Here is a 51,642-nt window from a genome sequence, read left to right on the forward strand (position 1 = left end):
GGCGCTCTCGCGCAGCGGGTCGGTGGCGGTGAGCTCGCGCAGCACCGGCACGGCTCCGGCCGCGTCGCCGCGGGCCAGCCGCGCCCCGGCGAGGGTCTCGCGCAGCCGCCGGTGCAGCTCGCCGAAGTGTTCGCCCGCGGACGCGGGCAGGTCCAGCCCCTCGAACGCGTCGCCGCGCCACAGCGCCAGTGCCTGCTCGGCCGCGTTCTCCGCCGCCGCGGCGTCGCCGCGCTCGGCGGCCCGCTGCGCCGTCACCGCGAGCGTGTCGGCCAGCCCGGCGTCGAGCTCGTCGTCGGCCACGCGCAGCCGGTAGGCGCCGGGCCTGCTCTCGATGCGGGGCGCCTCGCCCTCGGTGGCGGGCAGGACCCGGCGCAGCTGCCAGACATAGGTCTTGAGGTTCGACTCCGCCGAGGCGGGTGCGGCCTGTTCCTGCCAGGTGCTCGTGATCAGCTGTTCCACGCCGACCCAGGCGTTAGGCTGCACCAGCAGAGCCGCCAGTACCGCGGCGGGCTTGCCGGCGCCGAGTCGCACGGCCGCGCCGTCGCGACCGCGTACCTCGAGAGGGCCCAGGACAAGGAACAGCACCGTGCACGCACCTTTCGTTCGGATCGGCAGCGCTGGGTCTGGCCTTTACGATCTCTGGGTGCACATGAGGATCCGATGACACGAGCCGCCCAGACCTCACCCGCACGGGTGATCGTGATCGAGGACGACGAGGATCTCCGGCTGGCCGTGAGCACCGAGCTGACAGCTTCTGGCCTGCGGGTTGACACCGCCGCCGACCTCGCGGCAGCCGACGCGGCGCTGAGCGCGGCCGACTACGACTGCGCCGTGTTCGACCGGATGCTGCCCGACGGCGACGCCATCGGTTTCGTGCACCGACGCAGGCAGGCCGGGTGGGCGGTGCCGGTCCTGTTCCTCACCGCGCGCGACTCGCTCGCCGACCGCGTCGCCGGGTTCGAGCACGGCGGCGACGACTACCTCGTCAAGCCTTTCGCCGTCGCGGAGATGAGCGCGCGCGTGCTGGCGCTGTGCCGCCGTTCGGGCGCGGGCAGGCCCTCGGTGCTCTCGCACGCCGGGCTGGAGCTCGACTGCGCCCGCAGGCAACTGCGCCGTGACGGTGTGCTGCTGACCCTCACCGACAAGGAGTTCGCGGTGCTCGAGTACCTGCTGGCCCGGCCGGAGCAGGCCGTGCCCAGGGGCGAGCTCATCGAACACTGCTGGGACACCACCGCCGACCCGATGTCCAATGTGGTGGACGTCGTGGTGCGGCGGCTGCGGCGCAAGCTCGGCGAGCCCGAGCTCGTCCACACCGTGCGCGGTGTCGGCTACCGGCTGGCCTCGTGAACTCGTCGACCGACCGGCTGCGCAGGCTGCGTCTGCTGCTCACCGCGCTGTTCACGGCGCTCAACGCCGTCGGGCTCATCGTGTTCGCCTGGCTGATCCTGGGCGCCGACGCCGAGCACGGCGAACAGCGTCTCGACTCCGAACTGCGCCGCGTCACCTCCACGGTCTCGCGGCTGCTGGACTACGACGGCACGCTCACGACCGCCAGGGTGTCGACCGACGAGCTGAACTCGCTGTGCCCGCAGTTCGCGGTGATGCCCGGCGGGCTCGAACAGTTCGACGGTCACCTCAGCAAGCGCTCGTGCGTGCCGGTGGCCGAGGGCACCTACCGCACGCTGGCCGAGGAGGCCTCGGCCGCGGGCCGGTGGATCGCCGGGTACACGCGCGCCACCGACGGCAGGCTGCTGCGCTTCGGTGCCGAGCCGTTCCGCGTCTCGACCGGCCAGTTCGGGGTGTCGGTCGTGGCGGTGAGCGACGCCGAACCCGAGCTGGACCGGCACAACGACATGATCCTGTACGTGATCGGCGGTTGCGTGCTGCTGCTGGCCGCGGTCGGGGGCGCGGGCTGGTTCCTGGCGGGCAGAGCCATCCGGCCGGCCACGGCCGCGCTGGAACAGCAGGAGGTGCTGCTCGCCGAGACCGCCCACGACCTGCGCACGCCGGTGGCGGCGCTGCGCGCGCTGGCCGAGACCGCGATGCGCAACCCCGCGGAGAGTCCCGAGCTGCTGCCGCGCACGGTGCGGCTCGCGGCCAGGATGGGCGGGATCATCGACGACCTGCTGGTGCGCGCCAGACTCGCGGCCGGGGTGGAGGTGATCTCGCTGCAGCCGGTGTGGCTCGACCAGCTGGTCACCACCGTCGTCGACGAGACCCCCACCGAGGGCGCCCGGGTGACCGTGACGACCGCCCCGACCAGGGTCAACGCCGATCCGGCCCTGGTCCAGCGTGCCGTCAGCAACCTGCTGAACAACGCCCTGCGCTACGGTCGCCAGCCCGGCGCCGAGGCGATCGTGCACATCACCGTCGCGGGCGGGCGGGTCACCGTCGCCGACCACGGGCCGGGCATCGACCCGTCCGTGGCCGAGAACAACTTCGACCGCTTCGCCAGCACCGGTGGTTCGAGTGGTCTGGGCCTGTCCATCGTGCGATGGGTGGCCCAGTCCCACGGCGGCGTGCTGCGCGTCTACAACGCCGAGGAGGGCGGCGCGATCTTCGAGCTGGCGCTTCCACCTGCTGATTCCTGATCGACGGTGTATCGAAAGTAGACCATCCGTGTACCTCTTCTCTTATGCTCGACGCGTGAACGGGACAGGTGTGCGGCGACGGCTCCCTCTGGTGGCGCTGGTCGCCGTCTGCGTCGGGGCCGTGGTCGCCGCCCTCACCTCGGCCAACCAGCCCGCGACCGGGCTGCAGTTCGTGCAGGAAGGACACTGGGTCGCTCACGCCGACCTGGGGCTGGTCTTCCACGTCAACGGCTCGGCCAAGACCGTCGACGCGCGCGCGAAGGTGCCCGGCATCGAGCCGGGCAGCCAGGTGGTGCAGGGCGAGACCAGCGGATACGTCGTCGGCGACTCGCGGATCATCGAGTTCGGCAAGTCGAGCCTCACGGTGGAGCGCAGCCTCACGCCGCCGACCGGGGAGCGCCCGGTGGCCGTGGAGGCGCCCGGTGGTCCGTACCTCGTGTACCGCGAGGCGGGCACCGTCGTGCGGCTGGGTGATCCCGCCAAGACGATCCCCGCGGGCGGTCAGCTGGCCGACCCGGTGACCACCCCGGACGGGACGCTGTGGCTGCACCGCGTCGACACCGGGGTGCTCTGCAGCCTGCCCTCCGACGCCGACCGCATCTCGTGCCCCGCCGCGGCGCCGACCGGCCACGACGGCGCGCTGACCGTGGTGGGCGACGGCCCGGCGTTCGTCGACACCACCGACGACACGCTGCGCAGGGTCAGCGGCGACGGTCTGGGCGAGAAGGCGATGGACCTGGGGTTCGACGTGCCGGGCTCCGCGCAGGTGGCGCCCGTGGACGCCGCGGGCAAGCTCGCGGTCCTCGACGGTGACGCCGGCCGCCTGCACCTGGTGGACACCTCGGGACTCGACGAGGGCCGCTCACCCGGCGCGCCCGTGACGGTCTCGCTGCCCGAGGGCGACTTCGCGCCCCCGACGGTCAGCGGCAACACGGTGGTGCTGCTCGACCGCGAGGGCAACTCCGTGTTCACCTACGACGGCGACGGCTCCCGCAAGGAGACCGGCGAGGTACCGAAGGAGACGGGCGACCCCCGGCTCACGCGCGGCGCCGACTCGCGGGTCTACGTCGACGGTGCCGAGGGCGAGCACGTGCTGGTGGTCGACCACGACGGCGCCCTCAACGAGGTGCCCGTGGTGGGCGAGGGCGACGATGAGGGTGAGGGTTCGCCCCAGCCGCCGCCGGACGAGCCCGCGCCGCCGCAGGGCGAGCCGGAACGTCAGCCCGACCCGCCGCCACCGCCGCCACCGCCGCCGTCGAACCCGGACGTGGTGGCCAGCGACGACACCGGCGCTCCCGAGCCGCCGCCGGAGCCCACCGAGGAACCGGCGCCGCCACCCGCGCCGCCGGAACCGCCGCCACCACCACCGCCGCCACCGCCCCCGGTGCCGGCGAGCCCGCCCGGCGTTCCGCCGGGTCTCGCGGCGCCGCCCCAGGACGGCAACGTGCTCGTCTCGTGGGGCGAGGCCCCCGCCAACGGCGCCGCCGTGACGGCGTATCACGTGTCGTGGTCGTCGGCGAACGGTGGCGGAGGGGCGACGAGCCTCGGCGGCGACGGCCGCTCGACCGTCCTCTCCGGACTCGAACAGGGTGTGGTCTACACCGTCACCGTGGTGGCGGAGAACAGCGCGGGCCGCGGTGCCCCGGCGACGACGGAGACGCTGGTGCCGGTGGAGCAGGAGCCCGTCGTCACGGTGGAACGTGGCCGCACGGAGACCTACGACGAGAACTGCGAGGCCCCGGTCTGCGGTCTGATGCTGGTGACGATGTCCGGCTTCGCGCCGAACACCGACTACACCATCGTCCCTGACTCCTCCGATCCCATCTATAACAACGGCGGGGCGACCTGGACCACCGACTCCACCGGTTCGGTGACGTTCGAGGCGTTCCACTATGGCGGTGTCGGTGACACTGTCTGGGTCGTGGTAGACGGGCAGTACAAATCGAACGAGATCGTCTGGGTGTCAGGGTGAACGGTACGAAGGCCGGGGAAATCTCCTCGCTGATCTCCACCAACGTCCAGCAGGTCATCCGCGGCAAGCCGGAGCTCGTCCGGCTGGCCGTGGCCGCCCTGCTGGCCGAGGGACATCTGCTCATCGAGGACGTGCCGGGGCTCGGCAAGACCACGCTGGCGCGCTGCATCGCCCGCAGCATCGGCGGGCAGTGGAGCCGCATCCAGTTCACGCCCGACCTGCTGCCCGGTGACGTCACCGGCGTGAACGTGTACCACCAGAAGTCCGAGGAGTTCGGCTTCCACCGCGGCGCCGTGTTCGCGAACGTCGTGGTGGCCGACGAGATCAACCGCGGCACGCCGAAGACGCAGTCGGCGCTGCTCGAGGTGATGTCGGAGCGGCGCGTGACCGTGGACGGCGTCACCCACGAGGTGCCCAGGCCGTTCCTCGTGGTGGCCACGCAGAACCCCATCGAGATGGAGGGCACCTACCGGCTCCCGGAGGCGCAGCTCGACCGGTTCCTGATGCGGCTGTCGGTGGGCTATCCCGACGTGGGCTCCGAGGTGCTCGTGATCATGAGCGAGTGCGCGGGCGTGAGCCCCGAGCAGCTGCCGACGGTCGTGGACATCGGCGCGCTGCGCGAGGCGATCGAGGAGGTGCGGATGTCCTATCTCGACCGCGCCGTCGTCGAGTACGCCGCGCGGCTCACCGCGGCCACGCGCGAGCACGCCGCCGTGCGCTTCGGCGCGAGCCCGCGCGGCAGCATCGCGCTGGTGCGCACCGCGCAGGCGCTGGCCGCCACCGACGGCCGCACGTTCGTCACGCCCGACGACATCAAGGACGTCGCCGTGCCCGTGCTCGCCCACCGGCTGATCCTCACCGCGGACGCCGAGCTGAACCAGCGGGGCACGGCCGAGGTCGTCACGGAGGTGCTGGCCTCCACGCCCGCTCCGGCGACCAACGCCGCCGGCAGGTGAGGATGCGCCTGACCCGGCGCGGTGTCGTCGTGTTCGTCCTGGCCGTCGTGCTGCTCGCCGGCGGGCACTGGGGCGGATATCCGTTGTTGCGCGCGCTCGGCGCGGTGCTGCTGGGCGCGGTGGTCGCCGCGATCGTGCTCACCGCGCGCGGGCTGCGGGTGGCGGTGGAACGGATCGTGTACCCGGACCGCGTCGAGCGCGGCAGCCCGGCCGTCGCGCGGCTGCGGGTGCGCAACCCCGGCACGGGACGTCAGCCCGCACTGCTCGCCACCGACGGTCTCGGGGACGAGCCGCAGACCGTGCGGGTGCGGCCACTGCAGCCCGGCGCCGAGGCGACCTATCACTACGAGCTGCCCACGCGCAGGCGCGGCAGGCTGACCGTCGGCCCGCTGACGCTGCACCGCGTGGACCCGTTCGCGTTGGCCCGCAACCGCTTGCCGACGGGGGAGACCTCGGCGCTGTGGGTGCATCCCCGGCAGCTGCCCGCGCGGGCGCTCGTGGGCGGGCACCCTCGGCACCACCACGAGGGAGCCTCCACCGACGACTCGCTGCGCGGGTCGGTGGACCTGCAGGACGTGCGCGAGTACGTGCCCGGCGACGAGGTGCGGCACCTGCACTGGAAGGCGACCGCGCGCACCGGGCGCCTGATGGTCCGCGACCTCGCCGATCCTCAGCAGCCGCGGTTCACGGTGCTGCTCGACACGCGGCCCGGTTCGCTGTCGGAGTCGAGCTTCGAGGAGGGCGTCGACCTCGCCGCGTCGCTGCTGTCGGCGTCGGCGCGGGCCGGGCACCACAGCAGGCTCGTCACGTCGGCGGGCAGCGACCTGCCCACGGCAGGCGGGGTGCACGCGGCGCGGCTGTTGCTCGACGAGCTGGCCGAGGTGACGCAGACCGGTGAGGCCGGTGCCGCCGTGGTGCCCGACCTGCTCTCGGCGAGCCGGGGGACCGGCGGCTGCCTGGTGCTGGTCACCTCGCCCGAGGCCGAGCTGACGTCGCTGTCCTGGCTGCGCAACCGGTTCTCGGCGATCTTCCTGTTCGCGCTCGGCGAGCTCGAACAGCACGCCGCCGCGGTGGCCGGTGCGCGTGTGCTGAGCGCGGCCGGCGCCGAGCAGGCGGTGCGGCAGTGGAACGAGGTGGCCTCGTGAGCATCGTGCCCCCGCTCTGCGTCGCGCTGGCGGCCGCGCTCGCCGGTCTGTTGTTCGCGCCCGTGTTCGGGGTGCCCGCGTTGCTGCTGCCGGTGCTCGTGCCCGCACTGGTGTTGTTCGCCGTCGCGGTGTTCGCGTCGCGCCGCGAGTCGCTCGTGCCGTGGCGGCCGCTGCTGCTCGTGCTGGTCGGCCTGCTCGCGGTGGCCGAGACCACGGTGTTCGCCACGACGGCGGCGGGCCTGCCGACCGGCGAGACGCTCGGGGCGCTCGCGCGCGGCGTGACGGAGTCGTGGCAGCTGGCGCTGCAGTCCACCTGGCCCGCCCGGCCCGTGCCCGCGCTGCTGCTGTTCGTGCCGCTGCTGGTGGTGCTGGCAGGCGTGCTGGGGCTGGAGCTGTGGTACCGCAGCGAGAAACCGCTCGCCGCGCTGGCGCCGAGCCTGGTCGTGGTGGTGCTGAGCCAGCTCTACGCCGCGCTGTCCGGCTGGACGGCCACGCTCGCGGCGCTGGCCTACGCCGCCGTCGGCGGCACGCTGCTCGCGCTGACCCGGCACGACGCAGGGCCGCGGGAACCGGGCCTCGCGATGCGCGCCCGCGCGGCCGCGGCACCGGTGGGGATCGCCGTGGTGTGCGCCGTGGTGGCCGGGGTGCTGCTGCCCTCGCCGCCCGCGCGCTACTCGCTCAAGGAGGACCGGCTCGCGCCGCTCGAGGACCTGCACGTGGCCAACCCGCTCGACGAGATCGCCTACCGGCTGGCCCACCCCGACACCCCGGTCTTCGAGGTGCGCGGCGACAGTCCCGACCGCTGGCCGGTGGTGGTGCTCTCCGAGTTCGACGGCGCCAACTGGACGCCGGGAGCCCGCTACCGAGCGCTGGGCACGGAGCTCGAGCCCGGGCCAGAGGTGACCGTGGACGTGGACAAGCGCTCCGCGGAGATCGCACCCACCGGGCTGGACGGGCCGTGGCTGCCGAGCCAGCCGTGGCCCGCCGCGGTGCGCGGAGCCGACCCGCTCGTCGAGGAGAACCAGGGCAGTTTGATCCTGCCGGAGCAGGGCGCCGCCGAGAGCTACTCGCTGACGTGGTGGGCGCCGGAGATCACCGGCGAGGTGCTCAGCGGCGCGGGGATCGACCCCGGAGCTCCGGGCGGGCTCGCCGGAATCGGCACCGTGCCCGAGGGCGTCGGGGAGCTCGCCGACGAGGCCGTGCGCGGGATGCGGCCGACGTTTCGCACCGCCCTGATGCTCGAGAACTTCTTCCACGAGAACTACTCGCTCGCCACCGGTGAGGACATCCCGACGGGGCACACGTGGTCCCAGTTGCGGACGTTCCTGCTCGAGAGCAAACGCGGTACCAGCGAGCAGTTCGCCGCGTCCTATGTGGCGCTGGCGCGGATTCTGGGCATCCCCGCGCGGCTCGTGGTCGGCTACCGCGCACCGTCCCCCGGCGACGATGGCGCGCGCACGGTCCGCAACGGCGACGTACTGGCGTGGCCGCAGGTCGCGGTGAAGGGCGTCGGCTGGGTGTCGCTCGACCCGGCGCGCACCGAGGGTGAGGGCGGATCGGACTCCGACGACGGGCTGGCCGCCGCCACCGCCGAGGCCCGCGAACAGCTGCCGCCACCCGAGGACCTGCGGGATCCGCCCGTGGCGCCGAGCGAGGAGGGCGAGCAGCCCGCGAGCGCGGACGACGGTGGTGGCCCGTTCCCGTGGTGGCTGCTGCTGGGTGTCCCGTTCGGTCTGGGCCTGGTCTGGGTGGCCGGGGTGCCGCTGGTGACGGCCCTGCGGGCGTGGGGGCGACGGCGGCGCGACGGCGCGGGCGCGGTGGTCGGCGCGTGGGAGGAGGCGCGCGACCGGTTGCGGGCCCACGGCGTGGTCGTGTCGGCGGGCATGACGGTGCGCGACCTGGCCGCCGAGGCGGGCCGGATCGCTGACGCGGAGACCGTGCACGGCGTGCGCAGGCTCGGCTCGACGGTCGACCTGGCGTTGTGGTCGGGAGCGCCGGTGGGGCAGGAGACCGGGCCCAGTGCGTGGGCCGCGGTGCGCGACGTGCGCCGCGGGCTCGCCCGCCGGGGCCTGCGGGCCAGGGTGCGGGCCGCGCTCAACCCGCGCGCGCTGCGCGCGCCCCGCTAGAGACCGGGGACTACCCGCACTCGGCGTCGCGGATCGGTTTCGGCTGGCTCTCGGTGACCACGCCGTTGCTGTTGATGCCCTGGACGAGGAAGCAGTAGCCGAGCACGGGGTCGACCGGCAGCCGGTGGCTCGTCTTGCGGTGGGCGTAGACGGTCTCCTGCGGCGCGCCCTCGGCGACGACGATGATCGCGTAGTCGAGCGTTTCGCTGCTGCGCCAGCTCAGTTCCACGAAGTTGCCCTGGTCGACCGGGTCCAGCAGTTCCAGCTGTGCCGCATCGGGCTGCGCCGCGTCGGGCACGGCCTGCCCGCCGATCTGGGCAGACGGCGGTGGCTCGGTGACCTCCCTCGGCGTGCGCACGAGCAGTAGCACCGCGGCCACCGCCAGCACCGACAGCGACGCGATCACCACCAGCACCGGGGCGCGCCGGGAACGCCGCTTGCGTGGCTGTTTCGGCCCGTACACCAGCACCGGCTCGCCGAGCTTCGGCTGCGGCACCGACGGCACCGACGGCACCGACGGCGCGGGGTGCGTAGCGCGCACGCGGGGAACCGGCTGGGTCTGCTCGGCAGGGCCGGGCGGCGGTGGCCATCCGGTGGCCGCCGGGGGTGCGGCGACGGCGGCGAAGTCGTCGAACGCGCTGTCCTGCCGGGCGGGCGCGGAGGGCCGAGTGAGCGAGCCGAGCCGGGTGGCGACCGAGGTGGCGTCCAGCGGCCGGGCGTCGGCGTTCTTCTCCAGCAGCGACGACACCAGCTGCGCCAGTCCGGGTGGCAGGTCGGGCCGCTCCAACGGCGGCACCGGGGTGGCGAGCACGCGCAGCACGCGCTCGCCCTCCTGCTCGCCGGGCTTGCCCTGGTGCGGCGAAACCCCGGACAGTGCCAGGTGCAGGATCGCGCCGAGTCCGTACAGGTCGGAGCGCTCGTCGGCGGAGCCGTCGCGGACGGTCTCGGGCGGCAGGAAGTCGAGTGCACGGATCGGGTCGGGAGGGAACACGCGGCGCAGCGCGAGCCCGGCGTCGGAGAGCACGGCCTCGCCGGAGGGCCGGAACAGCACGTTGCCCGGTGTGACGGCACCGTGCACGAGCCCGGCGCGGTGTGTGGCGGCGAGCGCTCCCGCGAGCGCCTCGCCCAGCGCGAGCGCGTCGGGCACCGACAGCGGCCCGAACGAGGAGATCAGCTCGGACAGCGACTGCGCGCACAGCTCCATGCGGAGCGCGCTGCGTCCGTCGGGCGTGTCCTCGACGCCGTCGGCGGCCAGCACGGGCACCGTGGCGCGCAGCGTGTGCAGGATCGCGAGCTCGGCGTCCAGTTCGGCGCGGGTGCGCCGGTCGATGCGGCCGGGGAAGACCTTGAGGGCGTAGGCCTGACCACTGGTCTCGTCCACGGCCGCGAGCACGGTCGCGACCGGTCCCTCGCCGAGCGGAACCAGTTCGCCGAACGTCTCCTCGGTGGCCATCGTGATGCTCATCCTCGTGCTCGCAATCCGGCTTTCGCCACTCGAGTCTGTCATCCGGCCGTGTCCGCTAGCTGCCGTGGGCGTTCCCCGGGGCGCGGGACTCGCCCATCGTAGGAAGCACCACACGCGGCGCGGCGCGATCGGCAGGTTGCTGCCGCAGCCGAGGACACGGAAGGGACCCGATGACGACCACAGGTCTGGTCAGGGTGACCGTCGCGGCCCCGCACCGGCGGATCGACCTGGCCCTGCCCGAACAGTCGCCGGTGGCCGAGCTGCTGCCGGTGCTGCTGCGGCACGCGGGCGAGGGCCTCGCCGACGACGGCGCCACCGGCAGCGGCTGGGTGCTGCACCGGGCCGACGGCTCCGCCCTCGAACACGGCCGTCCACTCGGCACCCAGCGCGTGCGCGACGGCGAGATCCTGCACCTCGTACCCCGCCGGGTGCACTGGCCCGAGCTGGAGTACGACGACGTCGTCGACGCGATCGCCTCGGGCGCGGGCCGCACCGGCAGGCTGTGGACCCCCGTGGACACGCGTGGCGCCGGGCTGGCCGCGGGCGCGGTGACGGTCGCGCTCGCGCTCGTCGCGATCCTGAGCGCGGGTCCGGGGTGGACCGCGCCGGGCTGGGCCGCACTCGCACTGGCCGCGCTGTTGCTCGCCGCGGGCACCGGGCTGGCCAGGGCGGTCGGCGACGCCGGAGCCGGAGCCGTGGCGGCGGCAGTCGCGATGCCGTGCGCCTTCGCGGGCGGTGCACTGCTGTTCGGTGGTGACCTCGCGCTCACCTCGTTCGGCGCGGCGCAGCTGCTCGGCGGGTGCGCGGCACTGGTGCTGACGGCGGTGGCAGGCCTGCTGGCGGTGGTCGAACGCGCCGCGCTGTTCGTCGCGGGTGCCGTCACCGGGCTGCTCGGCGCACTCGGCGCGTGGGCCGTCACCGGCGGGCTCACCGACGGCCGGGGCGCCGCTGCCGTGCTGGCTGGCGCGGCACTCGTGTTCTCACCCACGCTCGGCCCGCTCGCGATCCGGCTCGGCAGGCTGCCGATGCCCGTGCTGCCGCACTCCGCGGCGGACCTCGTCAGGGACGACCCGCAACCGCCCCGGCGCGCCGTCTACGCCGCGGTGCTGCGGGCCGACGGCCTGCTCACCGGGCTGCTGGCGGGGAGCGCGTTCGTGGCCGCGTGCGCCCAGGTGCTGCTTTCCGCGGCGGGCGACGTGTCGGCGATCGTGCTGCTGTTCGTGCTCTCGGCCGGGTTCTGCGTGCGCGCGCGGCTCTACCCCGCGCTGCGGCAGCGCGTGCCCGTGCTGGCGGCGGGGCTGACCGGTGCCGCCGGGCTCGCCACGGGCGCGCTCATGGCCGAGCAGTCGCGGCTGCTCGTGGTCGCTGTGCCGGTGCTCATCGCCCTGGCGGCCGCGATCGCGGCGCTGGGACTGGTCCACAGCAGACGACGGCCCAGTGCCTACCTCGGCCGCTACGCCGAGCTGTTCGAGATCGTGCTGGTGCTGGCGTGCGTGCCGGTGGTGTGCTCGGTGCTCGGGCTGTACGGCCTCGTGCGCGGACTGGGTGGCTGAGGCCGATGGCGTCCAAACGCGACCAGCTCCAGGCGCACCAGTTCTTGGCCCAGCGGGTCATCTCGGCGCTGGTCACCCGGGAGACCGATCCGGAGCAGCCGCCGTTCAAACGGCCTTCGGGTGCGGCGTTCGGCAGCATCGTCATCACGGTGCTCGCGCTCGTCGCCGTCGGGGTCTACGGCTTCATCGTGCCCGGCGGGGACAAGGCCTGGCGCGACGGCGACTCGGTGCTCGTGGTGAAGGAGACCGGCACCCGCTACGTGTATCTCAACGAGCGGCTGCACCCCGTGCTCAACTACTCGTCGGCGCTGCTGGCGCTCGGTGCGAACGCCGAGACGCACTCGGTGTCGCGCGAGTCGCTCATGGACGTCCCGCGCGGGCCGCTCATCGGCATCCCGGACGCGCCGGACTCGCTGCCGGGTACCGACAAGCTGCTCGACGGCGCATGGTCGCTGTGCTCGCGGCCCGGCGCCGACGTCAGCGGGTCCACTGTGGACGAGTCGGTGCTGATGGTGGGCGCCGAACCCGAGGGCGGGCAGGGGCTGGGCGACGCCGCGTTGCTCGTGGAGGTGCCCGAGTCCGGTGACCAGTACCTGATCTGGCAGGGGCACCGGCACCGGATCCGCCAGCCCGACGCGGTGTCGGTGGCGCTGGCGCTGCGCTCCCAGCCCAAGGCCAGGGTCGGCATGTCGCTGATCGACGTGCTGCCCCCGGGCGAGTCGCTCGGACCCATCGAGGTGGCGCGCGCTGGCTCGCCGTCGACGGCGGTGCCGCGGCTGCCGGACCTGCGCGCCGGTCAGGTGCTCGAGGCCGAGACCACGGGCGGCGGCGTGCAGCACTACCTCGCCGAGCCCGACCGGCTGCGCCCGATCTCCCCGCTGCAGTACGACATCCAGCTCGCCGATCCCGCGACGACCACCGCGTACGGCGGCAGCGAGCCCGTCGGCGTGACCCTCGGGCTCGCGGCGGCCGCGGAGGCGAGGCAGTCGCCGCCGGCGGGCTCCGACCCGGGTTCGGCGCCGGTGCGGCGGCCGAGTTTCGCCGGGCAGGACGGTGCCAGCCGCGCGGTGTGCGTGAGCTACGACCCCGGTGCCACGACGCCCGCGGTGCGCACGGGTGCGGCGCTGCCCTCGGAGGGCTCGCTGATGGAGACACCGCTGCGCACCGACGGCGGGTCGCCGCTGGCCGACCGCGTGTTCGTCCCGCCGGGCCGGGCCGCGCTGGTCGAGGTGATGCCCAGTGCCGAGGCGAGTGCGGGCACCGTGCTGCTCGTGACCGACCAGGGCCGGGCGTACCCGCTGGCGGCCAGGGAGGTGCTCGGGATCCTCGGCTACGACGGTGTGGAGCCCGTCCGCCTGCCCGCGGGCCTGGTGACCCGCCTGCCGATGGGCAGCGGCCTGGACCCGGAAGCAGCCCTGCGCACCTGACTCTCCGGGTCGCTCCCGCCGCGTGCGTGCGGTGCGGTGAAGGGCACCTTTACTGCATCCAACGCGGTAAAGGTGCCCTTCACCGCGTTGGCCGGGCAGTGCGACTGTGCCGCGACCCTTTGAGTGAGTGGCTCTCCGCGGGCCCGGTGCCGGATGCGGTGAAGGGCACCTTGAGTGCGTTCAATGCAGTAAAGGTGCCCTTCACCGCATATGGAGGGTCCCCGGCTGGGGGCGGACGTGGCCGGGGGAAGTTGACGTCCCCGGCCACGTCCGGGTCTTGGGTCAGCGGGAGTTGTCCAGCGGGGCCTGGGCGGGCGCGGTGACGTGCCAGAGCTCCTCGTCGAGGGTGCCCTCGTCGTCGCGCCCCGCCCGTCGCGAGGTGCCCACGAAGCCGGGGGAGCCCTTCAGCGGAGTCCCGCGGCCCCGCAGCTTCGGCGGCACACCGGGTACGGTCCGCTGTGGACGGTTGCGGTGCCCGCCGTCGGCGGCGGCGGTGCCTGCCCTCGGGGCACCGCCGCCGGTTCCGGCGGCGCCGCGGCCCGCGCCGAGCATTCCCGCCATCGGAGCCATCATCGGCATCCTGCCCCCGACCACCCCGCTCTGACCCGCCGCACCGGCCTGACCCGACGCGACAGGTGGCCTCCCCGGTGCCTGCGCGGCCTCGGGCGCCGCGGGACCCGGCGGCCGGGCCGCCTTCGGGATACCGGCGCTCACCGCACCCGCGGGGCCCGCGATCGGCGCGCGCATCGCGGCGGCGCTCGCGGCCGTCACGGGCCGCACCGGCGGAACCCCGCCCGCCGTCGTCACCGGACGTACCGGCGGCACGGCGATCGGGGCCACGGGAGCGACCGGAGGCACCGTCGTCGCCGGGGGAGCACCCACCGGAGCCACGGGCGGCACCGACACCGGCGGAGCGGGTGTGCCGAGCCCGGCCAGCGACGGCGCGTCGCCCTCCGGCGAGCCCGATCCGGGGCCGCCCGCAGAGCCACCCGCGCCGCCCGCGCCACCGCCACCGGCACCACCAGCCCCGGCGCCACCGCCCGAGGCGCCACCTCCGGCACCACCGGCGCTCATGGCGGCAGCACCCCCGGCGCCTCCGGCGCCACCGGCACCGCCGCCGGCGCCACCCCCAGCGGCGCCGCCGGCGGCGAGGGGACCATCCCAGGCCTCACCCTGTCCGGTGCCGCGCACGACGTTCGCGGTCTCGGTGAACTTCTGGTCCAGTGTGGTCAGTTCGGCGCGCGCGTCGGCCACCAGTTGCTGCATCTCCGACTCGAGGCCCGGCACCACCACACTCGCGCCCGGCGCGGTCCGCACGGCGTTGTACCGCGTGACGAGCTCGTTGAACTGCTCGGCGAGCTCCTCGATGCGCGTCACCGACGTGCCGATCTGCGTGACCAGTGCCTGCATCGCGGGGCCGACGGTGGACGGGCCCGGTTCGAGCCACGTGCCCACCGACGTCGCGCTGCGGTCCAGTCGCTGCACGTAGCCGTCGCCCGCGGCGTCCTGCCACGCGGGCCGCATGGCCGCGGACCCGCCGCTGAGGCTCTGCATGGTGGCGCGCATGCCCTGTTCGAGCTCGGCCCACTTCGCCTGGCTCGACGAGAGGTGCGCCTCGTGCGCGCGCTGCGCGACGGCCGTGGTGAGGATCTCCTGCAGCTCCTGGGAGAGCCCTGCGATGGCGCTCACCGGCCGCCCTCCCCGCCCGCGGCGCCCGACACGGCCGCGCGGCCGGCGCCGTCGCGGGCCACGTAGTCGTCGGCGCTGGCCACCGCGATGCCCTGGTAGGCCGCGACGCCCTGCTCGACCTGCGTGAGGAACTCGGTGAAGCGGCTCGCCACCTCCTGCTCGGCCGCCAGCAGGCTCTGGCAGCCGGGCAGCGCCTTCGCGCACGGCGTGTGGCCGGCGAGGATCTGCTCGGCCGCCGCGCGTGCCTGCGCGGCACCCGCGGGATCGAGCTGTCCGGCGGCGGCGCCGACGTCAGCGGTCGCCGCGTTGATGGAACCGAGCGAAGAGGCCATGTCTGCTCCCGGTGGATCTGCGGAAATACCTGCGAGCCAACCACCGCCCGGCCGGTGCCGGGGCGGTGCGACAGCTTCCGGCCATCACGACTCCGTCGGCGGGAGCCAGGCCAGCTGCAACAACTTCGGGGCGTGGCCCCTGCCGACGAGCCTGCCGCGTCCCGGCGGCAGGAACTCCGGTTTGAGCCCGCCCAGCAGCGGGCCCTCGTCCTTGTCGCCGGAGAGCAGCAGACCCGGCGAGCCGACGTCGCGCACCCGCGACAGGAACGGCTCGTACAGACCGCGGCTCGCCCCGCCGGTGCGCCGGGTGAGCACCACGTGCAGGCCGAGCTCGCGGCCCTGCGGCAGGTACTCGAGCAGTGGCTGCAGCGGGTTGTCCAGCGGCGACGCGATGAGGTCGTAGTCGTCGACGAGGATGAACAGCTCCGGGCCCTTCCACCACGAGCGCGAGCGCAGCTGCTCGGGCGTGATGTCCTTGCCGGGCAGGCGTTCCTCGATGCCCCTGGCCGCCTCGGAGATCAGCTCCCGCGTGGTGGCCGGGTCGGTGCCGTAGCCGAGCAGGTGCTCGGAGGTGATGTCGCCGAGCAGTCCGCGCCGGTGGTCGATGAGCACCATCCGCGCCTGGCTCGGCGCGTAGCTGTCCACGATCCGGCGCGCCAGCAGGCGCAGGAACGCCGTCTTGCCCGCCTGCGCGTCGCCGAGGAGCAGGAAGTGCGGGTCGGCGCCGAAGTCGATCCGCACCGGAGCCAGGTCCTGTTCGGCGATGCCGATCGCGACGCGCATCCCCGGCTCGTCCTGTGCGGGCAGCTCGGGGTAGTCCAGTGTGGACGGGAGCAGCTGCACGCGCGGGGCCGGAGCCCCGTGCCACGCGGCGGCGATCGAGGCCACGAGCTCGGCCGTCGCCGCCTGCAGTCCGTCGGCGGAGCGGGCGCCGTCGGCGCGGGGCAGCGCGAGCAGCATCTGGTGCTTGCCCTGGGTGACACCGCGGCCGGGGGAGTCCTCCGGTACGGCCAGCGCCGAGAGCCGGTCCACGGTGCTGTCGATGGGATCGCCCAGGCGCAGCTCCACCCTGCTGCCGAAGAGGTCGCGCACGGCGGGGCGCAGGTCGAACCAGCGCCCGCACGAGGCGATCACGTGCACGCCGTAGGCCAGTCCGCGCGCGGCCAGGTCGCACACGGCCTCCTCGACGTCCTCGAACTCCTTGCGCAACGTTTGCCAGCCGTCGACCACGAGGAACACGTCGCCGTACGGGTCGTCGGCGTGCTCGCCGCGGGCGCGCGCGGCGCGATAGGCGGCGATGCCGTCGATCTCGCCGTCGGCGAAGCGCCGCTCGCGCTCGGCGAGCACGGTGTGCAGCTGCGCGACGGTGCGGCGCACGGCGCCGGCGTGCTGCCTGCTCGCCACGCCGCCGACGTGGGGCAGTCCGCGCAGCGCCGCGAGGCCGCCGCCACCGAAGTCGAGGCAGTAGAACTGCGCCTCACCGGGGGTGTTGGTCAGCGCCAGGCTGGTGACCAGCGTGCGCAGTGTGGTGCTCTTGCCGCTGCGCGGACCGCCCATCACCACGACGTGGCCCGCCGCGGCGGAGAGGTCGAACGTCAGCGGGTCGCGGCGCTGCTCGAACGGCCGGTCCACGATCCCCGCGACGGCCTTCAACGCGCCGGTGAGGTCCTCGCGTGGCGCGCGCAGGCCCCGCGCCGGGTCGGGCACCGGCTCGCCGAGCAGCTCGTCGAGTGTCGCCGGGTCGCCCAGCGGAGGCAGCCACACCTGGTGTGCGGGCGTGCCGCGGCCGGTGAGCCGGTCGGCGAGGATGTCGAGCAGACTCTCGCCCTGCGCCTCGTCGGCGGCGGGCTCGGCCGGTTCGGCGGCCACGACGGGCGGCGCCTGGTAGGCGGTGGAGTACTCCAGTAGCCCCGGGCCCCGGTCGTCGGCGTGGGCGCCGCGGGTGGCATCGGCCCTGCGGTGCACGCCGGACACGTAGGCGGAGCGAAAGCGCGTCATCGGGTCGGTGCCGAACTTCAGGAACCCGTGACCCGGCGCGCGCGGCAGCTCGAACGCGTCGGTGGCGCCGAGCACGGTCCTGCTGTCCATCGCCGAAAAGGTCCGTAGTCCTATGCGGTACGACAGGTGCGTGTCGAGGCCGCGCAGCCTGCCCTCCTCGAGCCGCTGCGAGGCGAGCAGCAGGTGCACGCCCAGCGAGCGGCCGACGCGTCCGATCTGGACGAAGGTGTCGATGAAGTCCGGCTTGGCCGACAACAGCTCGCTGAACTCGTCGCAGATCACCAGCAGCGTGGGCACCTCGGGCAGCGGTGCGCCCGCGGCCCGCGCGCGCTCGTACTCGCGCAGCGACGAGAAGTTGCCCGCCGCCCGCAGCAGCTCCTGCCGCCGCACGAGCTCGCCGTTGAGCGCGTCGGTCATACGGTCGACGAGCGGCAGCTCGTCGGCGAGGTTGGTGATCACGGCGCTGGTGTGCGGCAGTGCGTCGAGCCGCGTGAACGTCGCACCGCCCTTGAAGTCGATCAGCGCGAAGTTCAGTGAGTTCGGCGGGTGCGTCACGGCCAGCGCGAGCACGAGCGTGCGCAGCAGTTCCGACTTGCCCGAGCCGGTGGCGCCGATCAGCAGGCCGTGCGGCCCCATGCCGTCCTGCGCCGACTCCTTGAGGTCCACCTCGAGCGGCGCTCCGTCGGGCTGGATGCCGATCATGATGCGCAGCCGGTCGCGGTTGGGCCGCTGGACCCAGGTCGCGGCGGGGTCGAACGTGTAAGGGTCGCCGAGGTCGAGCAGTTCGCCGAGGCCGAGGTCCACACTTAGCGGCTGCTCACCGCGGGCACCGCCGGTGAGCCGCAGGGGCGCGAGCTGACGGGCCAGCGACTCGGCGCCGACGGCGTCCAGTGTGTCGGCGATGCCCAGTTCGGCGGTGCCCTCGACGGTGGTGGCCGCGAGGGCGCCGTCGGCGGCGACGTCGAGGATCAGCGTCGGCCGCTCCGGTAGGCGCGGCGGCACTGACGTCAGGTCGATCACGGTGACGCCCTCCACGCCACCGCCCGTCATCAGGTGGTCGGAGCCCGCGACGTCGCCGCCGTCGAGCACCACCACGAGGTGCGGCGTCGCGCCCCGCGAGCCGTCCGGGTCGAACCGGGGGCGCGTCGAGAGCACGTCCTCCAGCATCGCCTCGATACCGGTGACGGCGGGGGCGACGAGCCGCAGCGGACCGGCGGCGTCGGACTTCTCCGGGTGCAGCGCGTGCGGCAGCCACTTGACCCAGTCCCAGCCGGGCAGTTCGTGCGGGGCCGCGCACACCGCGATGCGCAGGTCGTCGGGTGCGTGCAGGGTCGCCAGCTGGGCGAGCATCGCGCGCGTCAGGCCCACCGCGCGTTCGCGGTCGCCGCGCACGTGCAGGCGCGCGAACCCGGTGAGCGAGACGGCCAGCGGCAGGCCGGGCACCGAACTGAAGGTGGTGAGGAACCGGCGCAGCGCCAGCGCCGACAGCGGCTCCAGCTGTTCCAGCGGCTGCGTGTCGGGGGCGACGAGCGCGGTCGCGGGGCTCTGCGGGCCCGTGCCGATGCGCGCGGCGGCGAAGTCGGCGTCCTCGGTGCGGCGCTCCCACAACCGGAAGCTGTCGGCCAGCGACCACAGCGAGTCCGGCTCGGGATGCAGGTACAGCAGGGCGTCGCGCTGCTTGCGCACGCTGCGGTGCAGCCGCACCCGGTGCTGCGCGAGCCTGCGCAGGTACAGCCGCCTCGCCTGGCCCATCTCGCGTTTGCCCGCGGCGGAGCTGTTGAGGAACGTCACCAGCACCATCGCCAGCATCGCCACACCGAACAGTCCGAACACGACCAGCCGCAGCGTGCCTCCGATGGAGCCGGAGAACATCAGCAGCATCGCGCCCATGATCGCCAGCATCGGCAGCATCGTGAGCGCCTGTGTCCACTGCCTGCCGCCCGGCGCCGGGATCTCCGGCGGCGCGTCCAGCACCAGTTCGCCGGAGGGCATCTCCGGGGACGCCCTGCGCGCGGGCCGCCGCACAACCACCGTGGCCACTGCGTTCCTCCTCGTCGCCGCTCGTGGCTTCTGATCGTCGCCGACGGCGCGGGCCGGGCGGCGCCGCTGGCAGGAAGGTGACGAACGGGCCCCGCCACGGCCCGGCGCGGATACGTTCGCTCCCACACCCGGTGTGTGCCGGGACACGAGCGGAAGGAGCCAGCGCATGCCGGCTGGGGATCAGCTTCACGGTGTGACAGAGACTCTCGAGCGTGCGGCCGCGATGGCGGGCACCGTCTCGGGCAACATCGAGGGCCACCGGTCGTCGCTGCGGCCGACGGTCGACTCACTCAAGGGCCAGTGGGAGGGCACGGCGCGCCCGATGTTCGACCAGGCGCACGCGCAGTGGGAGGCCGGCATCACGCGGCTGACCGCGGCTCTGAACAGCCTGGGGGAGAACACGCGGTTCTCGTCCAACACCTACCTCGCCGCCGACCAGACCGGTGCCTCCGGCCTGAACGCCGTGCAGGGGCACAGCCCCTTCGGCGGCGCGCTCAAGGCCTGACCGGTCTCACCAAGGGAGCCGCAACGATGTTGATCAAGGGTAACTTCGGCCAGCTCGACGACCTCGCCAGCCAGATCATGGCGACCGTCGGCAAGGTCGAGAGCGAGATGGACAGCTGGCGTTCGACCTCGGGTGCCACCTCGGCCGACTGGCTCGACCGGGCCGGTGGCGAGTTCAGCGAGATCAGCGCCGCCTGGCAGCAGGTGTCGAGTGCGCAGCAGGCGATGCTCGACGCGCTGCGCGGTGGGGTGCAGACCGCGAACACCGAGCTGCAGCAGGCGCTCTCCTCGGCGATGGCGAGGGTGGGAAGCACCACGATCTGAGTCGATCCGACTCGGCGTGGCTGCTGTTGGGCCCGGGAACCTCCCCTGCGGTTCCCGGGCCCGACTCATGCCCGGAAAACGGGTGGCGGCGGCTGGGACGATCGGTGCATGGCACGGTCCTTCGACGATCTTCTCGCCGAGGCCGCCGCGGTGCCGGTGGCGGGCTGGGACTTCGCGTGGCTGGCGGGCCGCGCCACCGAGCGGCGGCCCTCGTGGGGCTACCAGCGGCTGCTGCGCGACAGGCTCGCGGCCGCGTCCTCGGCGCTGGACGTGCAGACCGGTGGCGGCGAGGTGCTGGCGGGCGCCGCCCCGTTCCCGCCCGTGCAGGCGGCCACCGAGTCGTGGCCGCCCAACGTCGCCGAGGCGGCCCGGCGGCTCGCTCCGCTGGGCGGTGTGGTGGTGGCGAGCACCGACGAGCCGCCGCTGCCCTTCGCCGACGGTGCGTTCGACCTGGTGAGCAGCCGCCACCCGGCGACGGTGTGGTGGGACGAGCTCGCCAGGGTGCTGCGGCCCGGCGGCACCTACTTCGCCCAGCACGTGGGCCCCGCGACGATGTTCGAGCTCGTCGAGTTCTTCCTCGGCCCGCGGCCGCAGGCACGCCTCCTGCGCGATCCGGAGACGGAGGCGGCCGACGCGCGGGCGGCGGGACTCGAGGTGGTGGACCTGCGCACCGAGCGGCTGCGCGCCGAGTTCCTCGACATCGGCGCGGTGGTCTACTTCCTGCGCAAAGTGGTCTGGACCGTGCCGGGGTTCACCGTCGAGGCCCACCGAGACCGGTTGCGCGCACTGCACGAGCTGATCCGGCGCGACGGCAGCTTCGTGGCCCACGCTAGCCGCACCCTGATCGAGGCCCGCAAGCCCTGAGCGCTCAGCGTTCCGGCGCGGGCCGGGGGAGCAGGAACATCTCCTCGGGCAGCTCGTCCGCCGACGCGCGCGCCGCTGGCGGTTCGGCGCGCCTGGCCCGGAACCGGCCCCGGCGGCCGCGCACGACCAGCCACGTCAGCACCACCGCCGCGACGGCCGCGGCTCCGGCGGCGCCCGCCGTGAGGCGTGCGGTGGTGCCCATGCGGTCCCACCACGCCGCGGCGGCCACGGCGTCGGGATCGGGCTCCGGCACCTCGGGATCGGCGATTCGGCGAGGAACCTCGTCGCTGAGCCCGTCGCTCACCGCGCGGGCAGGGTTGACGAGTCCCGCGCCGTAGGCCTGGCTGTCCGCGCCGCCCGGCGCCGGGGTGGCGGTGGCCACCAGCCGCCGCGCCACCTCGTCGGCGGAGAGTTCCGGCCACGCCGCGCGCACGAGCGCGGCGGTGCCCGAGACGAACGCGGTCGCGAAGCTGGTGCCCTGCCAGTACTCGTGGCCACCCGCACGCGTGGCGCCCAGCACGGCACCGCCCGGCGCCACCAGGTCCACCTGCGGGCCGATCTGCGAGTTGCCCAGGCGCTGGCCGTTCTCCTCGACGGCGCCGACACCGAGCACACCCTCGTAGCCCGCGGGGTAGGACGGCTCGCCCGGCAGCGTGTCCTCCTGGGCGTTGCCCGCCGCGGCGATCACGAGCGCGTCCTTCGAGCGCGCGTAGGCGACGGCGTCGCGCACGAAGCGGTCGTCCACGGTGCCGGCGAGCGACAGGTTGATGACCTTCGCGCCCTGGTCGGCCGCGTACCAGATTCCGCGCGCCAGCACGGCGGGGTCGACGGGCTCGGACGCGCCGTTGTCGGTCAGGTCGCGTTCGCTGATCCGCACGGGCAGGATCCGGGCGCCGGGGGCGATGCCGGAGAACCCGACGCCGTCGGCGCGCGAGGCCGCGACGATGCTGGCCACGGCGGTGCCGTGCGACACGCAGTCGAAGTTGCCCGGAAGGTCGCCCACGAGGTAGAAGTCCTGTCCCCGCAACACTTTCCCGTCGGCGCGCAGTTGCGGGTGGTCGGCGTCGACGCCGGAGTCGACGACGGCGACGAGCACCCCGGCGCCGGTGCTGTGTCGCCACACCGACGCCGGGTCCAGTGCCCGCTGTGCCCAGGGCTGCTCCACCACGGCGGGGCGCGCGGGGTCGGGGTTGGTACACGCGCCCTCGGGCGGCGCCGCCTGGGCAGGCACCGGAGTCAGGGTGAGCACGCCCGCGGCGGCCATGGCCACCACCGCGCTCCTGCGTGCCGCGCTCCGCACCGTCGTCGCCGTCATCACGGCTCATGATCGCCCGCGCACGGTGCCCGGCGGCGGCGGTGGCACCAACCGGTCAGTGGCCGATCGAGCGCAGGTACTCCGCGAGCTTCTCCGCGCCGTCGATGTTGCGGGGCCCGCTCACGGCCTCGCCGTAGTCGAGGATGTGGAAGCGCTTGTCGCGCACCGCGGGGGAGTCGGCCAGCGGCGGGAACGACTCGAGGAACGCGATCTTGTCCTCCACGGGCTGGTCGCCGTAGTCGACCACGGCGATCACCTCGGGCTGGGCCTGCACCACGGACTCCCAGCCCACCGTGGTCCAGCGCTCGGTCAAGTCGCCGAAGATGTTGCGGCCTCCGGCCAGCGAGACGATCGCGTCGGGCGCGCCCTGCCCGCCCGAGGTGAACGGCTGGTCGGTGCCCGAGTCGTAGACGAACACCCGCGCCGGGTCGCCGTCGGGCCGGTTCTGCTCCAACGTGGACGCCCGCTGCTCGAGGTCCGCGACGAGCTCCTCCGCGCGGTCGGTGACGCCGAAGATCTGCCCGATCTGGCGCAGGTCGGTGTAGAGCGCCTCGAGCGGCGGCACGCGCACCGGGTCGTCGCCGTAGTCGAAGCAGCTCTCGGTGAACTGGTAGCTGCGGATGCCGACCTCGTCGAGCCGGTCGGGCGTGATGCCGCGCGCCTCGCTGAAGCCGGAGTTCCAGCCCGCGAGCACCCAGTCGGCCTCGGCGGCCACCACGGTCTCGAAGCTGAGCACGTCGGTGGACAGCGTCTCCACCGAGCGGTAGTCCCCGACGTAGGACGAGCGCTCGACGGCGGGGTCGGCGGTACTGGGCATTACCATGCCGCGCATCCGGTCGGCCAGCCCGAGGGCGAACATCTTCTCGGTGGCGCTCATGTCGTAGGCCACGGCGCGTTGCGGCGGCGGATAGGTGATCTGGCGACCGCAGTTCTCGAGTGTCACGGGTTCGGGGCCCTGCTGTTGCTGGGTGCTGACGTCGGCGCCGCACGCCGTGCCGAGCAGGCAGACGGCGAGCAGCGCGGGCAGCGCGGTGGGGAGCCGGTTCACGGGGACGGTGCCTTTCGTGGGTTACGGGGACTCGGGAGCGACGGTGTAGAGCAGCTGCGGCACACCGGTGAGGGGATGGGGCACCACCGTGGGGGTGACGCCGAAGACGCGCCGGACGAGCTCGGGGGTGAGCACGTCGGCGGGCGGGCCGGTCTCGACCAGCGAGCCCTCGTACAGCACCGCGAGCCGGTCGCACGTCGACGCGGCGAGGTTCAGGTCGTGCAGCGCGACGAGCACGGTGAGCCCGCAGCCGCGCAGGAACGACAGCAGCTCCACCTGGTGGCGCACGTCGAGATGGTTGGTGGGCTCGTCGAGCACCAGCAGCCGGGGCTCCTGCACGAGCGCGCGGGCGATGAGCACGCGCTGGCGCTCGCCGCCCGACAGGGACAGCACACCGCGCCGCGCCAGGTGCGTGACGCCGGTGCGGCGCATCGCCTCGGCGCACAGCTCCTGCTCGCGTTCGCTGAGCGAGGGATTGCCGCGCTGATGGGGAAACCGGCCCAGCGCCACCACCTCGGCGACGGTGAAGTCGAGGTCGGTCGTGCTGTCCTGCGTCACGGCGGCCACCGAGCGTGCACTGTCGCGAATGGACATCGCTGTGAGGTCGGAGCCGTCCACCAGCACGGCGCCCGAGGTGGGCCGCAGCGCGCGGTACACGCAGCGCAGCGCGGTCGACTTGCCGCTGCCGTTGGGCCCGACGAGGCCCACGACCTCGCCGTCGCCCGCCTTGAGGCTCAGCTCGTCGACCAGCGTCGCGCCCGCGATCTCCACCGACACGGCGTCGAGGGTCAGCTCCATGTCAGCGGCCTCCGAACAGGTAGCCGCGGCGGCGCAGCAGCGTCACGAACACGGGCACGCCGATCAGCGCCGTGATCACGCCGAGCGGCAGCTCGCGGGGAGCGAACAGGGTGCGCGAGGCCAGATCCACCCACACCAGGAAGATCGCGCCGGCCAGCGGGGCGATCACCAGCACCCGCCGATGGTCGGCGCCGACGAGGATCCGCACGAGGTGCGGCATCACCAGCCCGACGAAGCCCACCGCGCCGCTGACGGCCACGAGCGCGCCCGTGACCACGGCGGTCAGCAGGAACAGCCACCGGCGCACGGCCGCGGCGTCGACCCCGAGACTGGCGGCGGACTCGTCGCCCATCGACAGCACGTCGAGCGCGCGGCTGTGGCGCAGCAGCACCACGATCGCGATCGCGACGGTCGCCGCGGCGATGGGCAGCGACCCCCACGCGGCCCCGCCGAGGCTGCCGAGTAGCCAGAACAGCACCGAGCGCGCGGCCTCGCCGAACGGCGCGAAGAACACGATGACGCTCATCAGCGCCTGGAACCCGTAGGCCAGCGCGACGCCGGTGAGCACGAGCCGCAGCGGCGTGAGCCCGGCGCGGCCGTGTGCGGCGACGTAGACCAGCACCGAGGCCACCAGCGCGCCGATGAACGCGGCCGCCGACAGCGCGTAGACGCCGAGTCCCGCGAACAGGCCGAACGAGACGACGGCGCTGGCGCCCACCGACGCCCCGGACGAGACGCCGAGGATGAAGGGGTCGGCGAGCGCGTTGCGCACCATGGCCTGCACGGCGACGCCGATCACGCTCAGGCCCGCACCGACCACCACGGCCAGCAGCACGCGCGGGGTGCGGACCTGCCAGATGATCGAATACCCGGTGACGTCGTCGGGGCCGATCGTGCCCCCGGTGAGCGCGGCGCCGAGGTAGCGCAGCGTGTCCGGCAGCGACACCACAGCGGGGCCGAGCGAGATCCCGCCGATCACCGAGACGACCAGCACGAGCACCAGTACCAGCACGGGAAGCACTCCCGCCGAGCGCGAGGTGCGCGCAGGCGGGGTCCGGAGAGCCGGTTCCGTCACGGTCACGCCAACCCTCCACAGTGGATTTGTCGATGTCCGGCCAGTGGCGCGTCGGCCCTCCGGCGGGAGCGATACTACAAATGAAAATCGTTATCGTCTAGTCTGTGCGTGCCAGAATGGCCGAAAACACCGAGGAGTTCCCGCCCCGTGACCGACACCGCCGGCGCCAGGACGACGTCCGTCCTGCGCGATCCCTCGTTCCTGCGCCTGTGGATGGGCACCACCGCGTCCGGGCTCGCGACCTGGGCGCTGCCGTTCGTCCTCGGACTCGCGGTGCTCGACCACACGCTCAGCGCTGCCGGTCTCGGGCTGGTGCTCGCCACGCGCACGGCGGGATTCCTCGTGGCGGTGCCCGTGGGCGGGGTGCTGGCCGACCGGTACTCGCGCCGCGGGGTCGTGCTCGTCTCCGGCCTCGCCGCGACCGTGGGCTCCCCGCTGATCGCGCTGGGACTCGGCGCGTCACTGCCGCTCATGGCGATCGCCGCCGCCGTGGTGGGCGCCGGTCAGGGCGCGTGCAGGCCCGCGTTCCAGGCGCTGACCGCCGAGGTCGTGGACGAGCCGCGACGGCAGGAGGCCAACGCCGCCACGACGTTCGCCGTGCGCGTCACGACGCTGGTGGCGCCAGGCCTCACCGCGCTGCTCGCCACGGTGGTCGATCCGGGCGCGCTGCTCGTCGGCACCGGAGTGCTGTGGCTCGTCGCCGCGCTGCTGCCGCCGTGGACCGGCGCGGCTAAGCCGAGTGGGCCGCCGGAGCCCGCGCGCCCGCGCGCCGGGGTCGTCACCGAGTTCGCCGACGGCGTGCGCGAGGCCCGCAGGCACCCGTGGCTGCTCGCCGGGCTCGGCGCGCTGACCGCGGTGATCGCACTCGGCTACTCCGCGACGAGCGTGCTCCTGCCGCTGGTGAGCCGCGACCGCTACGGCACCGAGGTCGTGCTCGCCGCCGCGCTGACGGCCTACACCGCCGGAGCGCTCGTTGGCGCGCTGATCGTGGCCCGCTGGCGGCCGCGCGCTCAGGGCTGGGTCGCGCTCGCGGGGCTCGCCTGTTACGGCGTCGCGCCGTTGAGCCTGCTGCTGCCCGTGCACCCCGCGGTGGTCGTCGCCGCTTACGTGCTCACCGGCATCGGCGTCGAGCTGTTCAATGTCCCGTGGTTCACCGCGATCCAGCGCGAGGTGGCGCCCGACAAGCTCGCCCGCGTCTCGTCGCTGGACTTCCTGCTCTCGTACGGCCTCGCCCCGGTGGGGCTCGCGCTCATCGCCCCCGCCGTCGACGCGTTCGGCACCACGGCGGTGCTCGGCGCGTGCGCGCTGGCGTGCGTCGCCGCGCCCGCCGCGGCGGCACTGGTGCCCAGCAGCAGGCGGTTCGCCGTCACACAGCCGTGAGCGGCGGCCGCAGCAGGAAGTCGACGAGCCGCACGGCGTAGGTGTCGATCTGGTCCGGCAGCGTCGACTGCAGGTGCGAGGGTGTGGACATGACGTGCATGACCACGCCGCCGCACAACGTGTCCAGCAGTAGCGTCACCGAGGTGTCCTCGGGCAGCTCGCCGCGGGCGATGCCGCGCTTCACCATCGCGCGCGCCGCCCTGATCTGCGCCTGCCGCAGTTCCTCGCACCGCTGGGCGAGCCCGGGGATCGTCGGCGCCTCCACGCTCATGCGCAACGCGGCCTTGCGGCTGGTGCCCACGTAGAGCCGCAGCAGCTGGCGCGCCAGCGCCACCAGATCGCCGCGCAGCGTGCCCGTGTCGGCGTCGGCGACGTTGGCGACGTGGGCGGCCAGCGCGTCGAGCAGCAGCTGTTCCTTGGTCTGCCAGCGCAGGTAGATCGACGCCTTGCCGACGCCCGCCTGCCGCGCGACCGACTCGACGCTGAACCCCGCCCAGCCCGCCTCGCCGAACAGCTCCACGGCGGCCAGCGCGATGCGGCGGTCCACTCCGGGATCGCGGGGACGGCCCGCGGCCGTCATCGGTTGCGCCACCGCGGCGGGCGTTTCTGCGCGAACGCGGTGACGCCCTCGATGGTGTCCTCACTGACGAGCAGCTCGTCGAGCGCGCCGGACGGGAGGTTCACGGCGTCGGCGGTGTCGGCGATGCCCTCGGTCTCGGCCATGATCCGCAGCGACGCGCGGACCGAGGTGGGGGAGCCCTCCAGGATCTCCGCGGCGAGCGCCCGCGCGCCCTCCATCGCCGTTCCCGCCTCGACCACGCGGTTGACCAGCCCGTAGGAACGGGCCTCGTCGGCGTCCAGGCGACGTCCGGTGAGGATCAGCTCGGTGGCCACGGCCTTCGGGATCGCGCGCGGCAGCCGCACCAGTCCGCCCGCCGCGGCCGCGAGGCCGACCCGCACCTCGGGCAGCCCGAACCGTGCCCGCGCGTCGGCCACCACGAGGTGGCACGCCAGCACGATCTCCAGGCCGCCGCCCAGCGCGTAGCCGTTCACCGCCGCGATCACCGGTTTCGGCAGCTCCCGGCGCGAGGTGAGCCCGGCGAAGCCGTTCTTGGGCACCCACAACGACTTCCCGGACGCGGTGTGCGCGAGGTCGTTGCCCGCGCTGAACGCCTTCTCGCCCGCGCCGGTGAGGATCGCGACCCACAGCTCGTCGTCGGCGAAGTAGGCGTCGAAGACCTCGTCGAGCTCACTGTTGGCCTCGGGATGAAGACTGTTGCGCGCCTGCGGCCGGTTGATCGTCACCTCGAGCACGTGCCCGTCGCGGCGCACCAGCACGTGCTCGTAGGACTCGCGGAACCCGGGCGGCCTCGGCGGGAACAGCCCGGCCATCCGCCCGGGGGTCGTGGTGACGCGGTTGCCGAACCCGAACGAGCGCGCGAACACCCGCGTGCCGATGGGCTCGCCCTTACCGAGCCGCGCGAGCATCTCGTCGTCGCCGGGCTCGGTGTTGGCGAGGAACCGCTGCCCGGACTCCAGCCTGCCGACGACCACGCCCGTGCCCGCGCCGTCGCGGCCGTGCTTGAGCGTGTAGGTCTCGATCGTGGCCCAGCCGTCGGCGTGCACGACGTCCTCCGGTGCGGGACCCGCGTCGAGTTCGGCCTGCAGTTCGGCGTCCCTGCTCGCGTGCCACGGCCTGGGCGTGGTCGAGTACACGCCCGCCGAGTACTTGCTGAGCAGCCCGCCGTTGGCGCCGATCAGCCCGTAGGCACCCGGCTGCTCGCGCAGGCGCGCCAGCAGTTCGGCGATGGCGTGCATCGAGTAGTTGTTGCCGGCGCCGCCGAAGAACGGCAGCCCGCCCGTGAGCGTGAGCCCCCGCACGTCGTCGGTGGCGAGGCCGAGTCCGTCGCACAGCGCGAACACCGCGATCGGGAAGCAGCTGTAGAGATCCATCGCGGCGACGTCGTCGAGCCCGATGCCGGCGACCTCCAGCGCGTGCCGTACCGCCCGCACGGCCGCGGGCGCCGCGCTGAGATCCTGGCGCCGCGACAGATCCCGCTCGCGCAGGTCCGCGTGCCCGTGCAGGAACACCCACTTCTCGCTCGGTACCCCGAGCTCGCGCGCCGCGGCCACCGACATCACCAGCACCGCCGCGCCCTGGTTCACCTTCTCCCTCGCCACCACGTAGCGCGGGTACGGGTCGGTGATCGGGCGGTTCGACGCCGACGGCGTCACCAGCTCGGCCGGGCTCCGCTCGAGCGGAGCCGCCGAGTGCGGGTTGGTGGCGGCGATCTTGCTGAACGGGGCGAAGAGCTCGCCCATCGCGGCCGCGTAGTCCTCGCGCGACAGGCCGAGCCGGGCGCGGCGCGCGTTCTCGAACAGGGAGTACTGCGTGGGCGGGTCGATCAGCTCGTGCAGCACCTGCTGGCGGGTGGCCAGTCCCCGCAGGCCGAGTCCGCGGTCCTCAAGCTGCCCGCCGACGTCTTCGGTGAAGTCCGGGCGGTCCTCGGCGCCCGCGAGGTGCGCCACGGTGGAGATGGCCTCCGACCCGAAGGCCAGCGCCACCTCCGCCTCGCCTGCGGCAATGCTCGCTGCCAGCTCGGTGACCAGGTGCTGCGGCCCCTGCCCGCCCACGACGTCCAGGATCGCCCTCGCGGGCGAGGCGCCCAGCCGGTGCGCGACCGACCTCGGGTAGTTGTCCGAGCGGCCCAGGGGCGCGAAGGCCCCCGGCGCCGAGATCTCGAACTGGCGGATGCCCGCGACGATGTCGAGCGCCGCCGCCACCGCGCTCGGCTCGGCGCCCGAGTCGGCCAGCGCCGCGCTCGCGGCCTCGGCCGCGAGGTCCACAGCGGACAGTCGCCGGTAGCCGTCCTCGTCGATGCGTTCCGACACCTGCCCGGCGCCGACGAGGACGGGCGTGCGGGGGTCGAGCTCGGTCATCGGGCGCTCCTGACGCGGACGGGCCGGTCCTTCTCGTCGCGGCGCCAGGCCAGCTCGCCCCGGCGGACCAGGTGCTCGATGTGGGCGCCGGTCTCGGCGAGCGCGCCGAAGCGCATGTGCCCGATCTGCTCCCACGGCCGCGACCAGCTCAGGTTCTTGGCGACAGACCACACCACCGGCTCGTCCAGGTCCTCCACCACGGCGACGAGCTCGCGGCACCGCTGCTCGTGGTGCTCGGCCAGGTACCCGGCGCGGGCGTCGAGGCCCCGGAACCGGTACTCGTGGGCGGGCAGCGCGTCGTGGTCGTCGTAGGCACGGATCTTCTCCAGCGACTCCAGGAACCGGGCCAGCGGAGACTCGGCCGAGTTCGGGTACAGCCCGATGTTCGGGGTGATCCGTGGCAGTACGTGGTCGCCGGTCAGCAGCAGCCGCGCGTCGGGCTCCTGCAGGCACAGGTGCCCCGGAGTGTGTCCCGGCGTCCACACCGCGCGCAGCGTGCGGCCTGCCATCGGCACCAGGTCGCCGTCCTCCAGCAGGACGTCCGGCTCCGCCATCGCGGGCCGGTCCCGGTTCCCGGCGCCGTCCAGCGACGCGACCAGCTCGGTGACCTCGGCGTCGTCGGCCCCGGCGAGCCGCAGCCACCCCTCGGCGGTCGGGGACGAGCCGCCCGACCCGGTGACCCGCAGTGTGTCCCGTTCCGCGGGGTGCATCGCCACCCACGCCCCGGACTCGTCGCGCAGGCGCGCGGAGAGCCCGTGGTGGTCGGGATGCACGTGGGTCACCACGATGCCCGTGATGTCCTTCGGCGTCGCACCGGCCTCGGCCAGCCCGGCCAGCAGTGCCGTCCAGGTCTCGTCGGCGTTCCATCCCGGGTCCACCACCACGAGGCCGTCGTCGCCGGGGACCAGGTAGCTCAGCGTGTAGCGCAGCGGGTTGTCCGGGATCGGCACCGGCACCGACCAGAGCCCGCCCGCGAGCCGTTCGACCGGCGGCAGCGTCTTCTCCAGCCACGCCGCGCGCTGCGCCGTGCCGAGGACGCTGATTCCCGGCACCCCGGGATCGGCGGGATTCGCTGACATGGCTCACCGGCTTTCTAGACGGTCGTCGTCCGTAAACGCCTTCGAACATAACCCGCGCCGTCGCGGCCGATCAACGAGCTCTGGGTCACGTCCCCACCGCCACACCGGACGAGTGACGTGCGTACCGTCGTAGCTGTCAGGACGCTGACCTGCGAGGCGAGGAGGACGCGGCATGTCCGCACCGGCCACCGGCCCGGCCGTCGACACCGGGGCGCCCGCGCGCCTGCGCGCGATCGCCGCCTGGGTGCTCACCCTCGGCGGGATCATCGGCACCGGGGCCGCGTTCGTGCTGACGGTCGAGAAGATCGCGCTGCTGGAGAACCCCTTCTACCAGCCCTCCTGCTCGATCGACTCCACGCTCTCGTGCGGCTCGGTGATGGAGAGCGCCCAGGCCGCAGCGTTCGGCTTCCCCAACCCGCTGCTGGGGCTCGTCGGCTTCCCGGTGGTCGCCACCGTGGGCGTCGCCCTGCTCGCCGGCGCGCGCCTGCCCCGGTGGTTCTGGCTCGGGCTCCAGGCGGGCACCCTGTTCGCGGTCGGCTTCGTGCACTGGCTCATCGCGCAGAGCCTCTACGAGATCGGCGCGCTGTGCCCGTACTGCATGATCGTGTGGGCGGTGACCATCCCCATCTTCTGGTACACCACCGTGCACAACCTCGCGGCCGGATACCTGCCCGGCGCCCGGGCGCTCGGCGAGACCCTCGCGCGCAGGCACCTCTCGCCGCTGCTGCTGTGGCTGCTGCTCATCGCCATCCTGATCGGGCAACGGTTCTGGTCGTACTGGACCGGCCTGTTCGGCTGAGCCGTGGACCTCGCCGAGGACCGGCTCCGCGAGCGGGTCGACACCCGGGACGGGCTCGGCACCTAGTCCCGGATGGACAGACGTGCGGCGGACTCGCCGTTCGCCGCGGCGTTGTCCTGGACGCGCCGCGTGAGCACCAGGGGGCCGTCGTCGGTGATGGCGACCGTGTGCTCGGAGTGGGCCGTGCGCGAGCCGTCGGCCGAGCGGATGGTCCAGCCATCGGGGTCGAAGACGATCCGGTCGGTGGTGCGGGCGAACCAGGGCTCGAGTGCGAGGGTCAGGCCCGGCCGGAGCTTCAGACCGCGGCCCGGCCTGCCCTTGTTGGGAATGTGGAGTTCCTCGTGCATGGTGCGGCCGATGCCGTGGCCGCCGAACTCGGTATTGACCGGATAGCCGTAGTCGCGGGCCACGTCCCAGATCGCCGCCGAGATGTCCCCGAGGCGATTGCCGGGGCGGCTCACCTCGATCGCCGCCTCCAGTGCCTCCTCGGTGGCGCGGATGAGCCGCAGGTCCTCCTCGGCGGCGGTGCCGACGATGACCGTGCGCGCCGAGTCGGCCGACCAGCCGTCGATGCTCACGGCGAGGTCGGCGGTGAGCACGTCGCCGTCGCGCAGCGTGTAGTCGTGGGGCAGGCCGTGCAGCACCGCGTCGTTGACCGAGAGGCAGATGACGTTGCGGAACGGACCCTTGCCGAAGGACGGCGCGTAGTCCCAGTAGCACGAGTCGGCCCCGCGCGTGCTGATCATGGCGCGCGCGTGGTGCTCCAGGTCCATGAGGTTCACACCCACGTCGGCGAGCCTGCCGACCTCGGAGAGCACCTCGGCGACGAAACGCCCCGCCACGTGCATGCGCTCGATCTCGGCGGGCGTCTTCAGTTCGATCACGGTTACCTCGCGTCACAACGTGTTGGTATTACTATACCGAGACCCTAACACTTGTCGGTATAGTAATACCAACCCTATGCTGGAGCCATGGTTCGCCAACCGCTCACGCCCGAGCAGATCGAAGCAGGCAGGCGGCTCGGCGCGCTGCTGCGCCAGGCGCGAGCGGGCCGCGACCTGGCCGACGTCGCCCGCGCGGCCGGTATCTCGCCGGAGACCCTGCGCAAGATCGAGACCGGCAGACTGCCCTCTCCCGGGTTCGGCACGATCATCTGCCTCGGCGAGGCGCTCGATCTGCCGGTGCAGGAGCTGGCGGCCACCTGGCTCGGCAGCGGCCTGCCGCTCGAAGCCGCCTCGTAGCCCGGATCCCAGCATGCGCCGCCTGGACTACACGATCTGGTACGTGGACGACCTGCCGCGCTCGACGGCGTTCTACCGCGACGTCGTCGGCCTCGACGTCCGCAAAGAAGGCGACGGCTACGTGGAGTTCGACCTGGAGAACACCAAGTTCTCCCTGTTCGACAAGGCGAAGCTGGGCGAGCTGATCGGCAGGCCCGCAGGGACGGCACCGTGCGGCGAGATCGGCTTCATCGTCGACGACGTGGACGCCCACGCCGATCGGCTCCGCGCGGCGGGCGCGCCGATCCTGACCGGACCGGTCGACCGCCCCTGGCGCGAACGGACGCTGCACGTCGCCGATCCCGACGGCAACATCGTCGAGTTCGCACAGAAACTGTGAGCGCCGAGGCCGACCGGCTCCGCTGGAACGAGCGCTACGCGGCGGCTCCGCCGGACTTCACGCCCCATCGGCTCGTCGCCGAGGCCGAGCGGGCGGGCATTCCCGACGGAGCCGTGCTCGATCTCGCCTGCGGCCGTTCGGGCAGCGCGCTCGCACTCGCCGCGGGCGGCCGCGCGGTGACCGCCGTCGACATCTCCGACGTCGCGTTGTCCCAGCTCGGCGCGGAAGCGCGGCGACGAGGACTGGCCGTGCGGCTGGTCGAGGCCGACGCGCCCGCCTTCGCCGCGGCCGACGAGGGCTCGTACGCGCTCGTGCTCGCCACGCGCTACTGGGACACGGCGGCCTTCACCTCGGCGGCCGGTCTCGTCGCCGAGGGTGGGCTGCTCGCGTGGGAGGCGCTGGCCGCGGCGGCCGGGGAGCCGCCGCGCCCGTTCCGCGTCCGCCCCGGCGAGCTGCGCGCTCGGCTCCCGGCCGGGTTCGACGTGCTCACCGACGTCACCGATCAACAGAGCTCCCGCATCCTGGCCCGCCGGGCTAGGGTTCCGGCATGACCGACTGGACGATCGACCGTGCCGTCACCGAACTGCTCGACCGGGAGGCGTCGCGGCGCGACGGCGGCCGGATCACCGAGCAGTGGCCCGCGCTCGACCTCGCGACGGCCTACGAGGTGCAGGACGCGTTGCTGCGCCGCAAGGTCGACTCGGGCGAGACCGTCGTCGGCGTGAAGCTGGGCCTGACCTCGAAGGCCAAGCAGGACCGGATGGGCATCGACTCGCCGCTGACCGCGTGGCTGACCGACGCGATGGTGCTGCCGGCCGGGGTTCCGGTGCCGGCCGAGGAGCTCATCCATCCGCGGGTGGAGCCCGAGATCGTCTTCGTGCTGGGGGAGCGGCTCGCGGGGCCCGGGGTGACCGCGGCGACGGCGTTGTCGGCCGTGCGCAGCGTCTACGCCGGGTTCGAGGTGATCGACAGCCGCTACACCGACTTCAGCTTCGCGCTGCCGGACGTGGTGGCGGACAACGCGTCGTCGTCGCGGTTCGTGCTCGGGGGCAAGTCGGTGTCGCCCGGCGACCTGGACCTCGCTCTCGAGGCGTGCCTGCTGCGGGTCGGCGGCACCGTGGTGGCCTCGGCGACCGGCGCGGCGGTGCAGGGACATCCCGCCGAGGCGCTGGCGCTGGCGGCCAACGCGCTCGGCAAACGCGGGATCGCGCTCGAACCGGGGTGGATCGTGCTGACCGGCGGGCTCACCGACGCCGTCTTCGTCGAGCCTGGCCAGGAGGTGAGCGCCGAGTTCACCACCCTCGGCGCCGTCACCGTAACCGGTGGCTGAGGCGGCCAGGGCCGCGGTGCGACAATCATCCACTGTGGACGATGGTCCGGAGTTGCCGCACACCCACCGGTGACGCTCGTGACGAGCGGGCTGACGACATGCGACACGGCCTCGCACTGAGGATCGACGGTGAGGCGTCTACTGTGGATCGTCGGTGAACACCGGCGTGCGTTCGTCCAGGTTCGCCCGCACGGCCTCGACCTGGTTGCGGCTGCCGATCAGCTCGCCGATCGCCTGCTGCTCGGCGGCGAAGCCGTCGGCGATCGGAGTCCGGCCCGCGAGGTCGAGCAGCTGCTTGGCCCACCGGATCGCCTGCGGGTTCTTCCCGGCGATCTCGCGCGCCAGCTCCAGCGCGGCCTTCCTCGGTTCGGCGGTGACCTTCGTCGCGAGCCCGATCCGCCCGGCCTCCTCGCCGTCGACGATGCGGCCGGTGAAGGTCAGCTCCTTCGCGACGTCGCGCCCCACCAGCTCGGGCAGCACCTGCGTGCCGGTCATGTCGGGCGCGAGGCCCCAGCGGATCTCCATCACCGACAGCCGCGCGTCGGGCGCCACCATCCGGATGTCGGCGCCGAGCGCGATCTGCAGGCCCCCGCCGAAGGCCACTCCGTGCACCGCGGCGATCACCGGCATCGGCAGTTCCGCCCACACGTGCGCGGCGCGCTGCCCGGTCGAGCTCGCGGCGCCGGTGTAGGGCTGCTCGTCGTCATGGCGCAGCCGCACGGCCTGCCCGCCCGCCATCGCCTGGAACGACCGCAGATCCAGGCCCGCGCAGAACGCGCGGCCGTTGCCGGACACCACCACGACCCGTACGCGCGGGTCGCGGCGCAACCGCTCGCCCGTGGCGATGAGCGCCGAGGCCATCGAGGGATCGAGCGCGTTGAGCTTGTCGGCGCGATCGAGCCGGACGTCGGCGACGCCATCGGTCACGGTGCAGCTCACGCGCTGCTCTCCCGGGTCGGTCACATGCCCTCCCTCGCGGCGGGAACCCTTGCCGTATCGCGGCTTTCGCTCGTAGTCTGGCCGCACACCGACGTGAGGGCAAGGCACGGCGAGCACCGGGTCCGATCTCACCAGGAGTGCGCGCATGGACGTCGAGGGCGGTGGCAGGCGGCGACCGGACCGGGCCGACCCCGTGGGCCCGCCGCGCGCCGGACAGCTCGCGAGGGTCACGCGGCACCACCGATTTCGTCCACACTGGACTGATATGTCCCGGGGGCCATGATGGAACCCGACGAGCTGGCGCACCGCCTCGACCTCCGGCTGGGCGCCCTGTGGCGCACGCGGGTCCGGGTGAGCGGGCTGCGGCGGCTCACCGGCGGGGCGAGCAAGCAGACGTGGCAGTTCGAGGCGCGGCTACGGGACGCCGAGCCGGTGCGCCTGGTGCTGCGCCGCGATCCTGGGGGGCACCTGCGGCCCGAGGACATGGCGCTGGAAGCGGCGGCACTGCGCGCCGCGGCGGCCGCCGGGGTTCCGGTGCCGAGGCTCGTGGACCACTCCGTCGACTCCCGCGTGCTCGGCGCACCGTACGTGCTCACCGTCCACGTCGACGGCGAGTCGATTCCCAGGCGGTTGCTGCGCGACCACCGCTACGCCGCGGCGCGTTCGTCGCTGTCCGCGCAGCTGGGCCGCGTGCTCGCCCGCCTGCACCGAATCCCGCTGGCACACGTACCGGGACTGCCCGCCACCGACCCGCTCGACTGGCTCACCGCCCGCTACGACGAGACCGGACAGCTCCTGCCCACGCTCGAGCTCGCGCTGCGCTGGCTGCGGGAGCACCGGCCGCCGCCGTCGGGCGACGCGGTGGTGCACGGCGACTTCCGCAACGGCAATCTCATCGTCGGCGCGGACGGGCTGCGTGCCGTGGTGGACTGGGAGCTGGTGCACCGCGGTGATCCGCTCGAGGATCTCGGCTGGCTGTGCGTCAAGGCGTGGCGGTTCGGCTCGGGGCTCGCGGTGGGCGGGTTCGGGAGCAGGGAGGAGCTCTTCGCCGGTTACGCCGAGATCGCGGGCGAGGCGCCCGATCGCGAGGCCGTGCACTGGTGGGAGGTCTATGGCACCGCGCGCTGGGCCGTGCTGTGCCTGGTGCAGGCGCAGCGGCACCTGTCGGGCCAGACGCGTTCGGTGGAGCTCGCGGCCGTGGGCAGGCGCGTGTGCGAGCAGGAGCACGACCTGTTGCTGGCGCTCGGCATCCCCCGCGCGGAGCCCGAACCGGCACGGCCCGAGGAGGCGGACGCACGCCTGGACCTGCACGGCAGCCCGACGGCGGGCGACCTGCTCGCCGCGGTTGCCGAGTTCCTGCGCGACGAGGTCGAGCCGGGCACCGGTGAGGCGCTCGGCTTTCACGCCAGGGTCGCGGCGGGTGTCCTCGCCGTCGTCGAACGCGAACTGCGCCTCGGTGCCGCGCAGGAACGCCGGCACCTGGCCCGGCTCGCCGCGCTCGGCGTCGCGAGCACGGCGGAGTTCGCGATCGCGCTGCGCAGCGGGTGCCTCGACGTCGCCGATCCCGTCGTGCTGGCCGCCGTGCGCGCCGACGTCACCGACCGGCTCGCGGTGGCCAACCCGGGCTATGTCGACCATCCGGGGTGAATCCCCACGTTTGGACTCGGGCGGATCGGCAATCCTGGCTCCACGAAGCGAGGAGGCTGCGATGGCGCACCGGACCAGATCGACGCTGCGGCACTACGGACAGCGCAAGCGCGCGCGACGGGTCATGGGGCTCGCACTGCGGCACTCCTACGGCAAAACCGGCGATCACTGGGGGCCGGCATCGCGTGACGACTCGTCCGAACCGGACCGAGCCCGCGACGAGGGCGCCTGATCCGCTTCGGCACAGACCGCGGGCGCGCCGGGAAATCCGGCGTGCCCGCGCTCCACATCGGACAGAACGAGCTAGTCGCGCTTGGCGCGGCTGGGTGCGACGCGGGGCGGCTCGCCGGGTTGCTTCGGGTACACGGGCGGCCACGGTGCGTCCATCAGTCCCGATGCGAGGTCGCGTCGCGACCATTCCAGCAACGGCTCCAGCGACTGGGGAAGCCGGTTCTTGTCCGCCCACGGGTCGCCGCGCTCGGCAACCCTGGCGGGCACCGTGGCGATCGTCAGCGCGGCGGGTTCGACGTCGGCCAGTTCGTCCCAGCCGATCGGCACCGACACGGGCGCCCCCGCTTTCGGCCGCACGCACCAGGCCCCGAACACGGTCTTGTGCGGGGCGTTCTGGTTGAAGTCGACGAACACCCGCGACCCGCGCTCCTCCTTCCACCATCGCGCGGTGACGAGCGCGGGATGACGGCGTTCCAGCTCCCGTGCCAGCGCCACGGCGGCGGCCCGGACGGCGTAGCTGTCCCACCGCGGCTCCAGCGGCACGTAGACGTGCAGGCCGCGCGAACCGGTGGTCTTGAGATAGGCCGTGATGGCCAGCTCGTCCAGTAGCTCCCTGGTCAGCGTGGCGGCCTCGCGCACCTGGTCGAACGTGACGCCGGGGGAGGGATCGAGGTCGATGCGCAGCTCGTCGGTCACGTCGGGGGCGTCGGCGTGGTAGGGCCAGACGTGGAAGCCGAGACAGCCGAGGTTCACCGCCCACAGCACGTGGGCGAGGTCGGCGGCGACGAGCGCGTCGCTCGTGGTGCCGTTCGGGGTGGACACCACGGTGGTGCGCAGCCAGTCCGGCACCGACTTGGGAACGCGCTTCTGAAACCAGGATTTCCCGCCCGCGCCCTGCGGGTAGCGCTCCATCAGCAGCGGCCGCCCGCCGAGAGTGGCCAGCAGCGGCCCCGCCACCGCCTGGTAGTAGCGCACCAGGTCCAGTTTGGTCTCGCCGCGCTCGGCGAAGAACACCTTGTCCGGACTGGACACCGTCACCTCGGTGCCGTCGACGTCGATCGTCGCCGCCTCGCTCACGAGGACGACACCTCCTCGAACAGCGCCGCCAGCTCCGCGGGCGGCGCCTCCTCCAGCTGCGCGTAGGTGCACGACTCCGGGGTGCGGTCGGGCCGGAAGCGGACGAGCCTGCCGCCGTGCCGGAACCGGCCGGCCTGCAGGTGTTCGTAGCGAACCTCGGCGACCAGCTCGGTGCGCAGCGGTTCCCACGACAGGTCCTTGCCCGCGCTCCACCGGCTCAGCCCGCCCGGCATGCGGCCTCCTGCCTCGGCGTGCGCGGCGGCCCACTCCCGCCACGGATGGTGATCGAGCGCGTTCTGCCGCAGCGGGGCCAGTTCGGTGACCAGCTCGCGTCGGCGGGCCGCGGTGAACCCGCTGGCGACGCCGACGTGGTGCAGCGTGCCCTCGTCGTCGAACAGTCCGAGCAACAGCGAGCCGACGCCCTCGCCGTCCTTGTGCACGCGAAAGCCCGCCACGACGCAGTCGGCCGTGCGCTCGTGCTTGACCTTCCACATCACGCGGCGGTCCTGTTCGTAGCGCGCCTGCGTGGACTTGGCCATCACGCCGTCGAAACCGGCGCCCTCGAACCGCGTGAACCAGTCGCGCGCGACGTCCGGGTCGGCCGACAACGGCGTCAGGTGCACGCGGGAGGGCGCGACGTCGAGGATGCGCTCGAGCAGCCGCCGACGTTCGCCGAAGTGCTCACCGGTCAGGTCACGGTCGTCGAGTGCGAGCAGGTCGAACGCCACGAAGCTCGCCGGGGTCTCCGCCGCGAGCTTGCGCACCCGCGAGGCCGCCGGGTGCAGGCGCAGCTGCAGGGTGTCGAAGTCCAGGCCCGCGTCGGTGACGATCACGATCTCGCCGTCCACGACGCAGCGCGGTGGCAGTGCCTCGGCCAGCAGCTCGGCCAGCTCGGGGAAGTACCGCGTCAGGGGCCGGTCGTTGCGGGAGCCGAGCTCCACCTCGTCGCCGTCGCGGAAGACGAGGCAGCGAAAGCCGTCCCACTTGGGCTCGTAGACCAGCTCGGACGCGATGGGCAGCTCGCGTACGAGTGTGGCCAGCATCGGCTTGACCGGCGGCATCACGGGCAGGTCCACGACCCGATCCTATGACCTGCGACGACCCGGAGCACCCCTTCTCGCCCAGGTGACCCCGAACGCGGTGAAGGGCACCTTTACCGCGTTGAACGCAGTAAAGGTGCCCTTCACCGCAGTTGTCAGCCCGCCCAGGCGAGCAGCGGCTTGTGCCGTTCCGGGTCGCGGAGCTGGGTCAGCGCGTGCTCCTCCAGCGCGCGCACGCGCTTGCGGGTCACGCCGAGCCTGCGGGCGATGTCGGGCACGGTGTGCTGGTTGCCGTCGGCGAGCCCGTAGCGCAGCGACACCACGGTGGCCTCCGCCGGTTCGAGCGTGTCGAGCGCGGCGTTGAGGTCGTCCACCATCAGCTCGTGCTCCAGCGCCTCGCCGACCTCGGGCACCGAGCCAGCGGTCACGAGGTCGCCGAGCGACAGCTCGCCGTCCTCGTCGAGCGGCACGTCCAGGCTCACCGTCGACTGTCCCGCCTTGCGCAGCGCGACCACCTTCTCCACGGGCATGCCCGCGGCCTCGGCCAGCTCCTCGACGGTGGGAGTCTGGCCGCTCGCCTCGAGGGCGCGCTGGAGCCGGTCCAGCTTGGCGACCTGCTCGGCGGTGTGCATCGGCAGCCGGATGGTGTTGCTGTGGAAGGCGTTGCCCTTCTGGATCGCCTGCCGGATCCACCACATCGCGTACGTGGAGAACTTGAAGCCCTTGGCGTAGTCGAACTTCTCCACGGCGTGCAGCAGCCCCAGGTTTCCCTCCTGCACGGCGTCGAGCAGGGGCAGATTGGTGTTGCGGCTCTTGCGCGCGGCCGTCACGACCAGGCGCAGGTTGGCGCGGATCATGTGGTCCTTGGCGAGCTCGCCGTCGTGGGCGATCGCCTCCAGGTCACGCCGGTCGGCGGGCAGGGCGCGGCCCCCCGCGTCGGCATGTGTGATCAGCTCGGCGGCGTACACCCCGGCCTCGATGCGCTTGGCGAGCTCGACCTCCTCGGTGGCCGTGAGCAGCGGCGTCGCACCGATCTCATCGAGGTAGACTCGGACCAGATCGGTGTTGTCGCGGGTGCTGCTCCGGCGCGTCACAGTGGCGTTGGCCAATCGTTGTCACCTCTCTCGGTCTTGACAACGCTTGTCACCCCGTCCGCATTCCACTTTCGGGCTGCCCGCGAAACGTCGTTCGGTAGGCGCTCGGTGACACGCCGAGCGCCGCGTGCAGGTGCTGCCGTAGCGAGGCCGCGGTGCCGAATCCCGACTCCTCCGCCACCCGGTCCACGGGCAGGTCCGTCTCCTCGAGGAGCTGTCGGGAGCGGGCGAGTCGTTGCTGCGTGAGCCACTGCACCGGAGATAGTCCCACTTCTTCGCGAAACCTGCGCGTGAAGGTCCGCACACTCATCGACTCCTGGCCCGCGAGCTCCCGCAGCGACAGTGGGCGGTGCAGCCGCTGTAGTGCCCACGCCCTGGCCGCGCCCGTGGAGGACACGTGCGGCTCGGCCACCGGCCTCGGCACGTACTGGGCCTGGCCGCCGTCACGGTGCGGCGGCACCACGGTGCGCCTGGCCACGTCGTTGGCGATGGCGGCGCCGTGGTCGCGGCGGATCAGGTGCAGGCACAGGTCGATGCCGGAGGCCTCGCCCGCCGAGGTGAGCACGTCGCCGGAGTCTGTGTAGAGCACGCCGGGATCGAGTTCGACGTGCGGGTACAGGCGGCGGAAGTCGTCGGCTGACTGCCAGTGCGTGGTGGCGCGCCTGCCGTCGAGCAGCCCGGCGGCGGCGAGCACGAACGCGCCGGTGCAGATCGACGCGATCCGGGTGCCGGGCCGGATCCGCGCGAACGCCGAGGTCAGCCGCTCGCCGAGCACCCCTTCCGTTTCCGTCTCGTCGAGCTCGTGGGTCGCGGGCACCACCACCGTGTCGGCCTCGCCCAGCACCTCCGGCCCGTGCTCGATGTGGATGGGGAAGTCGGCGTCGGTGCGCACCAGGCCCGGTTCGAGCGCGCACGTGCTCACCTCGTACAGCGGCTCGCCGCCGGCCGAGCGTGCCGAGCCGAACAGCTGGTGCACCAGCCCGAGCTCGAGCGGCATCACGCCGTGACGGACGAGGACGGCGACGCGGTGCGGGCGCATGGCCCGATTCTTTCACATCGTGGCTATCGGGCCACTCGCCGCGTGTGCGGGCACCGCGCACGATCGAGGCCATGAACGTTCTCTGGGTTCTCGCTCATCCCGACCAGCGCTCGCTCACCGCGTCGCTCAAGGACGACGGCGTCCGCGCGCTCACCGACCTCGGTCATGACGTGGTCGTCTCCGACCTGCACGCCATGAAGTGGGACCCGGTGGTCGGCGCGGGCGACTTCGACCACGACCCCGGCGAGCGGCTGCTCGTCGGCGACGAGGCCCGGCGCGCCTACACCGAGGGCACGCTCAGTGCCGACATCGCCGAGGAACAGGAGAAGCTGCGCCGGGCCGACGCGCTCGTGGTGCAGTTCCCGCTGTGGTGGATGGGCATGCCAGCCATCCTCAAGGGCTGGTTCGACCGGGTCTTTCTCAACGGCTTCGCGTTCGGCGTCAAGGACCCCGCCACCGGCAACACCCTGCGCTACGGCGACGGCGGACTGCGTGGCAAGCGCGCCCTGCTCGTCACCACCATCGGTGCGAGGGAGGCCGCGTTCGGCCCGCGCGGGATCCACGGCGAGCTCAACGACGTGCTCTTCCCGATCCAGCACGGCATCTTCTTCTACACGGGCATGGACGTGCTGCCTCCGCTGGCGATCTACGGCGCGGACCGGGCCGCCGAGGCCGACTACGCCGTGGCCGCGCGGCGGCTGGGGGACCGGCTCGCGGAGCTCTCCGACGGCGAGCCGGTGCGTTTTCGCCACCAGGACGGCGGCGACTACGACTCCGACCTCGTGCTCCGTCCGCACCTGGCGCCGGGTCGCGCGGGGATCGGCGCGCACTACGCCTGAGCGCTGTGTTCGGGATGCGGCCGCGGTTCACCACGTCGCGAACGTGGCTCTCGCCGCGCCAGCCCGATCGCGGCTCACGGGCAGGATGCCCCGCGCGGGCATCCTGCCCGTGTCCTGTGCGCACGCGGTGTCAGCCGAGGCGCGCCAGTAGTCCTTCGAGCGTGCGCCGCTCGGCGTCGTCGAGCTCGCCGAGCAGCGCGTCGTCCACCTCGCGCGCCAGCCGCTGCGCGCTCGCCAGCGTGTCGCGTCCCCGCTCGGTGAGCACCACGAGCCGCGTGCGCCGGTCCTCGGGATGCGGGTCGCGGCGCACCAGCGCGTCCCGGGGCCGGGAGCGACGAGCTGCTCGCCTGGGTCGCCGACCGCGTGGCGCCGTACAAGAAGGTGCGCGCGCTCGAGTTCGTCGACACCATCCCGAAGTCGCCGACGGGCAAGATCCTGCGCCGCGCCCTCAAAGACCGTGGCTGAGCGCGGTCAGCTCACCGACACGACGGAGCTCTCGCGGTGCTGCGACGGGCTCACCCCGCGTACCCGCTTGAACGCGGTGCTCAGTGCGAACGCGCTGCCGTAGCCGACTCGGCGGGCGACGGCGTCGACGGTCGCGTCGGGTTCCCGCAACAGGTCCGCGGCCAGCGCGAGCCGCCAGCCGGTGAGGTAGGCCATCGGTGACTCTCCGACGAGGTCGGTGAACCGTCGCGCCAGCACCGCGCGCGACACGCCCGTCCTGGCGGCGAGCGTGGCCACCGTCCACGGCAGCGCGGGCTCGTCGTGCAGCAGCCGCAACGCGGTGCCCACCACCGGATCGCCCTGCGCGTGGTACCACCGCGTCGCCTCCGCGCCCGCTCCCGCGAGGTAGGTCCGCAGCGCCGCGATCACGAGCAGGTCCAGCAGCCGGTCGAGCACCACGGACTGGCCCGGCTCGTCGCGCGCCAGCTCGGCCGCCAGCAACGGCACCAGCGGCGAGTCCCAGTCCCCGGCAGGCAGCACCAGCCAGGGCGGCAGCGCGGCGAGCAGCCGCCGGTTCACCGCCCCCGGTTGTTCGTAGGCCCCCACGAGCAGTGTCGTGTCGCCGCCCGTGCCCCACGTGCGGACGCCGAGCCGCAGCGGTTCGCAGAGTTCGTCGCCCTCGGGTGTGGTGCAGCGCTGTCCCGGGTGGACCACCACGGTCGGCGCGGTCGCCGGGTCGTCGGCGATCGCGTAGGGCGCGGGCCCGCGCAGCAGCGCGACGTCGTTCTCCCGCAACCGCACGGGATCGCCGGAATCGGGCACGAGCCACGCCTCGCCTCTGGCGAGCGCGACCACGGTGAGCGGCGCCCGGTCCACGACGCGGATCGACCACGGCGGGTCGAGCAGCGCCCTGAGCACGAAAGCACCGTGTGCCCTCGGTCCGTCGAGCAGGCGGCCCAGCGCGTCCATACCGCTCAGCGTAGCGACTCGCAGGGCCGGAACACCGGTGCTCGATCGCGCGTTGTGACCGGCAGGGGAGTGGCGGAAGGGGAGTGCTCATGCGCAAGGTCTGGGGTGCGATGGCGGCCGGGGTGGGTGCCGCCGTGGTGGCGGGAACGGCGGTCGCCGCGCGGGGTGTGCTGCCCTCACTGGGAGGCAGGCCCGTGGGTCCGTACCTGCTCGACTCGCCGCAGTTCCGGGACGGCACGTTCCACAACGCGGCCCCGCCGCGCTGGCTGCCGCCCGGCAGCGCGAGGGCGGCACTGCGCGAACTGGTCTTCGGCGGACAGCAGCGGCACCCCTCCGGCCCCGTGCCCCTCGTGGCCCCCGGCGGCGCGACGTCCGCCGACGGTCTGCACCTGACGTGGTTCGGCCACGCCTCGACCCTGGTCGAGCTCGACGGCGCCCGGGTGCTGCTCGACCCGGTGTGGAGCGACCGCGCCTCGCCGTCGCGGCTGCTCGGCCCCAAGCGTCTGCACCCGGTGCCGCACCGGCTGACCGACCTGCCGGCGCTCGACGCGATCGTCATCTCCCACGATCACTACGACCACCTCGACATGCCCACCGTGCGCGAGCTCGTCCGGACCCAGGAGGCGCCGTTCGTCGTCCCGCTCGGGGTCGGGGCGCACCTGCGCCGCTGGAAGGTGCCCGAGCACCGCATCGTGGAACTGGACTGGGACGGCGAGCACGAGGTCGCGGGCGTGCGCCTGGTCGCCACCGCCGCCCAGCACTTCTCGGGCAGGGCGTTCCGGCGCAACAACACGCTGTGGGCGTCGTGGGTGCTCGCGGGTCCGCACCACCGCGTCTTCTACAGCGGCGACACGGGCTACTTCTCCGGCTTCGCCGAGATCGGGCGCGAGCACGGCCCCTTCGACGCCACGCTCGTCCAGATCGGCGCCTACGCGCCCAGCTGGCCCGACATCCACATGCTGCCCGAGGAGGGCGTCGCCGCCCACATCGAGCTGGACGGACGACTGTTCGTCCCGGTGCACTGGGGCACGTTCAACCTCTCCGTGCACGGCTGGACCGAGCCGGTGGACCGGGCGTGGCAGGAGGCGAAGGCTCGCGGCGTCAGCATGGCGGTCCCGCGCCCCGGCCAGCGCCTGAATGCTCGTGCCGCCGGTACCGCCGGTACCGCAGCACCGGTCGACCCGTGGTGGCAGGCCCTGGGCACACCGCCGCACTGAACGCCCTAAGATCACTTTCGGTGACCGGGAAGGATGGCGCCACCGTCCCCGAAAGGCTGATTCATGACGCGTCGTGCCGTCTGTGCGGTACTTGCTGTGGCTCTGGTGACCAGCGCCTGCAGCGCGGACCCCACCGGGCAACCCGCACCCTCGTCGTCGAGCGCGCCCACGACGAGCGCCGAGCCGGAGTCGTTCAGCGTCGTCGCCACCGGTGACGTGCTGATCCACCCGCCGCTGACCGACCAGGCCGCCCAGGAGGCGCAGGCCGCGGGCGGGGGAGCCGACGACTTCGACTACGGCCCGCTGTTCGAGGGGGTCCGCCCGCTCGTCTCCGGCGCCGACCTGGCCCTGTGTCACCTCGAGGTGCCGCTCTCGCCCGACGGCGGGCCCTACAGCGGCTACCCGATGTTCTCCTCGCCGCCCGAGCTCGCGAGCGACCTCGCCGACGTCGGCTACGACGGCTGCTCGACCGCGTCCAACCACACCCTCGACCAGGGTGAGGAGGGCGTCGCGCACACGCTCGACGCGCTCGACGACGCGGGGCTGGAGCACACCGGCTCCGCCCGCACCGAGGAGGAGGCCGCCACGCCGCAGGTCTACGACGTCGGCGGCGTCAAGGTCGGGCACGTGTCGTTCACGTTCGGCTTCAACGGTTTCGAGCTGCCCTCGGACAAGCCGTGGATGTCGAACCCGCTCGACGCCGACGCGGTGGTCGAGGCCGCGCACGCCGCTCGCGAGGCCGGCGCCGAGGTGGTGCTCGCGAGCCTGCACTGGGGCGAGGAGTACGTCCACGACCCCACCCAGGAGCAGCAGGACCTGGCCACGCAGCTGCTGGGCGACGGCGGCGTGGACCTGATCCTCGGTCACCACGCCCACGTCGTGCAGCCCATCGAGCGCATCGGCGACAAGTGGGTCGCCTACGGCCACGGCAACTCGGTGGCCCGGCACGAGGAGCCCAAGGGCGTGTCCGAGGAGGGCATCGCGTCGCGCTTCGAGTTCACGCGCGAAGGCGGCCGCTGGCGCGTGAACTCCGCCGAGTACGTGCCCACGCTCGTGGAGCTGGGCCCGCCGATCCGGCTCACCGACCTCACCGACGCCGAGCCCGACGACCGGCGCACCGAGGCGCTGGAGCGTACCGACGAGATCGTGCTCAGCCGCGGTGGCGCCGAGGACGGCCTGAGCCGGCCCGGGAACTGACCCGCTCGGCGAGCAGTCCGAGCAGGTCCTCGACGGCGGGCGAGACGCCCGCGGCCCGCGTGGTCGCGTGCACCTCCCGCACCAGCCGGGCGGGCCTGGCCACCTCCAGGAACGTGACGCCCGGGGTCGGTGTGGCCGCGAGTTCCGGTACCAGCGCGACCCCGAAGTCGGCGGCCACGAGCGTGAACATCGTGTCGAAGTTGTCGGTGCGGAAGGCCACGGTGGGCTCGAACCCGGCGGCCCGGCACGTCAGCTCCACCACCGCCTGGAACCCGGCGACCGGCCGGGGCGCGATCCACCGCGCGCCGGCGTAGTCGGACAGCCGGACCGGCCGCTCGTCGCCGGGCCGCAGGCTCGGCGGCACGGCCAGCAGCAGGCGTTCGCTGCGCAGCGGCGTCTGCCGCAGCCCGCGAAGGTCGGGCTTGGGCAGCTGGGAGTACTGATGCGTCACGGCGATATCGACCTCGCCCGCGTGCACGGCGGGCACGGCCTGCTCGGGTTCCAGCTCCACGAACGTCAGCTCCACCGCGGGATGGTGCCGCTGAAAAGCCGCCAGCGCGGGCACGGTGAAGCCGGCTGCCGTGCCGAACGCCGACACCCGCAGTCTGCCTCCGCGCAGCCCCGCCACCGCGAGCAGCGCCTGTTCCGCACTGTCCAGTTCGGACAGCACCCGCCCCGCGTGCTCGGCGAGCACCCGGCCGGCCTCGGTGAGCCGCACGCTGCGTGCGCCGCGTTCGAGCAGCGTCACGCCGGTCTGCCGTTCGAGGGCGGCCAGCTGTTGTGAGGCCGCGGCCGCCGTGCAGCCGTCGCGCTGCGCGGCGCCTGCGATGGAACCGGTCGCGGCCACATCGCGCAGCAACCGCAGCCGTCGTGGATCGAGCACAAGCCGACCTTACGCTCAGACCTAGAAGACCACCCTGGTATCGACCCTGACCGCGGGCGCACGCTGGGCTCATGGCTATCCGTGACGTACGCACCCCGGACACCGAGGACGTCGAGCGCGCGTGGGAGGTCGTGCGTGGCGTGCTGCCCGCGACCCCGCTGGTGCGCCCGGCCGCCGGCGGGCCCGCGCTGAAGCTCGAGACCATGCAGCCCACCGGTTCCTTCAAGGTGCGCGGCGCGCTCGCGGCACTGGCCGAGGCCGGCGACGACCAGCCCGTGGTCACCGCCTCGGCGGGCAACCACGGCCTCGGCGTCGCCTTCGCCGCGACCCGCCTGGGCAGGCGCGCCACCGTCGTGGTGCCCGCCAACGCCTCGCCGGCCAAGGTCGCCGCGCTGCGCGGTTTCGACATCGAACTGGTGCAGACGGGCACCACCTACGCCGAGGCCGAGGCGCACGCGCTGGAGCTCGGCGCGCGCGGCGCCCGGTTCGTCTCGCCCTACAACGATCCCGGCGTCATCGCGGGACAGGGCACGCTCGGCCTCGAACTCGGTGAGCAGACCTCCGGGCCGCTCACGGTCGTCTGCGCCCTGGGCGGGGGAGGACTGGCGTCGGGCATCGGGCTGTGGGCGGCCACCCGCACCGACGTCCGCGTGATCGGGGTCGAGTCCGCCGCCGCGCCGTCGATGGCGGCGGCCGTCGCGGCGGGACACCAGGTGCCCATCGAGGTCGGTCCCACGCTCGCGGACGGGATCGCCGCCAACCTCGAACCGGGCTCGGTCACGATCGACCTCGTCGCCAAGCACGTCGACGAACTGCTCACCGTCACCGAATCCGAACTGCACACCGCACTGCGGTACCTCGCGGGCACGCACGGTCTCGTCTCCGAGGGGGCCGGAGCCGTGGCACTGGCCGCGGTGCTGGCGGGCAAGGTCGAGTCGCGCGAGCAGGTGGTGGCCGTGGTGTCCGGGCGCAACGTGGCGCTCCCCGTTCTCGCGGAAGTGCTAGCCTCCAGCCACTCATAGGGGGAATCCAGGAGGAATCGGTTGTCGGGGACGTCTCAGGGGGAGGGCGGCCCGCTGCGGCTGCGGCCTCCTCACCATCAGGTGGACCGCAGGGCAGTGGCGTGGTGGCGCACCGAGCTGTTGTTGCTGTGGGCGGTACCCACGCTCGTGCTCGTGGTGCTCGCGGTGTTCCTGCCAGCCCGCTTCTGGCTGCTGCTGCCCGCGGCCGTGCTGACGGTGGTTCTCGTTCCGGTCGCGATCGGACTGCCGCTGTGGTGGTACCGCGTGCACCGCTGGGAGGTCACCGCCGAGGCGGTCTACACGCGCACCGGCGCGGTGTGGCAGGAATGGCGCGTGGCGCCGATGTCGCGCATCCAGACGGTGGACACCAAGCGCGGGCCGCTCGAACAGTACTTCGGCCTGGCCACCGTCACGGTCACCACGGCCTCGTCCAAGGGCGCGGTGCAGATCCCCGGTCTGGACCACGAGCTCGCCGCGGATCTCGTGCAGCAGCTCACCGAGACCACCCACGCGACGCCGGGTGATGCCACGTGACGGTCCCCGACGTCGACTGGAAGCAGCTCGACCGGCGCACCGTGATCGTCAGCTCGCTCAGCGCCGCCGGGGTGTGCGTGGCCGCCGGTGTACCCGCGGGCATCGGCTTCGGCGGCGGCACCTCGCCGGGGCTCGCGGTGGCCATCATCGTGCCGGTGGCGCTGGTGATCATCGCCGCCGTCGCGGTCGGCGACTACGTGCGCTGGCGCAAGACGCGCTACCGCGTGCTGGCCGACCGCGTCCAGCTGAACAAGGGCATCGTGGTGCGCTCGCGGCGGTCGCTGTCGCGCGAGCGCATCCGCAGCGTCGACCTCACCGCGGGCCCGCTGCTGCGCTACTTCGGGCTCGTCAACGTCAAGATCGGCACCGGCGAGCAGACCGAGGCGGGCACCAGCTCGCTCATGCTGAACCCCGTCACCAAGGAGGAGGCCGAGCGGCTGCGCACGGAGCTGCTCGACCGCGAGCCCGTCGCCGAGAGCCCGGGACACCGCACCGGGCTGCTCGCCCAGATCGACCTCCGCTGGATCCGCTTCGCGCCGATGTCGTTCCTGACGCCCACACTCGGCGTCGCCGCGTTCGGTGCCGTGCTGCAGGCCTCCGAGTGGTTCGGCCTCCAGCAGGGCGTCATCTCCTGGACGATCGACTTGATGAGCGAGCTGCACCTGGTGGTAGCCATCCTCGTGCTGATCGCGGTCGGGATGATCGTCGGCGTCATCGGCTCGAGCGCGCTGTTCGTCGAGATGTGGTGGCAGTTCCGGCTGGAACGCGAGCCCGGCGGGACGCTGCGCGTGCGCAGGGGCCTGCTCACGTCGCGGTCGATCTCGCTGGAGGAGAAGCGACTGCGCGGGGTCGAGCTCGTCGAGCCGCTCGGCAACCGGCTCGTGGGTGCCGCCAGGATCGACGCCGTCGCGACCGGACTGGTGCAGCAGAAGGACAACGAGAACTCCGACCACAAGACCCTGCTGCCCGCCGCACCGAAGGACGAGGTGGACCGCGTGGCGGCGGACGTGCTGCGCGAGGAGGTCTCGCCGACCTCGTCGGTGCGCCTGGCCGGACACCCGGTCGCGGCGCGCGGCAGGCGGATCCGGTGGGGACTCGCGAGCGCCGCCGCCGTCGTGATGCCCCTGCTCGTGCTGGGCTGGGTGCTCTCGGTGCAGGTGCTGCTGCACCTGGCGTGGATCTCCGCCGTGGTGCTCGTGCCGGTGTCGGTCGTGCTCGCGATCGACGCCTACCGCAACCTCGGTCACGGCATCACCGGCGACTACCTGGTCGCCCGCAGCGGATCGGTCCGCCGCGGCACCGTCGCGCTCCAGCGCCGCGGCGTGATCGGGTTGACGGCACGGCAGTCGATCTTCCAGCGGCGCAAGGGATTGATCACCCTGACCGCCACCACCGCGGCGGGCGCGGGCGCCTACTCGGTGCACGACGTCGGCGAGAGCGAGGGCCTCGCGTTCGCCGACACGGCCGTTCCCGATCTCTTCGGCCCGTTCCTGGAGCGCCGCTGAGGCACGGGTGTGCCTCAGAAGTCGAAGCGGCTCACCGTCTCCGGGTGGAGCACGAGCCGCAGCTGGTCCTCGGCGAGTATCCCGGCGAGCAGGTCCGCGCGCTTGGGATCGTCGAGGTCCCAGTAACGCGGGGCGAGCCGGGCGGCCAGGTCGTGCCCTCCGTCGGGCTCGATCGTGACGCTGCCCGCGACCGACACCCAGCGCTCGCGCTCACCCACGGGCGCGGCGACGACGAGCGAGGCGCGGGGGTCGCGCCGCATCCGCCGCACCTTGAGCGTGTCCGGGGGCGTGAACAGCTGGACGGTGCCCTCGGGCGTGGCTTCGAACCACACCGGCCGGGGCTGCGGTGGCAGTGGGCCCGCGGCCACGGTCAGGAACCCGTGCAGCGGGCGGCGGAGGAACTCGAGGTCCGTTTCGGTCAGCGATCCGGTGTTCATGCTCTCCAGTCAACGCGCCGAGCCTGGACGATCCCATGGTCGAGACACCGCCGTGCCTGTGTATTCGTCTAATCTCGTGGGGTGGACGCATTCAGCGAGCTGTTCCGTGGGGTGCGAGCGCACGGCTCGCTGTTCGGCAGCTCGACCCTGTCGCCGCCGTGGTCACTGCACTTCGTGGACGGCGCTCCGCTGACGCTGTGCACCGTGCTCACCGGCGCGGGCTGGATCGTGCCGGAGGACCGCCCGCCCGAGCTGCTGCGCGCCCGCGAGACGATCGTCGTGCGCGGTCCCGCGACGTTCACCTTCGTCGACGAGGTCGGCACCGAGGCCGAGCCGATCGAGTGCGGCGTGGACTGTGCGACACCCGAGCAGGGCGGCACCCGCCACCGGCTCGGCTGGAACGACCCTGGCGACGGCGGTGCCGCCGCGACGACCCTGATCGTCGGCGCCTACCCGGTGCGCGGCGAGATCAGCCGCAGGCTGCTGGACGCACTGCCCGTGGTGCTGCGGGTCGACGCCGGGGGCAAACCGGACCCCGTGCTCGACCACCTCGCCGAGGAGGTCGCCGTCGACGCGCCCGGCCAGCAGGTGGTGCTCGACCGGCTGCTCGACTGGATGCTGGTCTGCACGCTGCGCGAGTGGTTCGACCGGCCCGATGGCGAGCCTCCGGCCTGGTGGGCCGCCCAACGGGATCCCGTGGTCGGCGATGCGCTGCGCCTGCTGCACGCCGACCCGGCGGCGCCGTGGTCGGTGGCCACGCTGGCCGAGCGCACCGGGGTGTCCCGCTCGACGCTGGCCAAGCGGTTCGCCGATCTGGTCGGCGAACCACCGCTGACCTACCTGACGCGCTGGCGCATGACCCTCGCGGCGGACCTGCTCGTCGAACGCGGCGCCGCGACGATCGCCGAGGTCGCCCGCACCGTGGGCTATTCCGACCCGTTCGGCTTCAGCGCGGCCTTCAAACGGGTCCGCGGCCTCAACCCGAGTGAGTTCCGGCGCGCCGCCTCGCCCGAACCGGAGGCGAGGCGGGGCTCGTCGATGGCGGAGCTCACTCGGTGACGGTGGGCGGCGCGGTGAGGAACGGGCGCAGTTCGAGCCACTCGTGGATGGGCTTGCCGTCCTTGCCGGGCGCCGCGGAGAGCTCGCCCGCCAGTTCGA

49 protein-coding genes and 1 pseudogene (1 of these 50 only partly in view) are annotated in these 51,642 nt (G+C 73.4%); 27 read left to right on the forward strand and 23 right to left on the reverse strand.

Features of this window, described 5'->3' with window-relative positions:
• Window positions 1–585 carry the start of an AfsR/SARP family transcriptional regulator gene (locus tag JHE00_RS32505; protein WP_200325648.1) on the reverse strand. Its footprint begins 1,041 nt before the window's first position, so 585 of the gene's 1,626 nt are visible here — the first part of the coding sequence; the start codon lies at window positions 583–585; the stop codon falls past the left edge of the window.
• A gap of 75 nt (window positions 586–660) precedes the next feature.
• On the opposite strand from JHE00_RS32505, the gene JHE00_RS32510 reads away from it, so the two are divergent.
• The 6 genes from JHE00_RS32510 to JHE00_RS32535 are packed head-to-tail and all read left to right on the forward strand — an operon-like array spanning window position 661 to window position 8,790.
• Window positions 661–1,347 carry a response regulator transcription factor gene (locus JHE00_RS32510; RefSeq protein WP_200325650.1) on the forward strand — a complete coding sequence of 229 codons (687 nt, stop codon included), beginning with the start codon at window positions 661–663 and terminating at the stop codon, window positions 1,345–1,347.
• Window positions 1,344–2,591 (forward strand): sensor histidine kinase, encoded by a 1,248-nt coding sequence (locus JHE00_RS32515; RefSeq protein ID WP_200325652.1) that lies wholly within the window; start codon window positions 1,344–1,346, stop codon window positions 2,589–2,591. Before JHE00_RS32510 ends, JHE00_RS32515 begins: the two co-directional genes overlap by 4 nt.
• Window positions 2,592–2,646: 55 nt before the next feature.
• The gene (locus JHE00_RS35715; RefSeq protein ID WP_200325654.1) at window positions 2,647–4,563 is read left to right on the forward strand and encodes a fibronectin type III domain-containing protein; all 1,917 of its coding nucleotides are present in this window, start codon (window positions 2,647–2,649) and stop codon (window positions 4,561–4,563) included.
• A complete protein-coding gene (locus tag JHE00_RS32525; protein WP_200325656.1) occupies window positions 4,560–5,519 on the forward strand; it encodes an AAA family ATPase in 960 nt (319 codons plus the stop codon). The genes JHE00_RS35715 and JHE00_RS32525 overlap by 4 nt, the downstream gene beginning before the upstream one ends.
• A gap of 2 nt (window positions 5,520–5,521) precedes the next feature.
• Window positions 5,522–6,664: a DUF58 domain-containing protein gene (locus tag JHE00_RS32530; protein WP_200325658.1), complete on the forward strand. Its 1,143-nt coding sequence runs from the start codon at window positions 5,522–5,524 to the stop codon at window positions 6,662–6,664.
• A complete protein-coding gene (locus tag JHE00_RS32535) occupies window positions 6,661–8,790 on the forward strand; it encodes a transglutaminase-like domain-containing protein (protein WP_200325660.1) in 2,130 nt (709 codons plus the stop codon). The genes JHE00_RS32530 and JHE00_RS32535 overlap by 4 nt, the downstream gene beginning before the upstream one ends.
• A gap of 10 nt (window positions 8,791–8,800) precedes the next feature.
• On the opposite strand, the gene JHE00_RS32540 is transcribed toward JHE00_RS32535, so the two are convergent.
• On the reverse strand, window positions 8,801–10,255 hold the full coding sequence (locus tag JHE00_RS32540; protein ID WP_230425417.1) for a serine/threonine protein kinase: 1,455 nt from the start codon (window positions 10,253–10,255) through the stop codon (window positions 8,801–8,803).
• Window positions 10,256–10,425: 170 nt separating this feature from the next.
• On the opposite strand from JHE00_RS32540, the gene eccD reads away from it, so the two are divergent.
• Window positions 10,426–11,808, forward strand: a complete 1,383-nt coding sequence (gene eccD / locus JHE00_RS32545; protein WP_200325662.1) for a type VII secretion integral membrane protein EccD — start codon at window positions 10,426–10,428, stop codon at window positions 11,806–11,808.
• Window positions 11,809–11,813: 5 nt separating this feature from the next.
• Complete coding sequence (gene eccB, locus JHE00_RS32550; RefSeq protein ID WP_200325664.1) at window positions 11,814–13,235, forward strand: type VII secretion protein EccB; 1,422 nt, start codon at window positions 11,814–11,816, stop codon at window positions 13,233–13,235.
• A gap of 282 nt (window positions 13,236–13,517) precedes the next feature.
• On the opposite strand, the gene JHE00_RS32555 is transcribed toward eccB, so the two are convergent.
• The 3 genes from JHE00_RS32555 to eccCa form a co-directional block, all read right to left on the reverse strand.
• On the reverse strand, window positions 13,518–14,924 hold the full coding sequence (locus JHE00_RS32555) for a hypothetical protein (protein ID WP_200325667.1): 1,407 nt from the start codon (window positions 14,922–14,924) through the stop codon (window positions 13,518–13,520).
• Entirely contained in the window at window positions 14,921–15,256 is a 336-nt protein-coding gene (locus JHE00_RS32560) for a hypothetical protein (RefSeq protein WP_200325669.1), read from the reverse strand. The genes JHE00_RS32555 and JHE00_RS32560 overlap by 4 nt, the downstream gene beginning before the upstream one ends.
• Window positions 15,257–15,340: 84 nt before the next feature.
• The gene (eccCa, locus tag JHE00_RS32565) at window positions 15,341–19,294 is read right to left on the reverse strand and encodes a type VII secretion protein EccCa (RefSeq protein ID WP_200325671.1); all 3,954 of its coding nucleotides are present in this window, start codon (window positions 19,292–19,294) and stop codon (window positions 15,341–15,343) included.
• Window positions 19,295–19,460: 166 nt separating this feature from the next.
• Between eccCa and JHE00_RS32570 the strand changes: the two genes are divergently transcribed.
• From JHE00_RS32570 to JHE00_RS32580, 3 genes are all read left to right on the forward strand, one after another.
• Complete coding sequence (locus JHE00_RS32570) at window positions 19,461–19,799, forward strand: WXG100 family type VII secretion target (protein ID WP_268958478.1); 339 nt, start codon at window positions 19,461–19,463, stop codon at window positions 19,797–19,799.
• A gap of 26 nt (window positions 19,800–19,825) precedes the next feature.
• Complete coding sequence (locus JHE00_RS32575; protein ID WP_200325675.1) at window positions 19,826–20,122, forward strand: WXG100 family type VII secretion target; 297 nt, start codon at window positions 19,826–19,828, stop codon at window positions 20,120–20,122.
• 108 nt (window positions 20,123–20,230) lie between these two features.
• The gene (locus tag JHE00_RS32580) at window positions 20,231–20,986 is read left to right on the forward strand and encodes a methyltransferase domain-containing protein (protein ID WP_200325677.1); all 756 of its coding nucleotides are present in this window, start codon (window positions 20,231–20,233) and stop codon (window positions 20,984–20,986) included.
• Window positions 20,987–20,990: 4 nt separating this feature from the next.
• Here the strand turns inward: JHE00_RS32580 and mycP are convergent, their stop codons facing one another.
• The 4 genes from mycP to JHE00_RS32600 are packed head-to-tail and all read right to left on the reverse strand — an operon-like array spanning window position 20,991 to window position 25,222.
• Window positions 20,991–22,301, reverse strand: coding sequence for a type VII secretion-associated serine protease mycosin (gene mycP / locus JHE00_RS32585; protein ID WP_307832212.1), 1,311 nt, complete (start codon window positions 22,299–22,301; stop codon window positions 20,991–20,993).
• Window positions 22,302–22,356: 55 nt separating this feature from the next.
• Window positions 22,357–23,349, reverse strand: coding sequence for an ABC transporter substrate-binding protein (locus tag JHE00_RS32590; protein ID WP_200325679.1), 993 nt, complete (start codon window positions 23,347–23,349; stop codon window positions 22,357–22,359).
• 21 nt (window positions 23,350–23,370) lie between these two features.
• A complete protein-coding gene (locus JHE00_RS32595; RefSeq protein WP_200325682.1) occupies window positions 23,371–24,147 on the reverse strand; it encodes an ABC transporter ATP-binding protein in 777 nt (258 codons plus the stop codon).
• Between the two features lies 1 nt (window position 24,148).
• Complete coding sequence (locus JHE00_RS32600; protein WP_200325754.1) at window positions 24,149–25,222, reverse strand: FecCD family ABC transporter permease; 1,074 nt, start codon at window positions 25,220–25,222, stop codon at window positions 24,149–24,151.
• A gap of 147 nt (window positions 25,223–25,369) precedes the next feature.
• Between JHE00_RS32600 and JHE00_RS32605 the strand changes: the two genes are divergently transcribed.
• The gene (locus JHE00_RS32605; RefSeq protein ID WP_307832213.1) at window positions 25,370–26,602 is read left to right on the forward strand and encodes an MFS transporter; all 1,233 of its coding nucleotides are present in this window, start codon (window positions 25,370–25,372) and stop codon (window positions 26,600–26,602) included.
• On the opposite strand, the gene JHE00_RS32610 is transcribed toward JHE00_RS32605, so the two are convergent.
• From JHE00_RS32610 to JHE00_RS32620, 3 genes are read right to left on the reverse strand one after another with little or no spacing between them, the layout of a single operon-like run.
• Window positions 26,589–27,182: a TetR/AcrR family transcriptional regulator gene (locus JHE00_RS32610; RefSeq protein WP_200325684.1), complete on the reverse strand. Its 594-nt coding sequence runs from the start codon at window positions 27,180–27,182 to the stop codon at window positions 26,589–26,591. The genes JHE00_RS32605 and JHE00_RS32610 overlap by 14 nt on opposite strands.
• Complete coding sequence (locus JHE00_RS32615; protein WP_200325686.1) at window positions 27,179–29,542, reverse strand: acetyl-CoA acetyltransferase; 2,364 nt, start codon at window positions 29,540–29,542, stop codon at window positions 27,179–27,181. The genes JHE00_RS32610 and JHE00_RS32615 overlap by 4 nt, the downstream gene beginning before the upstream one ends.
• Window positions 29,539–30,621: an MBL fold metallo-hydrolase gene (locus JHE00_RS32620; RefSeq protein ID WP_200325688.1), complete on the reverse strand. Its 1,083-nt coding sequence runs from the start codon at window positions 30,619–30,621 to the stop codon at window positions 29,539–29,541. Before JHE00_RS32620 ends, JHE00_RS32615 begins: the two co-directional genes overlap by 4 nt.
• 172 nt (window positions 30,622–30,793) lie before the next feature.
• Here JHE00_RS32620 and JHE00_RS32625 point away from each other — a divergent pair, with 172 nt between their 5' ends.
• On the forward strand, window positions 30,794–31,420 hold the full coding sequence (locus JHE00_RS32625; RefSeq protein WP_200325690.1) for a vitamin K epoxide reductase family protein: 627 nt from the start codon (window positions 30,794–30,796) through the stop codon (window positions 31,418–31,420).
• Between the two features lie 62 nt (window positions 31,421–31,482).
• Here JHE00_RS32625 and map read toward each other — a convergent pair whose 3' ends face one another.
• On the reverse strand, window positions 31,483–32,304 hold the full coding sequence (gene map, locus JHE00_RS32630) for a type I methionyl aminopeptidase (RefSeq protein WP_200325692.1): 822 nt from the start codon (window positions 32,302–32,304) through the stop codon (window positions 31,483–31,485).
• A gap of 87 nt (window positions 32,305–32,391) precedes the next feature.
• On the opposite strand from map, the gene JHE00_RS32635 reads away from it, so the two are divergent.
• The 4 genes from JHE00_RS32635 to JHE00_RS32650 are packed head-to-tail and all read left to right on the forward strand — an operon-like array spanning window position 32,392 to window position 34,370.
• Window positions 32,392–32,661 (forward strand): helix-turn-helix domain-containing protein, encoded by a 270-nt coding sequence (locus JHE00_RS32635; RefSeq protein ID WP_200325694.1) that lies wholly within the window; start codon window positions 32,392–32,394, stop codon window positions 32,659–32,661.
• Between the two features lie 13 nt (window positions 32,662–32,674).
• Window positions 32,675–33,040, forward strand: coding sequence for a VOC family protein (locus tag JHE00_RS32640; RefSeq protein ID WP_200325696.1), 366 nt, complete (start codon window positions 32,675–32,677; stop codon window positions 33,038–33,040).
• Complete coding sequence (locus JHE00_RS32645) at window positions 33,037–33,591, forward strand: methyltransferase domain-containing protein (RefSeq protein ID WP_200325698.1); 555 nt, start codon at window positions 33,037–33,039, stop codon at window positions 33,589–33,591. Before JHE00_RS32640 ends, JHE00_RS32645 begins: the two co-directional genes overlap by 4 nt.
• A complete protein-coding gene (locus tag JHE00_RS32650; protein WP_200325700.1) occupies window positions 33,588–34,370 on the forward strand; it encodes a 2-keto-4-pentenoate hydratase in 783 nt (260 codons plus the stop codon). Before JHE00_RS32645 ends, JHE00_RS32650 begins: the two co-directional genes overlap by 4 nt.
• Window positions 34,371–34,508: 138 nt before the next feature.
• Here the strand turns inward: JHE00_RS32650 and JHE00_RS32655 are convergent, their stop codons facing one another.
• Window positions 34,509–35,333, reverse strand: a complete 825-nt coding sequence (locus tag JHE00_RS32655; protein WP_307832214.1) for a crotonase/enoyl-CoA hydratase family protein — start codon at window positions 35,331–35,333, stop codon at window positions 34,509–34,511.
• Window positions 35,334–35,588: 255 nt separating this feature from the next.
• On the opposite strand from JHE00_RS32655, the gene JHE00_RS32660 reads away from it, so the two are divergent.
• Window positions 35,589–36,956 carry a phosphotransferase family protein gene (locus JHE00_RS32660; protein WP_230425419.1) on the forward strand — a complete coding sequence of 456 codons (1,368 nt, stop codon included), beginning with the start codon at window positions 35,589–35,591 and terminating at the stop codon, window positions 36,954–36,956.
• A gap of 61 nt (window positions 36,957–37,017) precedes the next feature.
• Window positions 37,018–37,188: a hypothetical protein gene (locus JHE00_RS32665; RefSeq protein WP_200325702.1), complete on the forward strand. Its 171-nt coding sequence runs from the start codon at window positions 37,018–37,020 to the stop codon at window positions 37,186–37,188.
• A 71-nt stretch (window positions 37,189–37,259) separates the two neighbouring features.
• On the opposite strand, the gene ligD is transcribed toward JHE00_RS32665, so the two are convergent.
• From ligD to JHE00_RS32685, 4 genes are all read right to left on the reverse strand, one after another.
• Window positions 37,260–38,264, reverse strand: coding sequence for a non-homologous end-joining DNA ligase (gene ligD, locus JHE00_RS32670; RefSeq protein ID WP_200325704.1), 1,005 nt, complete (start codon window positions 38,262–38,264; stop codon window positions 37,260–37,262).
• Window positions 38,261–39,340 carry an ATP-dependent DNA ligase gene (locus JHE00_RS32675; protein ID WP_200325706.1) on the reverse strand — a complete coding sequence of 360 codons (1,080 nt, stop codon included), beginning with the start codon at window positions 39,338–39,340 and terminating at the stop codon, window positions 38,261–38,263. Before JHE00_RS32675 ends, ligD begins: the two co-directional genes overlap by 4 nt.
• A gap of 119 nt (window positions 39,341–39,459) precedes the next feature.
• Window positions 39,460–40,413, reverse strand: a complete 954-nt coding sequence (locus JHE00_RS32680; protein ID WP_200325708.1) for a sigma-70 family RNA polymerase sigma factor — start codon at window positions 40,411–40,413, stop codon at window positions 39,460–39,462.
• 34 nt (window positions 40,414–40,447) lie between these two features.
• The gene (locus tag JHE00_RS32685) at window positions 40,448–41,437 is read right to left on the reverse strand and encodes a GlxA family transcriptional regulator (RefSeq protein ID WP_200325710.1); all 990 of its coding nucleotides are present in this window, start codon (window positions 41,435–41,437) and stop codon (window positions 40,448–40,450) included.
• 71 nt (window positions 41,438–41,508) lie between these two features.
• On the opposite strand from JHE00_RS32685, the gene JHE00_RS32690 reads away from it, so the two are divergent.
• Entirely contained in the window at window positions 41,509–42,276 is a 768-nt protein-coding gene (locus tag JHE00_RS32690; protein ID WP_200325712.1) for an NAD(P)H-dependent oxidoreductase, read from the forward strand.
• A gap of 130 nt (window positions 42,277–42,406) precedes the next feature.
• Here the strand turns inward: JHE00_RS32690 and JHE00_RS32695 are convergent, their stop codons facing one another.
• Window positions 42,407–42,586 (reverse strand): winged helix DNA-binding protein, encoded by a 180-nt coding sequence (locus JHE00_RS32695; protein WP_200325714.1) that lies wholly within the window; start codon window positions 42,584–42,586, stop codon window positions 42,407–42,409.
• A gap of 29 nt (window positions 42,587–42,615) precedes the next feature.
• Here JHE00_RS32695 and JHE00_RS32700 point away from each other — a divergent pair, with 29 nt between their 5' ends.
• Window positions 42,616–42,741, forward strand: a complete 126-nt coding sequence (locus JHE00_RS32700; protein ID WP_200325762.1) for a hypothetical protein — start codon at window positions 42,616–42,618, stop codon at window positions 42,739–42,741.
• Between the two features lie 6 nt (window positions 42,742–42,747).
• Here the strand turns inward: JHE00_RS32700 and JHE00_RS32705 are convergent, their stop codons facing one another.
• A complete protein-coding gene (locus tag JHE00_RS32705) occupies window positions 42,748–43,689 on the reverse strand; it encodes an AraC family transcriptional regulator (RefSeq protein ID WP_200325716.1) in 942 nt (313 codons plus the stop codon).
• Window positions 43,690–43,778: 89 nt separating this feature from the next.
• Between JHE00_RS32705 and JHE00_RS32710 the strand changes: the two genes are divergently transcribed.
• Both JHE00_RS32710 and JHE00_RS32715 read left to right on the forward strand, forming a co-directional pair.
• Window positions 43,779–44,906 carry an MBL fold metallo-hydrolase gene (locus JHE00_RS32710; protein ID WP_200325718.1) on the forward strand — a complete coding sequence of 376 codons (1,128 nt, stop codon included), beginning with the start codon at window positions 43,779–43,781 and terminating at the stop codon, window positions 44,904–44,906.
• A 63-nt stretch (window positions 44,907–44,969) separates the two neighbouring features.
• Window positions 44,970–46,103 carry a CapA family protein gene (locus JHE00_RS32715; protein WP_200325720.1) on the forward strand — a complete coding sequence of 378 codons (1,134 nt, stop codon included), beginning with the start codon at window positions 44,970–44,972 and terminating at the stop codon, window positions 46,101–46,103.
• On the opposite strand, the gene JHE00_RS32720 is transcribed toward JHE00_RS32715, so the two are convergent.
• Window positions 46,057–46,986 carry a LysR substrate-binding domain-containing protein gene (locus tag JHE00_RS32720; RefSeq protein WP_200325730.1) on the reverse strand — a complete coding sequence of 310 codons (930 nt, stop codon included), beginning with the start codon at window positions 46,984–46,986 and terminating at the stop codon, window positions 46,057–46,059. The two genes, JHE00_RS32715 and JHE00_RS32720, sit on opposite strands and share 47 nt — an antisense overlap.
• Window positions 46,987–47,057: 71 nt before the next feature.
• Here JHE00_RS32720 and JHE00_RS32725 point away from each other — a divergent pair, with 71 nt between their 5' ends.
• The 3 genes from JHE00_RS32725 to JHE00_RS32735 are packed head-to-tail and all read left to right on the forward strand — an operon-like array spanning window position 47,058 to window position 50,047.
• Window positions 47,058–48,008, forward strand: coding sequence for a threonine ammonia-lyase (locus JHE00_RS32725; protein WP_200325732.1), 951 nt, complete (start codon window positions 47,058–47,060; stop codon window positions 48,006–48,008).
• Between the two features lie 21 nt (window positions 48,009–48,029).
• Window positions 48,030–48,542, forward strand: coding sequence for a PH domain-containing protein (locus JHE00_RS32730; protein WP_230425420.1), 513 nt, complete (start codon window positions 48,030–48,032; stop codon window positions 48,540–48,542).
• Window positions 48,539–50,047 carry a PH domain-containing protein gene (locus JHE00_RS32735; protein WP_200325734.1) on the forward strand — a complete coding sequence of 503 codons (1,509 nt, stop codon included), beginning with the start codon at window positions 48,539–48,541 and terminating at the stop codon, window positions 50,045–50,047. The genes JHE00_RS32730 and JHE00_RS32735 overlap by 4 nt, the downstream gene beginning before the upstream one ends.
• Window positions 50,048–50,061: 14 nt before the next feature.
• Here JHE00_RS32735 and JHE00_RS32740 read toward each other — a convergent pair whose 3' ends face one another.
• Window positions 50,062–50,484: a pyridoxamine 5'-phosphate oxidase family protein gene (locus JHE00_RS32740; protein WP_200325736.1), complete on the reverse strand. Its 423-nt coding sequence runs from the start codon at window positions 50,482–50,484 to the stop codon at window positions 50,062–50,064.
• A gap of 81 nt (window positions 50,485–50,565) precedes the next feature.
• Here JHE00_RS32740 and JHE00_RS32745 point away from each other — a divergent pair, with 81 nt between their 5' ends.
• Window positions 50,566–51,543, forward strand: a complete 978-nt coding sequence (locus JHE00_RS32745; RefSeq protein WP_200325738.1) for an AraC family transcriptional regulator — start codon at window positions 50,566–50,568, stop codon at window positions 51,541–51,543.
• Here JHE00_RS32745 and JHE00_RS36245 read toward each other — a convergent pair.
• Window positions 51,533–51,642: pseudogene (locus JHE00_RS36245) on the reverse strand (YciI family protein); the annotation flags it as partial. The gene JHE00_RS32745 and the pseudogene JHE00_RS36245 sit on opposite strands and share 11 nt — an antisense overlap.

Source organism: Prauserella cavernicola, assembly GCF_016595675.1.
Lineage (GTDB): Bacteria > Actinomycetota > Actinomycetes > Mycobacteriales > Pseudonocardiaceae > Prauserella_A > Prauserella_A cavernicola.

Bases quoted from the DNA above. Each gene is read 5' to 3' on its own strand.
- JHE00_RS32510 (WP_200325650.1), top strand. From the start codon at position 661: ATGACACGAGCCGCCCAGACCTCACCCGCACGGGTGATCGTGATCGAG.
- JHE00_RS32530 (WP_200325658.1), top strand. From the start codon at position 5,522: ATGCGCCTGACCCGGCGCGGTGTCGTCGTGTTCGTCCTGGCCGTCGTG.
- JHE00_RS32540 (WP_230425417.1), bottom strand. From the start codon at position 10,255: ATGAGCATCACGATGGCCACCGAGGAGACGTTCGGCGAACTGGTTCCG.
- eccD (WP_200325662.1), top strand. From the start codon at position 10,426: ATGACGACCACAGGTCTGGTCAGGGTGACCGTCGCGGCCCCGCACCGG.
- eccB (WP_200325664.1), top strand. From the start codon at position 11,814: ATGGCGTCCAAACGCGACCAGCTCCAGGCGCACCAGTTCTTGGCCCAG.
- JHE00_RS32560 (WP_200325669.1), bottom strand. From the start codon at position 15,256: ATGGCCTCTTCGCTCGGTTCCATCAACGCGGCGACCGCTGACGTCGGC.
- JHE00_RS32570 (WP_268958478.1), top strand. From the start codon at position 19,461: ATGCCGGCTGGGGATCAGCTTCACGGTGTGACAGAGACTCTCGAGCGT.
- JHE00_RS32575 (WP_200325675.1), top strand. From the start codon at position 19,826: ATGTTGATCAAGGGTAACTTCGGCCAGCTCGACGACCTCGCCAGCCAG.
- JHE00_RS32580 (WP_200325677.1), top strand. From the start codon at position 20,231: ATGGCACGGTCCTTCGACGATCTTCTCGCCGAGGCCGCCGCGGTGCCG.
- mycP (WP_307832212.1), bottom strand. From the start codon at position 22,301: ATGACGGCGACGACGGTGCGGAGCGCGGCACGCAGGAGCGCGGTGGTG.
- JHE00_RS32595 (WP_200325682.1), bottom strand. From the start codon at position 24,147: ATGGAGCTGACCCTCGACGCCGTGTCGGTGGAGATCGCGGGCGCGACG.
- JHE00_RS32610 (WP_200325684.1), bottom strand. From the start codon at position 27,182: ATGACGGCCGCGGGCCGTCCCCGCGATCCCGGAGTGGACCGCCGCATC.
- JHE00_RS32615 (WP_200325686.1), bottom strand. From the start codon at position 29,542: ATGACCGAGCTCGACCCCCGCACGCCCGTCCTCGTCGGCGCCGGGCAG.
- JHE00_RS32620 (WP_200325688.1), bottom strand. From the start codon at position 30,621: ATGTCAGCGAATCCCGCCGATCCCGGGGTGCCGGGAATCAGCGTCCTC.
- JHE00_RS32625 (WP_200325690.1), top strand. From the start codon at position 30,794: ATGTCCGCACCGGCCACCGGCCCGGCCGTCGACACCGGGGCGCCCGCG.
- JHE00_RS32635 (WP_200325694.1), top strand. From the start codon at position 32,392: ATGGTTCGCCAACCGCTCACGCCCGAGCAGATCGAAGCAGGCAGGCGG.
- JHE00_RS32640 (WP_200325696.1), top strand. From the start codon at position 32,675: ATGCGCCGCCTGGACTACACGATCTGGTACGTGGACGACCTGCCGCGC.
- JHE00_RS32650 (WP_200325700.1), top strand. From the start codon at position 33,588: ATGACCGACTGGACGATCGACCGTGCCGTCACCGAACTGCTCGACCGG.
- JHE00_RS32660 (WP_230425419.1), top strand. From the start codon at position 35,589: ATGATGGAACCCGACGAGCTGGCGCACCGCCTCGACCTCCGGCTGGGC.
- JHE00_RS32665 (WP_200325702.1), top strand. From the start codon at position 37,018: ATGGCGCACCGGACCAGATCGACGCTGCGGCACTACGGACAGCGCAAG.
- JHE00_RS32685 (WP_200325710.1), bottom strand. From the start codon at position 41,437: ATGCGCCCGCACCGCGTCGCCGTCCTCGTCCGTCACGGCGTGATGCCG.
- JHE00_RS32690 (WP_200325712.1), top strand. From the start codon at position 41,509: ATGAACGTTCTCTGGGTTCTCGCTCATCCCGACCAGCGCTCGCTCACC.
- JHE00_RS32705 (WP_200325716.1), bottom strand. From the start codon at position 43,689: ATGGACGCGCTGGGCCGCCTGCTCGACGGACCGAGGGCACACGGTGCT.
- JHE00_RS32710 (WP_200325718.1), top strand. From the start codon at position 43,779: ATGCGCAAGGTCTGGGGTGCGATGGCGGCCGGGGTGGGTGCCGCCGTG.
- JHE00_RS32715 (WP_200325720.1), top strand. From the start codon at position 44,970: ATGACGCGTCGTGCCGTCTGTGCGGTACTTGCTGTGGCTCTGGTGACC.
- JHE00_RS32725 (WP_200325732.1), top strand. From the start codon at position 47,058: ATGGCTATCCGTGACGTACGCACCCCGGACACCGAGGACGTCGAGCGC.
- JHE00_RS32740 (WP_200325736.1), bottom strand. From the start codon at position 50,484: ATGAACACCGGATCGCTGACCGAAACGGACCTCGAGTTCCTCCGCCGC.